General features: G+C 59.1%; 53 protein-coding genes (2 of these 53 only partly in view). 24 read left to right on the forward strand and 29 right to left on the reverse strand.

Going from position 1 to position 56,527, the window contains the following annotated elements; translation table 11 throughout:
* The 4 genes in view from K3758_RS03780 to K3758_RS03795 are tightly spaced (at most 55 nt apart) and all read right to left on the reverse strand, a layout consistent with a single transcriptional unit that may run on beyond the window.
* Positions 1–473, reverse strand: the 5' portion of a protein-coding gene (locus K3758_RS03780; RefSeq protein ID WP_259947768.1) for an ABC transporter ATP-binding protein. It extends 625 nt beyond the left edge of the window; only the first 473 of its 1,098 coding nucleotides appear in the window; it begins with the start codon at positions 471–473; its stop codon lies beyond the left edge, outside the window.
* 4 nt (positions 474–477) lie between these two features.
* The gene (locus K3758_RS03785; protein ID WP_259947770.1) at positions 478–1,377 is read right to left on the reverse strand and encodes a carbohydrate ABC transporter permease; all 900 of its coding nucleotides are present in this window, start codon (positions 1,375–1,377) and stop codon (positions 478–480) included.
* A complete protein-coding gene (locus K3758_RS03790) occupies positions 1,370–2,242 on the reverse strand; it encodes a carbohydrate ABC transporter permease (protein ID WP_120350315.1) in 873 nt (290 codons plus the stop codon). The genes K3758_RS03785 and K3758_RS03790 overlap by 8 nt, the downstream gene beginning before the upstream one ends.
* Positions 2,243–2,297: 55 nt before the next feature.
* Entirely contained in the window at positions 2,298–3,542 is a 1,245-nt protein-coding gene (locus K3758_RS03795) for an ABC transporter substrate-binding protein (protein ID WP_259947774.1), read from the reverse strand.
* Between the two features lie 225 nt (positions 3,543–3,767).
* On the opposite strand from K3758_RS03795, the gene K3758_RS03800 reads away from it, so the two are divergent.
* From K3758_RS03800 to K3758_RS03835, 8 genes are all read left to right on the forward strand, one after another.
* On the forward strand, positions 3,768–4,505 hold the full coding sequence (locus K3758_RS03800; RefSeq protein WP_259947775.1) for a response regulator transcription factor: 738 nt from the start codon (positions 3,768–3,770) through the stop codon (positions 4,503–4,505).
* Entirely contained in the window at positions 4,502–5,950 is a 1,449-nt protein-coding gene (locus tag K3758_RS03805; protein WP_259947777.1) for a HAMP domain-containing sensor histidine kinase, read from the forward strand. Before K3758_RS03800 ends, K3758_RS03805 begins: the two co-directional genes overlap by 4 nt.
* A gap of 616 nt (positions 5,951–6,566) precedes the next feature.
* Positions 6,567–7,556, forward strand: a complete 990-nt coding sequence (locus K3758_RS03810; RefSeq protein WP_259947779.1) for a DctP family TRAP transporter solute-binding subunit — start codon at positions 6,567–6,569, stop codon at positions 7,554–7,556.
* Positions 7,553–7,927 carry a cupin domain-containing protein gene (locus K3758_RS03815; RefSeq protein WP_259947781.1) on the forward strand — a complete coding sequence of 125 codons (375 nt, stop codon included), beginning with the start codon at positions 7,553–7,555 and terminating at the stop codon, positions 7,925–7,927. The genes K3758_RS03810 and K3758_RS03815 overlap by 4 nt, the downstream gene beginning before the upstream one ends.
* Positions 7,924–8,397, forward strand: a complete 474-nt coding sequence (locus K3758_RS03820; RefSeq protein WP_259947783.1) for a TRAP transporter small permease — start codon at positions 7,924–7,926, stop codon at positions 8,395–8,397. Before K3758_RS03815 ends, K3758_RS03820 begins: the two co-directional genes overlap by 4 nt.
* On the forward strand, positions 8,394–9,677 hold the full coding sequence (locus K3758_RS03825; protein WP_259947785.1) for a TRAP transporter large permease: 1,284 nt from the start codon (positions 8,394–8,396) through the stop codon (positions 9,675–9,677). Before K3758_RS03820 ends, K3758_RS03825 begins: the two co-directional genes overlap by 4 nt.
* Positions 9,678–9,705: 28 nt before the next feature.
* Positions 9,706–10,950: a Zn-dependent hydrolase gene (locus K3758_RS03830; protein ID WP_259947787.1), complete on the forward strand. Its 1,245-nt coding sequence runs from the start codon at positions 9,706–9,708 to the stop codon at positions 10,948–10,950.
* The gene (locus K3758_RS03835) at positions 10,947–11,894 is read left to right on the forward strand and encodes an ornithine cyclodeaminase family protein (RefSeq protein WP_259947789.1); all 948 of its coding nucleotides are present in this window, start codon (positions 10,947–10,949) and stop codon (positions 11,892–11,894) included. Before K3758_RS03830 ends, K3758_RS03835 begins: the two co-directional genes overlap by 4 nt.
* Here K3758_RS03835 and K3758_RS03840 read toward each other — a convergent pair.
* Positions 11,876–12,808 (reverse strand): LysR family transcriptional regulator, encoded by a 933-nt coding sequence (locus tag K3758_RS03840; RefSeq protein WP_259947791.1) that lies wholly within the window; start codon positions 12,806–12,808, stop codon positions 11,876–11,878. The genes K3758_RS03835 and K3758_RS03840 overlap by 19 nt on opposite strands.
* A gap of 166 nt (positions 12,809–12,974) precedes the next feature.
* On the opposite strand from K3758_RS03840, the gene K3758_RS03845 reads away from it, so the two are divergent.
* From K3758_RS03845 to K3758_RS03875, 7 genes are all read left to right on the forward strand, one after another.
* Positions 12,975–13,319: a RidA family protein gene (locus tag K3758_RS03845; RefSeq protein ID WP_259947793.1), complete on the forward strand. Its 345-nt coding sequence runs from the start codon at positions 12,975–12,977 to the stop codon at positions 13,317–13,319.
* A gap of 108 nt (positions 13,320–13,427) precedes the next feature.
* Positions 13,428–14,042, forward strand: coding sequence for an RraA family protein (locus K3758_RS03850; RefSeq protein WP_259947795.1), 615 nt, complete (start codon positions 13,428–13,430; stop codon positions 14,040–14,042).
* A 54-nt stretch (positions 14,043–14,096) separates the two neighbouring features.
* Positions 14,097–15,629, forward strand: coding sequence for an ABC transporter substrate-binding protein (locus K3758_RS03855; RefSeq protein WP_259947796.1), 1,533 nt, complete (start codon positions 14,097–14,099; stop codon positions 15,627–15,629).
* Positions 15,630–15,701: 72 nt separating this feature from the next.
* Positions 15,702–16,622: an ABC transporter permease gene (locus K3758_RS03860; protein WP_259947797.1), complete on the forward strand. Its 921-nt coding sequence runs from the start codon at positions 15,702–15,704 to the stop codon at positions 16,620–16,622.
* Positions 16,622–17,494 carry an ABC transporter permease gene (locus K3758_RS03865; RefSeq protein WP_259947799.1) on the forward strand — a complete coding sequence of 291 codons (873 nt, stop codon included), beginning with the start codon at positions 16,622–16,624 and terminating at the stop codon, positions 17,492–17,494. Before K3758_RS03860 ends, K3758_RS03865 begins: the two co-directional genes overlap by 1 nt.
* A gap of 5 nt (positions 17,495–17,499) precedes the next feature.
* The gene (locus tag K3758_RS03870) at positions 17,500–18,474 is read left to right on the forward strand and encodes an ABC transporter ATP-binding protein (protein ID WP_409202623.1); all 975 of its coding nucleotides are present in this window, start codon (positions 17,500–17,502) and stop codon (positions 18,472–18,474) included.
* The gene (locus K3758_RS03875) at positions 18,471–19,415 is read left to right on the forward strand and encodes an oligopeptide/dipeptide ABC transporter ATP-binding protein (RefSeq protein WP_259947803.1); all 945 of its coding nucleotides are present in this window, start codon (positions 18,471–18,473) and stop codon (positions 19,413–19,415) included. The genes K3758_RS03870 and K3758_RS03875 overlap by 4 nt, the downstream gene beginning before the upstream one ends.
* Positions 19,416–19,575: 160 nt before the next feature.
* Here K3758_RS03875 and guaD read toward each other — a convergent pair whose 3' ends face one another.
* From guaD to xdhA, 5 genes are read right to left on the reverse strand one after another with little or no spacing between them, the layout of a single operon-like run.
* Positions 19,576–20,919, reverse strand: coding sequence for a guanine deaminase (gene guaD / locus K3758_RS03880; RefSeq protein WP_259947805.1), 1,344 nt, complete (start codon positions 20,917–20,919; stop codon positions 19,576–19,578).
* 59 nt (positions 20,920–20,978) lie between these two features.
* Positions 20,979–22,580 (reverse strand): xanthine/uracil/vitamin C permease, encoded by a 1,602-nt coding sequence (locus K3758_RS03885; RefSeq protein WP_259947807.1) that lies wholly within the window; start codon positions 22,578–22,580, stop codon positions 20,979–20,981.
* Positions 22,581–22,621: 41 nt separating this feature from the next.
* Positions 22,622–23,503 (reverse strand): xanthine dehydrogenase accessory protein XdhC, encoded by an 882-nt coding sequence (xdhC, locus tag K3758_RS03890; protein ID WP_259947809.1) that lies wholly within the window; start codon positions 23,501–23,503, stop codon positions 22,622–22,624.
* Positions 23,504–23,506: 3 nt separating this feature from the next.
* Complete coding sequence (xdhB, locus tag K3758_RS03895; RefSeq protein ID WP_259947811.1) at positions 23,507–25,825, reverse strand: xanthine dehydrogenase molybdopterin binding subunit; 2,319 nt, start codon at positions 25,823–25,825, stop codon at positions 23,507–23,509.
* 17 nt (positions 25,826–25,842) lie between these two features.
* Positions 25,843–27,306: a xanthine dehydrogenase small subunit gene (xdhA, locus tag K3758_RS03900; protein ID WP_259947813.1), complete on the reverse strand. Its 1,464-nt coding sequence runs from the start codon at positions 27,304–27,306 to the stop codon at positions 25,843–25,845.
* Between the two features lie 158 nt (positions 27,307–27,464).
* Here xdhA and K3758_RS03905 point away from each other — a divergent pair, with 158 nt between their 5' ends.
* Positions 27,465–28,367 (forward strand): LysR family transcriptional regulator, encoded by a 903-nt coding sequence (locus K3758_RS03905; RefSeq protein ID WP_120350337.1) that lies wholly within the window; start codon positions 27,465–27,467, stop codon positions 28,365–28,367.
* 144 nt (positions 28,368–28,511) lie between these two features.
* Here K3758_RS03905 and K3758_RS03910 read toward each other — a convergent pair whose 3' ends face one another.
* Entirely contained in the window at positions 28,512–29,744 is a 1,233-nt protein-coding gene (locus K3758_RS03910; protein ID WP_259947816.1) for a urate hydroxylase PuuD, read from the reverse strand.
* 100 nt (positions 29,745–29,844) lie between these two features.
* On the opposite strand from K3758_RS03910, the gene K3758_RS03915 reads away from it, so the two are divergent.
* Entirely contained in the window at positions 29,845–30,744 is a 900-nt protein-coding gene (locus K3758_RS03915) for a LysR family transcriptional regulator (protein WP_067628533.1), read from the forward strand.
* 24 nt (positions 30,745–30,768) lie between these two features.
* On the opposite strand, the gene uraH is transcribed toward K3758_RS03915, so the two are convergent.
* Positions 30,769–31,122 carry a hydroxyisourate hydrolase gene (gene uraH, locus K3758_RS03920; RefSeq protein WP_067628535.1) on the reverse strand — a complete coding sequence of 118 codons (354 nt, stop codon included), beginning with the start codon at positions 31,120–31,122 and terminating at the stop codon, positions 30,769–30,771.
* A gap of 150 nt (positions 31,123–31,272) precedes the next feature.
* On the opposite strand from uraH, the gene puuE reads away from it, so the two are divergent.
* Genes puuE through K3758_RS03935 form a run of 3 tightly spaced genes read left to right on the forward strand, consistent with a single transcriptional unit; the run spans position 31,273 to position 34,646 of the window.
* Positions 31,273–32,685 (forward strand): allantoinase PuuE, encoded by a 1,413-nt coding sequence (gene puuE, locus K3758_RS03925; RefSeq protein ID WP_259947820.1) that lies wholly within the window; start codon positions 31,273–31,275, stop codon positions 32,683–32,685.
* Positions 32,682–33,164 (forward strand): ureidoglycolate lyase, encoded by a 483-nt coding sequence (locus tag K3758_RS03930; protein ID WP_259947822.1) that lies wholly within the window; start codon positions 32,682–32,684, stop codon positions 33,162–33,164. The genes puuE and K3758_RS03930 overlap by 4 nt, the downstream gene beginning before the upstream one ends.
* Positions 33,165–33,221: 57 nt before the next feature.
* A complete protein-coding gene (locus K3758_RS03935) occupies positions 33,222–34,646 on the forward strand; it encodes a uracil-xanthine permease family protein (RefSeq protein ID WP_120350342.1) in 1,425 nt (474 codons plus the stop codon).
* A 357-nt stretch (positions 34,647–35,003) separates the two neighbouring features.
* On the opposite strand, the gene K3758_RS03940 is transcribed toward K3758_RS03935, so the two are convergent.
* From K3758_RS03940 to bhcA, 6 genes are all read right to left on the reverse strand, one after another.
* Positions 35,004–36,005: a type I glyceraldehyde-3-phosphate dehydrogenase gene (locus K3758_RS03940; RefSeq protein WP_259947825.1), complete on the reverse strand. Its 1,002-nt coding sequence runs from the start codon at positions 36,003–36,005 to the stop codon at positions 35,004–35,006.
* A 2-nt stretch (positions 36,006–36,007) separates the two neighbouring features.
* Positions 36,008–36,514 (reverse strand): AmiS/UreI family transporter, encoded by a 507-nt coding sequence (locus K3758_RS03945; protein ID WP_259947827.1) that lies wholly within the window; start codon positions 36,512–36,514, stop codon positions 36,008–36,010.
* 68 nt (positions 36,515–36,582) lie between these two features.
* Positions 36,583–37,548, reverse strand: coding sequence for an iminosuccinate reductase BhcD (gene bhcD / locus K3758_RS03950; protein WP_259947829.1), 966 nt, complete (start codon positions 37,546–37,548; stop codon positions 36,583–36,585).
* A 174-nt stretch (positions 37,549–37,722) separates the two neighbouring features.
* Complete coding sequence (gene bhcC, locus K3758_RS03955) at positions 37,723–38,886, reverse strand: 3-hydroxy-D-aspartate aldolase BhcC (protein ID WP_259947831.1); 1,164 nt, start codon at positions 38,884–38,886, stop codon at positions 37,723–37,725.
* Between the two features lie 36 nt (positions 38,887–38,922).
* Positions 38,923–39,894: a beta-hydroxyaspartate dehydratase BhcB gene (gene bhcB, locus K3758_RS03960; RefSeq protein ID WP_259947834.1), complete on the reverse strand. Its 972-nt coding sequence runs from the start codon at positions 39,892–39,894 to the stop codon at positions 38,923–38,925.
* Positions 39,894–41,084: an L-aspartate--glyoxylate aminotransferase BhcA gene (gene bhcA / locus K3758_RS03965; protein WP_259947836.1), complete on the reverse strand. Its 1,191-nt coding sequence runs from the start codon at positions 41,082–41,084 to the stop codon at positions 39,894–39,896. Before bhcA ends, bhcB begins: the two co-directional genes overlap by 1 nt.
* A gap of 169 nt (positions 41,085–41,253) precedes the next feature.
* Between bhcA and bhcR the strand changes: the two genes are divergently transcribed.
* Entirely contained in the window at positions 41,254–42,102 is an 849-nt protein-coding gene (bhcR, locus tag K3758_RS03970) for an HTH-type transcriptional regulator BhcR (RefSeq protein ID WP_259947837.1), read from the forward strand.
* Here bhcR and K3758_RS03975 read toward each other — a convergent pair.
* The 4 genes from K3758_RS03975 to K3758_RS03990 all read right to left on the reverse strand — a co-directional run bounded on the left by K3758_RS03975 (position 42,083) and on the right by K3758_RS03990 (position 45,165).
* Positions 42,083–42,952: a bifunctional allantoicase/(S)-ureidoglycine aminohydrolase gene (locus tag K3758_RS03975; protein WP_259947839.1), complete on the reverse strand. Its 870-nt coding sequence runs from the start codon at positions 42,950–42,952 to the stop codon at positions 42,083–42,085. The two genes, bhcR and K3758_RS03975, sit on opposite strands and share 20 nt — an antisense overlap.
* Before the next feature lie 264 nt (positions 42,953–43,216).
* Entirely contained in the window at positions 43,217–43,852 is a 636-nt protein-coding gene (gene maiA, locus K3758_RS03980) for a maleylacetoacetate isomerase (protein ID WP_259947840.1), read from the reverse strand.
* A 4-nt stretch (positions 43,853–43,856) separates the two neighbouring features.
* Entirely contained in the window at positions 43,857–44,096 is a 240-nt protein-coding gene (locus K3758_RS03985) for a hypothetical protein (protein WP_259947842.1), read from the reverse strand.
* Between the two features lie 283 nt (positions 44,097–44,379).
* Positions 44,380–45,165 (reverse strand): IclR family transcriptional regulator, encoded by a 786-nt coding sequence (locus K3758_RS03990; RefSeq protein WP_259947844.1) that lies wholly within the window; start codon positions 45,163–45,165, stop codon positions 44,380–44,382.
* Positions 45,166–45,288: 123 nt separating this feature from the next.
* On the opposite strand from K3758_RS03990, the gene K3758_RS03995 reads away from it, so the two are divergent.
* The 3 genes from K3758_RS03995 (at position 45,289) to K3758_RS04005 (ending at position 49,902) form a co-directional block, all read left to right on the forward strand.
* Entirely contained in the window at positions 45,289–47,148 is a 1,860-nt protein-coding gene (locus K3758_RS03995; protein WP_259947846.1) for a TRAP transporter fused permease subunit, read from the forward strand.
* 18 nt (positions 47,149–47,166) lie between these two features.
* A complete protein-coding gene (locus tag K3758_RS04000) occupies positions 47,167–48,198 on the forward strand; it encodes a TAXI family TRAP transporter solute-binding subunit (RefSeq protein ID WP_259947848.1) in 1,032 nt (343 codons plus the stop codon).
* A gap of 75 nt (positions 48,199–48,273) precedes the next feature.
* Positions 48,274–49,902 carry an alkaline phosphatase family protein gene (locus tag K3758_RS04005; RefSeq protein WP_259947850.1) on the forward strand — a complete coding sequence of 543 codons (1,629 nt, stop codon included), beginning with the start codon at positions 48,274–48,276 and terminating at the stop codon, positions 49,900–49,902.
* 101 nt (positions 49,903–50,003) lie between these two features.
* On the opposite strand, the gene K3758_RS04010 is transcribed toward K3758_RS04005, so the two are convergent.
* The 7 genes from K3758_RS04010 to K3758_RS04040 form a co-directional block, all read right to left on the reverse strand.
* Positions 50,004–50,429, reverse strand: a complete 426-nt coding sequence (locus K3758_RS04010) for a cytochrome c (protein WP_259947851.1) — start codon at positions 50,427–50,429, stop codon at positions 50,004–50,006.
* Positions 50,426–51,724: a multicopper oxidase family protein gene (locus tag K3758_RS04015; RefSeq protein ID WP_259947853.1), complete on the reverse strand. Its 1,299-nt coding sequence runs from the start codon at positions 51,722–51,724 to the stop codon at positions 50,426–50,428. The genes K3758_RS04010 and K3758_RS04015 overlap by 4 nt, the downstream gene beginning before the upstream one ends.
* A 175-nt stretch (positions 51,725–51,899) precedes the next feature.
* Complete coding sequence (locus tag K3758_RS04020; RefSeq protein WP_259947856.1) at positions 51,900–52,349, reverse strand: potassium channel family protein; 450 nt, start codon at positions 52,347–52,349, stop codon at positions 51,900–51,902.
* Between the two features lie 41 nt (positions 52,350–52,390).
* Positions 52,391–52,963, reverse strand: a complete 573-nt coding sequence (locus K3758_RS04025; RefSeq protein WP_259947858.1) for a LuxR C-terminal-related transcriptional regulator — start codon at positions 52,961–52,963, stop codon at positions 52,391–52,393.
* A gap of 70 nt (positions 52,964–53,033) precedes the next feature.
* A complete protein-coding gene (locus K3758_RS04030) occupies positions 53,034–53,768 on the reverse strand; it encodes a copper-binding protein (protein ID WP_259947860.1) in 735 nt (244 codons plus the stop codon).
* A 45-nt stretch (positions 53,769–53,813) separates the two neighbouring features.
* On the reverse strand, positions 53,814–55,172 hold the full coding sequence (locus tag K3758_RS04035; protein ID WP_259947862.1) for a multicopper oxidase family protein: 1,359 nt from the start codon (positions 55,170–55,172) through the stop codon (positions 53,814–53,816).
* A gap of 17 nt (positions 55,173–55,189) precedes the next feature.
* Positions 55,190–56,527, reverse strand: the 3' portion of a protein-coding gene (locus K3758_RS04040; RefSeq protein WP_259947863.1) for a TolC family protein. 126 nt of this gene lie beyond the right edge of the window; the window shows 1,338 of its 1,464 coding nt (coding positions 127–1,464); its start codon lies off the right edge, out of view — the gene reads right to left on this strand; the stop codon is at positions 55,190–55,192.

Raw genomic sequence — 56,527 nt, forward strand, 5'->3', positions numbered from 1 at the left:
AAAAGGAACAGCTTCGGATCGCGCACCAAGGCGCGGCCCATGGCCACCCGCTGGCGCTGGCCGCCCGACAGATGGCCGGGTTTGCGGTTGAGCAATTGCTCGATCTGCAACTGTTGCGCTACATAGGCGAGCTTCTTCTCCTGCGTCGTCTGATCCACACCGCGGACCTTCATGCCGAAGGTGATGTTCTTGGCCACGGTCATCGTCGGGTAGAGGGCGTATGATTGGAACACCATGGCGATGTCCCGGTCCTTGGGGCTGACATTGGTCATGTCGCGCCCCCCGATCTGGACTTCGCCGCCGCTGATCGGCTCAAGCCCGGCGATACAGTTGAGCAAAGTCGATTTGCCGCAGCCGGATGGGCCGACCAGTACAAGGAAGTCACCCTGTTTGATCGACACGTTAATGTCTTTGAGGATCTCAATTGAGCCATAGCTCTTGTAGAGGTTGTTGATTTCGAGGATCGGAGCCATTGGTTTATCCTTTCACGGATCCAGCGGTCAGACCGCGGACAAAGTATTTCCCGGCAATCACATAGACCAAGAGGGTCGGCAGACCTGCGATGATCGCGGCGGCCATGTCCACGTTGTATGCCTTGATGCCAGTGGTCGAATTGACGATGTTGTTGAGCGCCACGGTGACGGGCTGGGTGCCTGCCTGACTGAACGAAACGCCGAAGAGGAAGTCATTCCAGATTTGGGTGAACTGCCAGATCACAGTCACCACGATGATCGGCAGCGACAGCGGCAGGAAGATCGACCAGAAGATGCGGAAGAACCCCGCGCCATCCACTTTGGCCGCCTTGGTCAGTTCGGACGGGATCGAGACATAGTAATTGCGGAAGAACAGCGTGGTGAAGCCGAGCCCATAGATCACATGAACGAAGATCAGCCCCGGAATGGTGCCCGCCATGCCCATCAGCCCCAGCACCCGCGCCATCGGCAAAAGCACCACCTGAAAGGGGATGAAGCAGCCGAACAACATCAGCGAAAAGAAAAGGTTCGCGCCACGAAAGCTCCATTGTGCCACGACATAGCCGTTCATCGCACCAAGCAGCGTCGAGATTGCCACCGCCGGAAGGGCGATCAGCACAGAGTTCCAGAAGAATGGCCGCACCCCTTCGCATTGGATGCCGGTGCAGGCTTCTGACCATGCCGTGCGCCATGCGGCGAAAGTCACCTCGCGGGGCAGGGCGATCAGATCACCGGTGCGGATCTCCTCAAGGCTTTTCAGCGAGGTCGTCAGCATCACGAAAAGCGGCAGCAGGTAGAACAGTGCGAAGAGCACCAGTACGATGTAAAGCACCCAGCGTAAGACGATCTTGCCTATCTGGCGATCCGCCGGGGCCTGCGCCTGAGACATTGAGAGTTCAACCATCTTTGGACCTCAATTCCGAATAAAGATAAGGGACCACAATCGAGAAGACGACGAGCATCATAATCATGGCGGAACTGGCCGCCTGACCGATATCGCCGCGCGAAAACGCCATGGCATACATGTAGGTGGCAGGCAGATCGGTCGCATAACCCGGGCCGCCGCCGGTAAGCGCGATGACCAGATCAAAGCTTTTGACGGCAAGGTGCGACAGCACGATGAAGGCCGACAAGAAGATCGGTGCCATCGCCGGAATGATAATCGCCGTATAGACCCGCCATGTCGGGATGCCGTCGACCTGAGCGGCCTTGATGATCTCGCCATCGACGGAGCGCAGACCGGCGAGAAACAGCGCCATCACGAAACCGGAACTTTGCCAAATTGCCGCGAGGACGATCGTGTAAATCGCCATGTCGGGGTCAACAAGCCAGTCGAAGGTGAAATCTTCAAACCCCCAGCCGCGCACCATGGCCTCAAGACCAAGCCCCGGATTAAGGATCCATTTCCACGCCGTGCCGGTGACGATCATCGACAGCGCCATGGGGTAGAGGTAAATCGTGCGTATTGCGCCTTCGGTGCGGATGTTCTGGTCGAGTAAGATGGCCAGCGCGAGGCCCAGCACCATAGCGATTACGATAAACAGAATACCGAAGACGAAAAGGTTGCCAAAGGCGGTCTCCCAGCGGGGCGACGCAAACAGCCGTTCGTATTGAATGAAGCCTTCGATTTCATATTTTGGCAGCAGGCGCGAGCGCGTCAGCGAGACCCATGCGGTCCAGGCGATGAAGCCGTAGACGAAGATCAGAACTGCGATGAACGAGGGCGCCAGAACCAATTTGGGCGTGTTTTCTTCAAGCCACTTGATCATTTGATTGTCCCGGATTTGGCCTGCCCCCACGAAAACGCGGGGGCAGGAGCAGGCGTTACATGCTGTTCGCGATACCGTCTGCGAGCATCTGGACCGCATCGGCAGAGGACATGTCCGAGTTGAAATGCGCCGTCACCACATCGGTGATCGCACCGGCCTGCGCGCCGCGCAGGGCCATGCCATGTGCATAGCTTGGCAGCAGCGCATCACCGTCGGAACTGGCTTGCATGTCATCGGCGGAAAGACGGGCGCAGTCGTCGAATTCATCCAGCGCTACATCGGTGCGTGCGGGGATCGACCCTTTGTTGAGGTTGAACACCTTTTGGAAGTTCTGACCGACGACCAGTTCAGCAAGCAGTTGCTGCCCGGCTTTCTTGTCTTCGCCATCGACGTCGAACATCGCGAAGCTGTCTACGTTGTAGAGGAAGCCTTCGCCCGGCGCAGAGGCACAGAGGAAGTCTTCGCCCGGCACTTTGCCTGCGGCCATAAACTCACCCTTGGCCCAGTCGCCCATGATCTGGAAGGCGGCTTCGCCGTTCATCACCATCGAGGTGGCGAGGTTCCAGTCACGGCCCGAGAAGTTGCTGTCGACAAAGCCACGCATGATGCGCATCTGGTCGAACACCGCAATCATAGCGTCAGAGGTAAGCGTCTCTTTGTCGAGCTCTACAAAGGCCTTGCGATAGCCTTCTGGCCCGAGGATGCCCAGAGCCACAGCCTCAAAAACCGTGGCGTCTTGCCAAGCCTGTCCACCATGCGCCAGCGGGATGATCCCGGCCTCTTGCAGTTTCTCGGCGGCGGCGTTGAACTCTTCCCACGTCGTCGGCATCTCAATGCCATTGGCACTTAGTACTTCCGCATTGGCCCAGATCCAATCGACCCGGTGCACGTTAACGGGGGCGGCACACCATGTGCCCTCACACTTCATATGGCCGGCGATGGAGGCGGGCAGCACCGCGTCCCAGTTGTTGGCTTCGGCAACATCAGAGATATCGGCCAGAACGCCTTCTTCGTACCATTCCTGAATTGCGGGGCCTTTGAGCTGCACCGCCGTCGGCGCATTGCCCGACAGCACGCGGGCGCGCAGTGCTGTCATCGCCGCGTCACCACCGCCACCGGCCACTGGCATATCGGTCCAACTGCCGCCCTTATCAGCGAACTCTTTCTGCAGAACGGCAACGGATTTGGCTTCGCCGCCAGATGTCCAATAGTGCAGCACTTCGGCGGTCGGTTCGGCAACAGCCGAAGTTGCTACAATCATCGACAGGGCAGAGACTGCCCCAGTTACATAGGCTTTCATTAGATGTCCTCCCGTGGAAACTACGGCCCTCCCAGACCGGATAACGGGAGACTGAGCCTGAAGGGCAAAGCATGCAATGCGGACATAGCGGGTATCTGCGCCCGACATGCATTTATTCCCATCGCCCGTTACAGCTTGTTACTTAGCCGTGGATTTTGTTGCATCATATTACATAAACGAGGGGCGAGGCAGCGGTATCCCGCGCCAGCCTAAGGAGGAGAGCGGTTGACGATTCCCCGAATTCTGGTGGTCGATGACGACCCCGAAATGCGTCAGATGATGACGCAATTCCTCCGTAAACACGGGACAATTGCGCTGCCCGCTGCCACGGAAGCCGAGGTTGCGGCTCATCTCGAAGGCGGGCGGGTCGATCTGATTTTGTTAGACGTCATGCTGGGGGACGAAAACGGGCTCGATATCTGTGGGCGGCTGCGACAGGAGCAGGATGTGCCGATCATCATGGTGTCGGCCCTTTCGGCAGATCACCAGCGTATGGAGGGCTACGCGGTGGGGGCCGATGATTACATCGCCAAGCCTTTTAACCCCGAACTCCTGCTCGCTCGCGTAAAGGCCGTGCTGCACCGAACGCGGCGGTCGTCTTCGCTGGTGCATCGCCGCAACACCAAGACGTTCACCTTTTCCGGCTGGACCTATGACGCAAAGCACAACGAGGCGCGCTCTCCTACCGGGGTTCAGGTGTCCCTTTCCCGGCGCGAGACTGCCCTGCTGCGGGTGCTTCTTGCAAATCCCCACATACCCCTGACCCGCGAGGAAATCGCCGTCGCGCTTGACGTCACCGGCGAGGCAGAACCGCAGGGCGAAGGACTTGGTCGCGCCATCGACGTGCTGGTCGGGCGGCTGCGCTCAAAGATTGAGGCAGATCCCAAGCACCCCAAATTTCTCAAAACCGAACGCGGGGTCGGCTACGTTTTTGCGGTCGACGTGATGGAACAGAATACGTGATCAAGCGCCGCAGCCTTCGGACGATCGGCAGCCTCCTCGTTATCGCGGCCTTCATAGCGGGCGGGCATGCCGTCTGGCTTTGGAGCAATTCAAATGCAAGCTGGCGGGCGCATCAGGAGCGGGCCTATGTCGCGGGCATCAACCTTTACTACGCCGTGCAAAACGGCACCGTTCCGGCCGAAGAGGTGCAAATTCGTGCCCTGTCACCGGAAGATCAGGTCCACGCCGCTAACGGGACCTTTCGCCAGATTTCGCATGCCCCGCTCGCCGCGCGGGTGACCATCGTCTTGATCTCTGCCGACAGCGCCAACAGTCAGACCGGTGCGCCCCTCACCATGGCGATCTTGTCGCCCGATCTTACCTACAAACTGGCCGAGATTCCTAACCGGGCCTATCAAACGGCAGCGGAAAAGGCGGGCGAGGTGTTTCGACTGGTAGCCTCCTATTGCACCGATCCGGTCGTGCTTGCCCAGATGGGCAGCGCCCCGTGGTTTGAGATTGACGGCGCTTCGGTGCTCAACTGCGACGCAGCGCCCGCCGACCATCGCATGTGGGCAGTTCTGCTGGCCGCACTCTCCATGGGGGCGATCCTCACGGTGATCCTGAACCTCTCGGCTGAGTTTTCTCAATTCGCCGAACAATTGCGCAGCCGCCGACGCATCGGTGGCCCGGCGAGCTATGAGTTGCCCGGACCACAAGAATTGCAGGAGATCGTCGCCGCCGTGAACAGTTTCCTCGAAGATGAGCGCCAGCAATTGTCCAGCCGCGCTGCCGTCCTTTCAGGGGTCAGTCACGACCTTGGAACACCCGCCACGCGGCTTCGGCTGCGGACTGCGCTGATCCCGGATTCCGAATTGCGCCAGAAGCTTGAGGCCGATATCGACAGCATGACAGGCATTATCGAAAGCGTGCTGACCTATACGCGGGCCGAGATGAATGTCGAAGCGCCCCGCAAGCTCTCGCTCGGCTCGCTGATCGATTCAATCGTCGCGGACTATCAGGATATGGGCAAGGATGTGACCTTCCGCGAAGGCTCTGACATTATTGTGCAAGGCGCGCGCTCGGTCTTCACGTCGCGGCAGGGCCAAAGCGTATTCGCACCTGACCGGGATGTTACCGTGATGGGGCGGCCGATCTCGCTTGAACGCGCGGTAACAAACCTTATCGAAAACGCCCTCAAATACGGTCGACGCGCCATCGTCGCGTTGGAAGCCGATGCCCAGACGGCAACGATCGTTATCGAAGACGAGGGCTCGGAAAGCTCTGCTGCCGATATGGAAGCTCTGATGGCGCCATTCCAGCGCGGTACCAACACAGCAACGATCGACGGTTATGGCCTTGGCCTTACAATCGTCGCAGCGATTGCGAAAATGCACGGTGGATCGCTGTCGTTCAAGGACACGCCCGTCGGCCTATCCGCCTGCCTTTTGATCGATAGAGGGTGATTAAAGAGGTTAATTGGTGCCGCGTTTGGAACATTCACAGTGACGAAATGCGCGCCGTTGCAATCGCTGCACTTTATCGCGATTGGCAGCATCGCCATAGGCGCAGGTATCTCAACGCCGTTCCGCATTTCATTGCGTTTTATGATGGCGTATTGGTCGATGTCACGAGAGTTCCCAGTACAAACATCAATCGCGTCCATTGGGGTGGACATCGCGAATTGACGTTTCGTCCGATCTGTCGACCTTCACTCTTCGAAAATGCTGCGCCATGCATGGCCGGTTTGGTGATGCTACACTGCAGCGCTCGGCCGTGAAGCGAACGGCAGGTAAGGGCCGGTATTACCTATCAAAGCGAGTAGTAATCGGCTTGCCAACGTGACACTCGGCAGTCGAATACCCCGCAAGGGACTTGCATCGGCGGTGTGCATGGCAAACTGGCCCTGAGGAAAATGGTTGCGACGATAGGCGGTGGGCCGATATTCTGGCTAACTTGCGTGGCCCCGAGCGTTGAGGAGCATTGGCAAAAGCTCTCCCAACCATAGGCTGGGCCTATTTGCGTGGAATCCGTGATCGGTATCTCTTCTGCGGCAATTAATGCTCAACAGGAGAGACCCAAATGAAAGCCCCCACCACCCTAATCAAAGGCGGCCTGCTGGCGGTTAGCCTTGCGGCCTTAGCACCGGTTGCCGCCTTGGCCGCCGATGTGTCCATCCGACTTGGCCACGTTCTGCCGGAAAGCCACAGCTGGCACACCGCTGCAAGCGGGTTCGCGGACGAAGTGAACAACCGCACCGAGGGCCGCGTCGCGATTGAGGTCTTCCCGTCAGGCCAGCTTGGCAGCGAAAAAGAAGTGATCGAGGGCCTGCAATTCGGCTCGGTTCAGGCCGGACTGATCGGCTCAGGCTCGTTCCAAGGGATCGAGCCACGCATGGGCATCATTGAGATGCCCTACGCATGGGGTGCCCGCGAACAGGCGTTTGCCGCGCTCGACGGCGATCTGGGCGGCGCGCTGGCCGATATGATGGACGACAAAGGCATCAAGGTTCTGGGTTGGTGGGAAAACGGCTTCCGCAACATCACCAATAATGTCCGCCCGGTTGAAAAGCCGGAAGACCTCGCCGGTCTAAAAATCCGCGTCACACCAGACAAGGTGCGGCTTGCGACGTTCGAAGGACTGGGCGCTGAGCCCGCACCGCTGTCCTTCGGTGAGCTATATTCAGCGCTGCAACAAGGCCTATTTGACGCGCAGGAAAACCCGCTTGCGATCATCTACTCGGCCTCTTTCTTTGAGGTGCAGAAGTACGTCTCGCTGTCTGAGCACATCTGGGGTGCCGCGACGCTGACCATGTCGAGCGCGACGTGGGATGAAATCTCGCCCGAGGACCAGACCATCGTGATGGAGGCCGCCACTACTTGGGGTCTGAAACAGCGTGATATGGTTGCCGCCGCGAATGACGAGTTGATTGCGCAGCTTGAAGCAAAGGGCATGGCGTTCAACGAGGTCGACAAGGCGGCATTTATCGAAGCGGTCGCGCCGATCTGGGAAAGCCAGAAGGACGTCTATGGCGAAGATCTTCTGGCCATCCTTGACCAGTACCGCAAATGACCCTGCGGCCGGAGATCACAGAAGTTGCATCGGTGGAGCCGGTGCAACTTTTCGACTTTACACAGAAAGTGCTGTTTTCACCGGCGGCGCGCGGCGAGGGCTTTATCAAGCTTTCCGTGACTACCGGCCTAAAGGGGGCGAAGTCCACCGCGCACAGCCATCCCCGTGACGAGGTTACGCTCACACTTAAAGGAGAAGCGATCCTACGGGCAGGGGGCGAGGAATTCCACATGACCGAAGGCACCGCCGTACGCTTGCCGCCGGGGCTCGATCACACGGTCGAGGTGATCTCAGACGAATGGGTCGTTGTCGCGGCCTATTGCGACGAATGCATGCTCTGTCGCGGACCGGAAGGATTTCTGAAACCATGACACTCGGGACCGGGTCGCTGCGCGCGGCCACTTTGATCGACCGTGCTGCGCGCTGGTTTGGCGCCGCACTGGTGGCGGGGTTTGCCGCGATGGTCGTCTACGTCGTCATCTCGCGCTACCTGTTTTCTTCCACGCCGCGTTGGGCCGAGGAACTGCCCCGGTTGGCGTTGGTCTGGCTCACCTTCGTGGGCGCGATCTCGGGCTTTGTGCGCGGCTCGCATTTTCGTGCCGGGCTGCTCGACCTGATCGCCATGCCGCCGATGCTGCGCCGTGGGCTGGCCGTTCTTGCTTGGCTGGCGAGCTTTGTTTTTCTGGCGGTGTTTATCTGGACGGGCTGGAAACTGACCGGGATCACATGGTCACACCAGACGACCGCGCTCTCGCTACCTGTAGGTCTGTTCTACCTCTCCCTGCCGGTCTGCTGCGGCCTCGCCCTTCTGGGCCTCATCTTGAAAGGGGGCCGGACATGAGCCTTGCGCTTGCTCTTCTTCTCGTGGTCTTCGTTGTATTGGTGCTGCTGGACGCGCCGATTGCCGTTGCCTTGGGCCTGTCGTCGATGTTTTACCTGCTGATTGCCGATGCTGCGCCAATGATCGTTGTGGCCCAGCGGGCCGTGGCAGGGATCAACAGCTTTACGTTGCTAGCAATCCCACTGTTCCTACTTGCCGGGCTGTTAATGGTCCATGGCGGGCTCGCACCCCGTATCATCGCACTGTGTTCGGCGCTCATCGGGCGGCGCACTGGCGGGCTGGCGATGGTTATGATCATTGCTTGCATGATGTTCGGCTCGCTTTCCGGGTCTGGCGTGGCCGATGTGGTGGCGATCGGGACGATGATGCTGCCTGCAATGCGCGACCAAGGCTATGCGCCGGGGTTCAGCGCGGCGGCTCTGGGCTGCGCGGGGTCTCTCGGCACCGTGATACCACCTTCAATCGTGCTGATCGTCTATGGCACCGCCACCAACAGCTCAATCGGCCAGCTTTTCGTGGCCGCGATCATACCCGGCATCCTTCTGGGCCTCGGGCTGATGCTGGTCGCCTGGTGCATTTCGCGCCGCAACGGATGGCAGGGCGGTGAACCGTTTTCTTGGGGTGAACTTGGCCAAGCTGCCAAGGGCTCGATCCTCGCCATGCTAGCGCCGATCATCATTGTCGGTGGGATCCGACTGGGGATATTTACCCCCACCGAAGCCGCGGGCATCGGCGTGGCCTATGCGCTTTTTATCGGCATTTTTGTCTATCGCGCGCTGAGCCTCAAGATGCTGGCCCAACTGTTGCGCGAGACCACGGAAATGACCGGTGTGATCTTGCTGGTGATTGCCGCGGCGTCGGTCTTTGGCTGGATCCTCGCTGCCGAACAGGTGCCGCAGATGGCCGTTGCAGGGATCACGCAGGCGACCGAAAGCGGCACTGTTGCCTTGCTGATGATGATGGCGGTCCTGTTGATCCTCGGCACGTTCATGGAAAGCATCGCGATCATCCTGATCCTCGCGCCGGTGTTCCTGCCGATCCTTGGCCACTACGGTATCGACCCCGTCTACTTTGGCATTTTGCTGACCATCAACCTTGCCATCGGCGCGAACACCCCACCGCTTGGCATCGACCTGATGGCCGCCTGCCGTGTGGGGCAAATTCCGCTTAGCGACTCGTTTAAATACCTCGTGCCGCTGCTTGGTGTGATGGTCGGCGTGTTGCTGCTGCTTGTCCTGTTTCCTGCTCTAATTACCGATCTTCCGGGCCTCTTGTTCTGATCCCGGCTCTCAAGAAAGAAAGTTTCTCATGTCAATAACTCCCGATACCCGCGTTGACCTCGATCGGTTCTGGTCGACCATTGAAGCCTCGGCAGAGATCGGCAAAGGCCGCCCGGGCGGGTTGTCGCGCCTAACGCTAAGCGATGACGACCAAGCCATGCGAGACCTGTTCCGAAAATGGTGCGCAGATGCAGGGCTGAGCGTTGAGGTGGACGCCGCCGGCAATATCTTTGGTCGCCGCGACGGCACCGATAACGACCTGCCGCCCATCCTGATCGGCAGCCATCTCGACACCCAGATCAACGGCGGACGCTTTGATGGCATCGCAGGCGTGCTGGCCGGGCTGGAAGTGATCCGCAGCCTCAACGATGCTGGCCATGTCACCAAACGCCCCATCGTTGTTGTCGATTGGACAAATGAGGAAGGCGCGCGGTTCTCGCCGCCGATGGTCGCGTCGGGCTGTTTCATCGGAAAATACGATATCGATTGGGTGCATGACCTAGTCGGCGACGATGGCGCGCGCTTTGGGGATGAGCTGGAGCGGATTGGCTACAAGGGCGACCGCGCCTGCAAGGCAGGCGAGATCGACGCCTATTTCGAGCTGCATATTGAGCAGGGACCGATCCTTGACGCGGAAAATCGACAGGTCGGCATCGTCACAGGTGGCTATCCGGTGCGCGGTATGCGGGCCTCGTTCAAGGGCCAAACCGCGCATACCGGACCGACACCGATGGACCTGCGCAAAAACGCCCTCGCTGCGGGCGCGCGCTGGCTGACGGCTGTAGATGACATTGGCTGGGATTTCGCGGTGCATGATGGCAAGGCCACCGCCGCACGGTTGACCGCCTGGCCCAATAAACCGGGCATCCTGTCGGACGAGGCCGAGGCGGTTTGCGATGTCCGGCATCCCGATCCGATCACGACCCGTGCGATGGCGGAAAAGATGCGCCGTGCGCTTTATGAATCCGCTGCGCGCTGTGGTTGCGAGGCGCAGATCGAAGATGAATGGGAATGGGGTGGCGACATCTTCGATCACGAGATGATCGACGGCATCCGCGATGAGGCGATCCGAATGGGTTTCAATTGGCGCGATATCCAGAGCCAAGCGGGCCATGACGCCTACTTCTTGGCCACCCACTGCCCGACGGCGATGATCTTCACGCCCTGCGAAAACGGCATCACCCACAATAACGAAGAAAATTGCACGCCCGAGAATTTCGTCGCCGGGCTGAATATCTTGCTGCATGCCGTCGTCAATCGGGCCGATCGATGAGCGCATTGATCGGGCATGAGGCGCTTGAAGCCTCGCTGGACTGGCCCGATCTGATCGGGCAATTGCGCGACTGGTACTGCGGCAACGCGGTGCAGGCCCCGGACCGGCAGGTGCTGAGCATCGCTCAGCCCGATGGCAGCGAAGCCTCGCTTCTGATCATGCCCGCATGGGTTCCGGGTGAAAGCATCGGCGTCAAGGTGGTGACCTTTTTTCCCGGTAACGCCGCCAAGGGGTGCCCGACGATCAATGCAGGGTATCTGTTGTTTAATGGCGAAACCGGACAGATGCAGGCGGCGCTGGATGGCGACGCATTGACCGCGCGGCGCACGGCGGCGGCCTCGGCACTGGCGGCGGATTTCCTCGCACGTAAGGACGCCCGTCATCTGCTGATCGTCGGCACCGGACAGCTTTCGCTCGCCGTGGCGGCGGCGCATTGTGCGGTGCGGTCTTACACAACGGTGTCGATATGGGGGCGCAGCCGCGAAAAGGCGGTGGCTGTCGCCGAAGCGCTCCGCGCACAGGGTCTGCCTGCGCAAGCCGCGCGTGACCTCGAAGTGGCGTGCCGAGCCGCGGATGTGATCAGCACAGTCACCGCCTCGACAGCGCCGATCATCCATGGCCACTGGCTCAAACCCGGCAGTCACCTTGACCTGATTGGTGCCTTTAAGGGTGATATGCGCGAAAGCGACGGTCAGGCGATCATGCAGGCGGAGCTCTTCGTTGATCTGCGCGCCGGGGCCTCGCTGGCGGGTGACCTTGCTCAGCCGCTGGACGCAGGGCAGATCACGCCGGGCCACATCCGTGCCGATCTGACCGAATTGTGCCAAAGGGCGCATCCGGGCCGGAGGGATGACATAGCACGCACTGTGTTCAAATCCGCAGGCATGGCGCTTCAGGACTTGGCTGCGGCCAACCTAGCGCGCGATCACGCCATATCGGGGTAAAGCGCCAGTAGTTCCTGCGCGATATCGACGAATTTCTGCTCCGAGGGCGACAGCTTCTCTCTCGGGGCATGCACGAGATAGACATCGGCGCCGATGGCCTCGTCGGTGATCTTGAGCGGCCAGAGATCGCCGCGCCGGATGTCGTCCTGCGCGGTCATCAGCGGCAGGATGCCAACGCCAAGTCCGGCCACGATCATCCTGCGAACCTCTTCGATGTTGGTGCTCAGCCCGTTGATGCGGCTGCCCAGCCGGGTGCCTTCGCGCAGAACCGACATCGGCTCGAGCCCCATGCCTTCGGTGGCGCAGGCGAAGCTGATGAAGGGCTCGTGCCTGAGATCGCGCAGTGCCACGGTCTCCTGCCCAAAGAGCGGATGCTCGGCACCGCAAAAGACGAGGAACTCTTCTCGAAATAGGCGTATCGACGGCAGATTGACCAACGGTTTGGCCAAGAGGCAAAATCCGATCGTGCCGCGCCCCTGTTGGATCGAGCGGACGATGGACTGGCTGTTCTGGACCTCGCTTTGAAAGGCCACAGAAGGGTAACGCTGATGGTAAAGCCGCAGCAACTCGTCCAACATCGGTGACACCAGATTGCTGATGATCTGATACCGGACCTGCCCCCGTTCCTCTTCTTCAGCATTGCGCACCAGAAGGTTGATCCGCTCGGCACTGTGAAAGATATCGCGGCATTCCTGAAAAATCTTGTCGCCGCGTGTCGTCAGTTCGAAATGGCGGCTGTCGCGGAAGACCAACTGGCAATCGAGTTGCGCTTCGAGCTTTTGCAGCGCATTGCTGACCGAAGGCTGGCTTAGGCCCAGTTGCCTGGCCGCCTTGGTGATGCTCCGCTCTTTCGCAATCATGTAGAACATGCGCAGCAAGTTCCAGTTCAGGTCGGATTGCGATTGGGTGATCATGGGGGCGACTCGATTTTGTTCGGGTTAGCTGAGAATGCCCTATTTTTGGTCACTGGCCACATAGTCAATGCGAATGCCTGTGATTGACAGCGCCTATGTGGCGCAGCTGTGCGCTTCGCCCGCCTTCGGATAGGCTTGCCGCTCATTTAATCGGAAAGCGAAAAGCATGAGCATCACACGACTGCACCCAGGCCCGCGGATGAGCCAGGCCGTCATTCACAACAACACCGTCTACCTCGCCGGCCAAGTCGGCACCGCCGGTGCGGATGTCGCCACCCAAACCCAGGACTGCCTGAACGCCATCGACCGCCTGCTGGATGAGGCAGGCAGCAGTAAATCCAAGCTGTTGCAGGTTATTATCTGGCTGGACGACATGGCAGATTTCCAAGAGATGAACGCGGTCTACGACGCATGGATTGATCCTGCCAATCCGGCCGCGCGTGCTTGTGGCGAGGCCAAGCTGGCCACGCCTGACTACAAGGTGGAATTCATCGTCACCGCGGCGGTCTGAGCACCGCATCCCGTCCCGGGAGTTATGCCTGTCATAACTCCCGGCTATTTGACCCATTAGCTCTCTCGCCGCCATCCTTTTCCTAGAAAACAGGCGACAGGACAGAGCATGACAGCCCAACTCGACCTCTCGGACATCGAAACGGCGACACTGGGCCATTTCCTTGAAACCGGCTTCATGGCGCCATCGCTGCAGGGGCTGTTGCCCGGCCGTCGGGTATTTGGCCCGGCGCTGACCGTGCGCATACAAGGCGACGATGGCGCGATGCTCACCGATGCACTCTCTGCCGCGAAACCCGGACAGGTCATCGTCATCGACCGTTGCGGCGATCTGCGCCATGCCTGCTGGGGCGCGGTTACCACCGCCGCCGCCAAGGCGCGCGGCGTGGTGGGCGCGGTGATTGACGGCTTTGTCACCGACCGGTCCGCGATAGAGCACGAAGACTTCCCCGTCTGGTGCCGCGGCCGCTCGCCAATCACCACCAAGCCGCGACGGCTTGGCGGCGACTTCAACGTGACTGTGGGCTGTGGCGGTGTCTCCGTTCGGCCTGGCGATATCATCCTCGCCGACGAAAACGGCGTTGTCGTGCTGGACAAGAAACAGGCCGCAAACCACGCGGCGCGCGCCCGCAAGATGCAGGAAGACGAGGTCGGGATTCTCAATCGCCTGCGCGCGGGCGAGACACTGGCCGACATCACGCGGGGCGCAAAGCAGCCTTCCTAGAACCGGAAAACCGGCACCACCCTTCTTCACTTCACTCAACCGACAGAGAGACCCATGACTCAAACTGTATCCAGAAAACGCTTAACCGGGATGGCGGCGCTTGCCGCCAGCACAGCGCTGATGCTGGGCACGCCCGCATTGGCCGACAAGGCATCCAATACGCTCAACGTGGCCTTCGCCGCCGAGCCCGAGCCGCTTGACACCTATAAGATCGCCGGTCGTCAGGGCCTGATCCTCGCGCGGCACATCTATGACGGGTTGCTTTACAAGAACCTCGACACGGGAGAGATCGTGCCCGCGCTGGCGGAATCTTGGGAATTCACCGGGCCGCTGACGATGGAGTTCACTCTGCGTCAGGGCGTGAAGTTCCATAACGGTGCCGATTTCACCGCCGTCGACGTGGTTGAAACGCTCAACACCGTGATCACCCCGGAATACGGCACCCGCTATTCGATTTCGGTCGACTGGATCGACAACGTCGAGATGCTGGGCGATTACAAGGTGCGCATCAATATGTCCAAGCCCTTTGCCGGCGCGGTCGAGATGCTGGCCGATGCGCTTCCGATCTATCCGCATGAGTTCTTTGCTGAAAAAGGGTCTGCCGGGATAGCCGCCACACCGATCGGCACCGGGCCCTACAAGCTGGTGAGCCAAGAGCCGGGCATTCGCTACGAAATGGAACGGTTCGAAGATCACTACGCCGGCAGCCCTAAAAGCGGCGCGAGCATTAACAAGATCACCGTCCGTACCATCCCCGAAATGAACACCCAGTATGCCGAGTTGATGTCGGGCTCGCTTGACTGGATCTGGCGCATACCCCCGGATCAGGCGTCGCGTCTGGAAGGCCGGGTACAGATCATCAGCGCGCCGATCATGCGCATCGGATATGTGGGTTTTGCTCCAGAAGCGATGGCAGGCGACACGCCGATTGCCGACAAGAAGGTACGTCAGGCGCTAATCCATGCCACCAACCGAGGCGCGATTGTCGAAGCTTTCGCGGGCGGCGCCTCCGAGGTGCTGAATACCCCCTGCAACCCGGCCCAATTCGGGTGCGCGCAGGACGTTGCGGCCTATGAATACGACCCGGAGAAAGCCAAGGCTCTGTTGGCCGAAGCAGGCTATGAAGACGGCTTCGAGATGGAAATGGTGTTTGCCGCCATGCCCCGCCCGACGGCCGAGGCGGTGGCCGCGGACCTCGCGAATGTCGGCGTGACGCTGGAGCTGAACGAACAGCAGTATTCCTCGGGTATCGGCAAGTGGCGCGCTAAGGAGCTTCCGGCGTTCTTTTCGAACTGGGGCAGCTACGGCATTGGCGACACGGCGTTTATCCTGTCGAACTTCTTTGGCGGCGGCGCGGACGATCTTGTGCAGGACGCCGAGTTGGCTGAATGGCTGACCGAGGCCGATACCGCATCCGACCGCGAGGTGCGCGCCGAGAACTACGCCAAGGCCGTCAAGAAGGTCGCGGACGAGGCCTATTGGATGCCGATGTACAACTTTAACGTCAACTACGGGCTGTCCAACGACCTGAACTTCACCCCGCACCCCGACGAGTTCGCCCGTTGGTGGGCGGCCAGCTGGAAATAGGCTGACCCCTCCAGCGGAACAGGGCCGGGCGGACCGCTCCCCACCGTCCGGCCCCTATTAATGGAAAGACCCATGCTCTCTTTCATCTCTAAACGCATGCTCGTGGCGTTGTTGGTCTGTGTGACCGTATCCGCGCTGAGTTTCGGGCTCATGTTCCTGTCGGGCGACCCCGCAATTGCCATCGCGGGCTCAGGTGGCCGGGCCGAAGATGCCGAGGCTATTCGTATTGCCTATGGCTTTGATCAGCCGCTGATCGTGCAATACCTTGACTGGATCGGCAGCGCGCTGACCGGGAATCTAGGCCAGAGCATCTATTTCAACGTGCCGGTGACCGAAATCATCGGCAACCGTGTCGGCGTCACGCTGACATTGGGGTTCGTCTCTTTCGTCGTCGCGCTGGTGATCGCGGTGCCGTTGGGGGTCGCGGCGGCGCTTAGGCCGAACGGCTGGATTGACCGCCTCGCGCTGGTGATCGCCGTGTCGGGGCAAGCGATCCCAAGCTTTTGGCTGGGACTCATGGCCATCGTTGTTTTTGGTGTCTGGTACGGCATGGTACCCATTTCGGGCGCAGACACATGGCAGGGCTACATCCTGCCGGTCATCGTACTCAGCTATTACGCTATCCCGGAACTCATGCGCATCACCCGCTCAGGGATGATCGACGTTTTAGCAACGGACTATGTGCGCGCCGCGCGGGCCAAGGGGTTGCCGATGCATCTGGTGATTTCACGCCACGCCCTGCGCAACGCGATTTTGCCTTTGGTATCACTTGCGGCGGTGCAACTGGGACAGCTTCTATCAGGGTCCATCGTAATCGAGAGCGTCTTTGCGCTGAACGGTCTGGGGCGGTTGGCATGGGAGTCACTCCTACGCAGTGACCTGCCGGTGGTGCAGGCCATCATCTTAATCCTATCGTTGCTCTACGTGGTGCTGACCACGCTAGCGGATATATTCAACGCGGTGCTTGACCCGCGCCTGCGGGGGGCCTCCTGATGTCCGAAGTCACCATGGAAACCGCACGGCCCAGCCTTTGGCGCAAGATGCGCGGCAATACCGGGGCGCTGATTGGCGGCACGCTGCTGGCGGGGATCATTCTGATTGCGCTGTTGGCGCCGTTGCTCGCCCCGCATGACCCGATCGCGCAGGACCTGACACGCCGCCTTCTGCCGCCGTTCTGGCATGACCGTTCCGTGCCCGAACACCTTCTGGGCACCGATCACCTTGGCCGCGACTACCTGTCGCGCCTGATCTATGGCGCGCGGGTGTCTCTGGGTGTGGGGCTGGGGGTTATCCTCGTCTCGGGTGCCATCGGCATCACGCTGGGCCTTTTTGCAGGTTATTTTGGCGGCTGGATCGACATGGTTATCAGCTTTGCCATCACAACCCGGCTGTCGCTGCCCATCGTGCTGGTCGCACTGGCGGCGGTGGCACTTGGCGGCGCGTCGCTGATCACGCTGATAACGGTTCTGGGCCTGCTGCTCTGGGATCGGTTCGCCGTCGTCACCCGCGCTGCCGCACAAAGCCTTCGGCATCAGGAATTCATCATGGGCCTGCGGGCCATCGGGGCGAGCCGAACCCGCATCCTATTCCTCGAGATTCTGCCCAATATGCGCGCCACGATCCTTGTCGTCGTCTCGCTGGAGGTCGCAAACGTGATCCTTCTGGAAGCCGCGCTCTCCTTCCTCGGGCTGGGGGTGCGCCCACCGACGCCAAGCTGGGGGCTGATGATTTCCGAGGGTCGCGACAATATTCTGTTTGATCCGTGGCTGATCGCCCTTCCCGGATCGGCGCTCTGTCTGCTGGTGCTCGCGGTGAACCTCTTTGGCGACGGACTGCGCGATATAACGGGACCTGCACGGAAATGACCGAGATGATGCTTGATATTCGCAACCTGCGCGTTTCGATCCCCACCGACCGGGGCATCTTGAACGCGGTTCGCGGGGTGGATCTGCAAATTGCCAAGGGCGAGACGCTCTGCCTTGTGGGCGAGTCGGGCTGCGGCAAATCGCTGACCGCGATCTCGATCATGGGACTGCTGCCGCGCTACGCCAAGGTCACATCCGATCGCTTTCAGATGGCGGGTCAGGACCTGACCACGAGGACCGATGGCAAGCTGGCAAAGCTGCGTGGCCGTGACGTTGCGATGATCTTTCAGGATCCGACCAGCGCGCTGAACCCGACGCTGACCATCGGGCGCCAGCTGACCGAAGGCGTCATGCGCCACGAAAAGCTAGGCCGTAAGGACGCTGACACCCGCGCCATCGAGATGCTTGACCGCGTGGGCATCGCCAATCCGGCGGCGCGGCTGACGCAATATCCGCACGGGTTCTCCGGCGGCCAACGCCAGCGCATCATGATCGCTTCGGCGCTCATGGGGCGCCCCGGACTGCTGATCGCGGACGAGCCGACGACCGCGCTGGATGTGACCATTCAAGCTCAGATCTTGGCGCTTCTGGGTGAGCTGCAGAGCGATCTTGGCCTGTCGCTTTTGCTAATCACGCATGATCTGGGCGTGGTCGCGGCCATCGCTAACGATGTCGCGGTGATGTACGCCGGACGCATCGCCGAACGCGCGCGCGCCGCTGACCTCTTTGCCGCGCCGCGCCATCCCTATACCCAAGGCCTACTTGCTGCGATCCCGGTGCCGGGCGTCACCCCGCGCGGGAGCGAATTGCCCGCCATTCCGGGCCGCGTGCCGGGGCTGATCGGCACAATGCATGGCTGCGCCTTTCGCGACCGCTGCGCCCTTGCGGGGCCGGGCTGCATCAATGACCCGGTGCCGCGCGTCGACACCGGTCCCGGTCATTTCGTTGAATGTGTCAGGGCAGCGGAGGTGGCAGCATGACGCCCCCCATGATCCGAATGACCAACATCCGCAAAGCCTACCGTCTGCGCCGCGGCATGTTTGCTCCGACCGAGGAGCTGGTGGCGGTCAACGACCTGTCGCTTGAGGTGTCCGAGGGCGAAACGCTTGGGCTCGTCGGCGAATCCGGTTGCGGCAAAAGCACGGCGGTCAGCATTATGCTGGGCCTGTTGCAGCCCGACCAAGGCGAGGTCGAGATCGCGGGCCAGAAGATCGGCGCCATGCCGGTGGCCGACCGCGTGCGGCTGATCCAACCGGTGTTTCAGAACCCCAATGCCTCGCTCAACCCGGTCAAGCGCATTCAGACCCTCGTCGGCCAGCCGCTGCGCCTGCACGGCGGCACAAATGTCGACGCCGAGGTCAAGCGAATGCTCAATCTGGTGGGGCTGCCCGCGCGATTGGCCGATGCCTATCCCGGCGAGCTTTCGGGCGGGCAAAGGCAGCGTGTCGCCATCGCCCGCGCGCTCATCCTCGGCCCGCGTGTGCTGATCTGTGACGAGCCGACCTCGGCACTCGATGTCTCGGTACAGGCGCAGATCATCAATCTGCTGCTTTCGCTCAAGAAAGAGCTTGGCCTCACGATGGTTTTCGTCAGCCACAATCTGGCCGTGGTCGAGCATTTGGCAGACCACGTGGCTGTTATGTACCTTGGGCAGAAGATTGAAGAAGCCGGAACCGATACACTTTTCGAAAATCCCTGCCATCCCTATACACGTGCCCTTCTTGCCGCGACCTTGTTGCCGGACCCACAGGTAGGGCTGCCGGAACAAAAGCTGGGCGCGGCGGCGGCGGACCCGTTTGCCGCACGCCGCGGGTGCCTTTTCGCGCCGCGCTGTCCGGATGTGCGGGAAAGCTGTGTCAAAGGCCCGCAAGAACTCCGGGAGTTGCGCGACACCCATGTCAGGTGCGAGCGGGCGGCATGACGTCGTGTTCGTTCTGTCGCTGAACCACGCCGGTGAGCATTTCGGCAACGCGCTGTTTTGCTTTGCGTGCAGGAACGAGACCCGCAGCCCCGAGCCCTTCGCCAAACATAAGGGCAGGCTGCGGTAAATCGCGATCAATCGGCAGAACCTGCGCGAGGCGCTAGGCGGTAATCCCCCCACTGAAGCGAACCACCCCTGCAGGCCGGTCTTGGCAAGCTTTTTGAGCAACGCCACTCACGTAGACTTCTTCGACAGCGCGGTCGTCCCCCATGATTTGCAGCACGAACAACTCCTCCGCGAGGCTCTCGGCGCGCTCCATGCGCAGGGCCATCGCGCTCGTGGCAGATGAATTCAAAATCACAACGTCTGCCTCTGTTCCCGATGCCAACGTACCGATTTTGTCCTCCAGACCCAGAACATTGGCGTTGCCTCGTGTCGCCCAATCGAAAGCTTGGAGCGGATGCATAGATTGCCCCTGTAGCTGCAGAACTTTATAGCCCTCCTTCAGAGTTTGGAGCATCGAATAACTTGTGCCTGCGCCTACATCTGTCGCAATCCCGCTTTGAACGCCATGCGCAGTTAGGTTGCGATGATCAAACAGACCGCTACCGAGAAAAAGGTTCGAGGTGGGGCAGAACACGGGATGCGCGCCGGTTTCCGCCAGCGCGTCAACCTCTCTAGGTTCGAGATGAATGGCGTGCCCTAACAATGTGTTGTCCCGCAACAGGCCGTAGGACTGGTACACATCCAAATAATCACGCGCCTGCGGATAAAGCTCTCTGGTAAAGGCGATTTCATCTTTGTTTTCGGACAAATGCGTCTGGATGTGGCAATCAGGATGCTCCGCACCGAGCGCCATCGCCGTTTCCATCTGCTCTGGCGATGACGTGATGCCGAACCGGGGCGTTATGACATAGCCGTTCCGGCCTTTGCCGTGCCATTCGGAGATCAACGCCTTTGTTTCATCATACCCTTTCTGCGGCGTGTCGAGAAGATCGGCTGGCGCATTGCGGTCCATCAAGACCTTACCGCCCAGCATCCGCATATTGCGCCGCGTCGCTTCTGAGAAAAAAGCATCCGCCGAGGTCTTGTGAACCGAACAATATGCGGCGGCGCTGGTCGTGCCATGCGCAACCAACTGGTCAAAGAACGCCTGTGCCATGCGGTGACTGTGGTCTTCGCAGGCAAAGCGCGTTTCTTCCGGGAAAGTGTAATTGTTGAGCCAGTCCAGCAGTTGCGAACCCCATGAGGCGATCACCTGCACCTGCGGAAAGTGAATATGGGTGTCGATGAAACCTGCCATCATCAAATGAGGGCGGTGATCCGTGATCGGCACATCGGGGGCTTTGGCCAATATACTGTCGAAGGGACCACCGTCTTGAATGATGCCATCGCTGATAAACAAACCGGCATCTTCAAGGTAGGTGTAGGCTTGGGTATCAGAGCCATCTTGCGGCGCGCGGTGAAAGGTCAACAGGCGACCGCGAAGCAGTTTTTGGGTCATAGGGTTCTCAAATCTAGGGAAGAGTTTAGAGGGGCGGCGACCAGCCGCCCATCGTTTGGTTACGCCTGATGGGCGGGCATATCTTCATCCATGAAGTCTGGCTCATCGGGCACAACAATGCGGTGCTCTAGGTCCTCTTTCGGTGCGACCAACGGATATAGGTACATGAAGGCGCCGACGATCAGGTAGCCTATGGTGATCGGGTCCAGCTGCGGCAGTTGCAGCTTGTAGGAATGAATGATCCCGACCGACGACATCAAAGACGCCGCGATTGCAAAACCGCCTGCCATTTTGAAGCGTCCGTCAATGATGTCAGCGACGATCGCACCCCAGATAAGTCCGGTGATAATCGCCCCCTGACTAAGCGCCAGATGGCCTTCGTAATGTGCGCCTTCCATCAAAAGCGCAGCGGTGAGCGCTTCGTCACCCAAAGATGGCAGACCCTCAACGCCGGAACTGCGCAGGGCATTCATCAACGAACCCCACTTGGTCACCAAGAAGGCCGAGATATGCGGCAGGATGGCGAAGGACACGGCGGCCATATGCATCGGCTTTACCGCCCATGCCGTATTGGTGATCAGGCTGACGGATACGAAGACCAAGACCGGTGCGGCCGCGGCAACCGGGATCAGACCTGCAAGGAACGACAAGAGCCCGACAAATGCGGCAGCGGCGATGACGACAGCAACACCAATGATATAGCCCGCATGTGCATCAAGCCGTTTGTAGGCGGGATGGCCGATGTAGACAGTCGTCGGAAAGGGCGATCCAAAGAGTGCGCCCAGCATCGTGCCCGCCCCATCAGTAACCTGACACAGACCGACCGGATAGTGGTCGCCTGCCGCTTCCGCAGATTCCACGTTGTTCATGGTTTCGATGAAGTTGTAGATCTGCACCGGGATCAGCACGAGGAACAGTTCAGGGTTCGCGAACAGGTACTGAATGCCGGCAAGTAGATCGCCGATGTAGGGAACCGGCGGGTAGAATCCGATTCCGCTCACGTCAACTTTGGACTCCCCCAAGACAATGGCGATCACTGTACCCGCAGCGATTGCCACCAGACCGGCAGGCAAGTTGCCCGGAAGGCGAAACCGTCCGATCAGCCCCCATAGGATGAACAACAACGAGGTGAAGGCGATAATCGGGCTTTCGAAAATCTGCGCCAAGGGCACAGAGCCGATAAACACAAGCGCGATGCCGCATAGGGTGCCGAGCATGCCCGCGCGCGGCGTGATCTCTTTCAACCACGGCCCGACGATAGCCCCGAGAGCGGCGACGACACCGCCCATGAAGCCCGCCCCGATGCCGACCTGCCATGCCAGCAACGGGTCGTTCGTGGCCCAGTAGATTGGCCCGATGACCCCGAACAGATAGACGAACATCACGGGTGTCGAGATGCCGTAGGGCAGGGCGGTCACGTCTTTGCCCTGTTTGTTGGCTGCCCATTTGGCCATATAGGTATAGACCGCAACACCGGCCAGAATGGCGATGGCCGCGCCGGGTACGATGCGGCCAAAAACGATCTCGGGTGGCATCTGAAACACGAACTGGCAAACGCCAGTCAGGATCAGCAAGTTGACAAGGTTGTCGGTAAATAACGCCCAAAAAGCGTTAAAATCGCTGCGTGCAAACAGCTTGTAGTTATAAGTCCTCCCGTCCATGACGGTCTCCTCCACTGATAGGGCGGAACGCCTCTGGCCAATCAGGCCAGTCTCCCCGTTCGGCCCAGATATGCGCGCCCTTGGGGCGCTTCTATTGCCCCGATCGGGGCGGTTGCGGCAGTTTCAGTGGTCAATTCAGCGATCACCTCGGCAACCACGAAGGCTGCAATGACGCTGGGCCGCTTGTCGCGGCTACCGCATGCCCCAATGGGGCAATTCAAATCTTCGATCGTTTGGCCGTCGCAGTGCATGCGCGCCCAGTTTTTAAATTTTGCGCGCTTGGTCGCCGAGCCGATCATACCGACGTACAAGGCATCACCCCGTTCCAACGCGGCGGAGGTCAGCAGAAAGTCTAACGCATGATCATGGGTCAGAACGATAAAGGCACTGCCTGCTGGCGCGCTCCAGATATCGGCCTCTGGCAGCACGCTGATACGGGTCTCTACCGCTGCCGTATTGAGAGCGATCTCCTCGGTTCGGGTGTCAATCAGGATGCATCTGACGGGCAAATGTTGAAACAGGTCGGCCAAGGCCCGCCCGACATGACCGGCCCCCATGACATAGGCATGAGGCAGGGCGGCTTTTGTCTCGCGAGCCCGGTCCGCTGCGGCGCGCTTGTCTGATGACCGCATCCGCGTCAGGCGGATTTCGACCCTTCCCCCGCAGCATTGGCCGATCTCAGGGCCAAGCGGCACGTCTAACTCTCGCACCAAATCTCCGCTCTGCAGCATGTCCCGCGCTGCTTGGATGGCCAGAAATTCCAGCTGGCCACCGCCTATCGTTCCCCAAAGCCCTTGGGCAGAGGCAAACATCTCAGTTCCCTCGTTCCGGGGGGAGGAACCACGCACGCGGGTCAGTGCGACGCGAATGACCGATGCATGTGCCGCAAGAAATTCATCCAATGAAACGGCGCTATTCGACATGGTTCACCCCTCGGCCTGCAACCGTGCCACAGCCAGCAACACCCGTTCCGGTGTGGCCGGCGCATCAAGACGCGGACACGCGCGGTAGTTGGCCACCGAAGCGACAGCCATCGACAGCGCTTCGAACACCGAAATGCCAAGCATGAAGGGCGGCTCTCCTACCGCCTTGGAGCGCTTCACGGTCAGTTCGCGGTTCTCCGACCAGTCGGCAAGGTTCACGTTGAATATGCGGGGGCGGTCGGAAGCGAGGGGAATTTTGTATGTAGAGGGCGCATGGGTCCGCAGTCGTCCGGCATCGTCCCACCATAACTCTTCGGTTGTGAGCCAGCCCATGCCTTGGATGAACGCGCCTTCGACCTGGCCTTTGTCGAGCGCCGGATTGAGGGAACGGCCCACATCATGCAGGATGTCGGTACGCTCGACACGGTATTCGCCCGTCAATGTGTCGATTGTCACTTCAGAGCATGCTGCCCCGTAAGCATAGTAATAGAACGGGCGCCCTTGGCCTTTGGCGCGGTCCCAGTGAATTTTCGGCGTCTTGTAGAAACCGGCCGCCGAAAGCTGCACGCGGGCAAGATAGGCCTGCTTGATGAAGGCCGCAAATGTCAGGATGTCTTTGCCAATAAAGACATGATTGGCGTGGAAACTTACCTCTTCTGCGGTAACACCCCAAGTTTTTGTCGCGAACTCGACCAACCGCGCTTTGATCTGTTCCACCGCGTTGAGCGCGGCCATGCCGTTCAGGTCGGTTCCGCTGGAAGCAGCGGTTGCTGACGTGTTCGGCACTTTCTCAGTGGTGGTTTTGGTAATCTTGATCCGCTCAAAATCGACCTGAAACGCCTCAGCGACAATCTGTGCCACCTTGGTGTTCAACCCCTGACCCATCTCTGTGCCGCCGTGGTTCAGGTGGATTGAGCCGTCGTTATAGACATGCACCAATGCGCCAGCCTGATTGTACCACGTCGCCGTGAACGAGATCCCGAACTTGACCGGGGTCAGGGCAATCCCCTTTTTGAGCACCGGCGAGGTCTCATTGAAGGCCATGATGTCTTTGCGGCGCTGGCGGTAGTCAGAGGTGGTTTCCAACTCCTCGACAAGCCGTTCGAGAATGCTGTCTTCGACTTTCTGATGATAGGGCGTGATGTCTCGCCCTTCGCCGCCGTAGAAGTTCGCCTTGCGCACGTCCAGTGGATCTTGGCCTGTGGCATAGGCGATCTCTTCGATGATGCGTTCAGCAGCCACCACCCCCTGCGGGCCGCCAAAGCCACGAAAAGCCGTGTTGGAGACTGTGTTGGTCTTCATCGGATGGCTTTCAAGCCGCACATTCGGGTAAAAATAAGCGTTATCGGCATGAAAGAGGGCTCGGTCGGTCACGGGGCCCGAGAGATCGGACGAAAAACCGCACCGTGCAGCAAAGCTGCCATTCACCGCTTCGATGCGTCCCGCTGCGTCGAAAGAGACATCATAGTCGATTACAAAATCGTGGCGTTTCCCCGTAGCCGTCATGTCTTGGTCCCGGTCGGGGCGGATCTTCACGGCGCGGTTCCACTTTTTCGCCGCCATTGCGGCAACAGCGCAGAACAGGTTCATCTGGCTTTCCTTGCCGCCAAACCCGCCGCCCATGCGGCGCACGTTCACCACAACCGCATTCGAGGGCACGCCGAGAACTTGAGCCACCATATGCTGCGCCTCGGAGGGGTGCTGCGTGGAGGAATGCACGACGATATCATCGTCTTCCCCGGGAATGGCCAAGGCGATATGCCCTTCAAGGTACATGTGGTCCTGTCCGCCCACAGCAATCCTACCCTTGATCCGATTGCTGGCGGTTTCCAACGCCCCATCGACATCGCCGCGTTCGAGTTTCAGCGGGGCGGTGACGTGTGGGTATCCCGCCTGTTGCGCCTGAATGGGATCAAGCGCATGGGGTAAAACATCGCAGTTGATCTTGGCTTTTTCTGCGGCGTGGCGCGCAATGTCCCGTGTCTCTGCGATCACCGCAAACAGGGGTTGGCCGTGAAATTGAATCACATCAGTGGGGAAAACCGGCTCATCATTCATTCCCGTGGGGCTTAGGTCGTTGACGCCTGGCACATCCTCGGCCGTTAGGATGCCGATCACGCCCGGAGTTGCCAGAACATCGGTATAGTCGATGTCCAAAAGCGTCGCATGGGCAACATCCGAGACACCTAGATAGGCATGCAACGTGCCTTCGGGCAGCGTAATGTCGTCGGTGTAATCTGCCGCGCCCGTGACGTGTTTTGACGCGCTGTCATGAATGCGGTCGCTGTGGGCGGTGCCGGTGATGGAAACGTTGTCTTTCATTTTTGCGCCTCCTTGCTTTAAGCGCTGATGAGTTGAACGGGTGCGGCGCTTTGCGCATCCTGTTCCAGATAAAAACGGCGCAGAAGATTCTGAGCAGAGAGCTTTCGATACGCCGCGGAGGCGCGCCAGTCCGTAAGCGGTTCGAAATCCTCGGCCAGCGCTGCTGCGGCGGCCTCGAAGTTCTCTCGCGTCCAGCGCTGACCATTCAGCGCAGCTTCTCCCGCCGTTGCACGTTTGGGTGTCGCGGCCATGCCGCCAAAGGCAATGCGGGCATTGCTGATGACGTTTCCGGTTACCGTCATATGGATGCCAACGGCCACCGACGAGATATCCTCGTCGCGCCGTTTGGAGATTTTATAGGCAGCGTTCAAATCATCGGGGCCGGGCAGGGGAACCTGAATGCTCTCGACAAATTCCGCCGGTGCGCGATCCTGCTTGCCATAGTCTATAAAGAACTTTTCAAGAGGCATGTTTCGGCGGGCAGCGCCGCGGCGGAGCGTGATCTCTGCGCCAAGCGCGATCAGGACGGGCGGGGTATCACCGATAGGAGAACCGTTGGCGATATTGCCCCCGACCGTGCCCATGTTTCGCACCTGCCATCCCGCGATACGGTTCCAGTAGGGGAGAAGATGAGGCAGGTGCTCTGACAGAATAGCCTGACAATCGGTGTAGCTGGCCCCAGCCCCGATTTTTAGCTGCCCTCCCTGACGCTCAACTGTTTTCAGCGCGTTAAGATGGCCGGTGAAAATCGCGGGTCCGATTTTACGCAGGAATTTTGTAACCCAAAGCCCGACGTCGGTGGACCCGGCCACGATGGTTGCGTTCGGGTAGCTCAAAAGGCAATCGGCCAGATCATCCACGTCAGCCGGGATGATGCTCAGGTTGTCTTTGGGTCCGGAGACGATGCGCTTGCCATGCTGAAGCGCTTGCAGTCGCGTCGTTATCTGAGCGCGTTCGGCATTCAGAAGATCCGACGATGGCGTGCCATAGCGCGACACGGCCACCGCTGCCTTGATGATGGGCTCATAGCCGGTGCAGCGGCACAGGTTCCCCTGTAGGGCCGTCTCAACCTCTTGCGATGTTGGTTCGGGCGTCTGCATCCAGAGCGCATAAAGCGACATGACAAATCCGGGCGTGCAGAAACCACATTGGCTCCCGTGATGTTCAATCATTGCTTCCTGAACAGGGTGCAGCCGACCTTTCGGACCAGAGAGATGCTCGACCGTGACCACATGACAACCGTTGATCGAGGCCAGAAACCGAATGCAGGCATTGATGGGCTCATAGACCAGCCCGGCATTGCCAAGCCGGCCCACCAGTACGGTACAGGCGCCGCAATCGCCTTCGGCGCAGCCTTCTTTTGACCCGGTCAGACGGCGTTCGAGCCGAAGAAAGTCCAAAAGCGTTTGGCTGGCTGAAACGTCGTCCAGCGCCACGTCTGTGCCGTTGAGAATGAAACGGATGTCGCGTTGATAGTCCAAGGGGTGCCTCCCAATCGCCAGTGTGGCTGTGATCGTCGCCGCTACGATAGACACAGTTGTTTGGGCGAAAAAATCACCGGAAACGCTAAATACTTTCAACAGAACGTTGAAAATTCGCCGGACTTTGGGCATGTTCATGCGGAAGGGGAGAGCGCCGTATGTCTTATATCGAAAGCTTGCGCGTCTTCGTTCGCGTGATGGACTTGGGAAGTATCACCGCGGGCGGGCGGGACCTGAGGCTGACGCCTGCAGTTGCCAGCAAGCGTTTGAAAGAGCTAGAGAAACATCTCGGCGTGCGCCTGTTTAACAGGACGACCCGCTCCATCACCCCGACAGAGGTCGGCACCGTTTTTTACGATGAGGCCCATGCTATTTTGCAGGCGCTGGATAACGCCGAGGCCCGGGTCGCCAGCTTTTCCGACGCCCCGCGAGGCGCCCTGCGGATCACGGCACCGCTTGGGGTCGGGCGTCGAATAGTTGCGCCATTGGTCCCGGAATTCTCTGAAACCTATCCTGACACAGAGATAAGGATGCGGCTGTCCGACCGACGGGTAGACATCATGGCAGACGGGCTCGATATCGCTTTCTTTATCGGGGAGCCGAGTGATTCCACGATGAAGCTGCGAAAGTTCGCGGATTGCGATCGGGTCTTATGTGCCTCTCCGGATTATCTTTCGCGTTGTGGAACGCCGATGACGCCTGACGATCTTCACGATCAGGCGCACAACTGCCTTTTGCTGCGGTATCCAAGATCGCCAGAGTATTATTGGACACTTCAGACCGATATGGGCCCCCGAAAGCTGGAGGTTCGCGGTCGGTTCGATGCCGATGACGGTGATGTACTGACCGATTGGGCGCTGGCCGGGCGTGGGATCATCAACAAGCCGCGCTTTGATGTGCGTGAACACCTCAAGTCGGGACGACTTGTCGAGGTATTACCGCACACTCCGCCAAAGCCGACCATTTTTGGCTGCCTGTATCCCCACAAAAAGCTTCAGGATCCAAAGGTTCGTCTGTTCGTTGATCACATCGCACGAAACAGCAAACGCTTTTTCGTCTGAGTTCGACGCCCGTTCAGCGTTGCACTCTGGTGTGACGGATGGTCAGGCGTCTGCCGCCGCGCCAAAGGTTTTTTGGCAATTGCAGTAGTGAACGCGCGCTGTCGATGCCGATAAATCTTTGAAATAAATGCGGAATGGGGAGCGTTACTGGCTACGCACTTCGCGCACCCAAGCGACAATATTGCGTCGCGCGTCCTCGTCCATTTGTACGGCATTCGGCGGGGGCATGGCGTGGCTCACGCCCGCTTGGAGATAGATCTGGTCCGCATGACGCGCAACGTCGCCGGGGGTCTCAAGGTAGACCCCCTTTGGCGCCCACTGCATATTGCCCCAGACCGGTTCTCGGGCATGGCACATTGAGCAATTGCCGATGACGGAGTCGTAAGCGCTCTCGAACCCCTCAGCAGAGGCATAGGCCTGCTCATATGCCGTCAGTTCTCGGGCTTCTGCGTCTTCCCATGTCTCCCCCGTTCTGATGGTGGAAAGCCACGCGATCAAAACCATAAGCAACACGGTCACCGCCCAAGTCCAATGCGGACCGGAACCGGTTTTGTGCATCGTGTTGAAGTAGTGGCGAATGGTGACACCGGTCAAAAAGATCAGGCTTGCGATGATCCAGCTGAACTCTGTTCCAAATGCCAGCGGGTAATGGTTCGACAGCATCAGGAACACCACCGGCAAGGTAAGGTAGTTGTTGTGGGTCGAGCGCACTTTGGCGATCTTGCCGTATTTCGCGTCAGGTGTGCGACCGGCCTTAAGGTCTTCGACGACAACCCGTTGGTTGGGCATGATCTGGAAAAACACATTGGCGGTCATGATCGTCGCCGTGAAAGCGCCGAGATGCAGCAACGCCGCCCTGCCAGTGAAAATTTGGTTGTATCCCCATGACATGATCACAAGGATTACGAACAAAAGCAGCATCAGAACTGTGGGGTGGTCGGCCAATTTGGATTTGCACATCGCATCATAGAGCAGCCAGCCAATCGTTAGGGAACCGCCGGAAATCAAGATGCCCTGAAACAGCGAAATATCGGCTTTGGTGGGGTCGAGCAGAAACAATTCACCGCCGACCCAGTAGATGATCATCAAAAGCGCCGCCCCTGACAACCAAGTGCTGTAGCTTTGCCATTTGTGCCATGTCAGATGCTCGGGCATCCGGGCGGGCGCGACCAGATATTTGACTGTGTGATAGAAACCCCCGCCATGTACTTCCCATTCTTCGCCGTAGGCGCCGTCGGGCAGGGCGTCGTTTGGTTTAAGCATTAGATCGAGCGCGATAAAATAGAACGATGCACCGATCCACGCCATTGCAGTGATCACATGTAGCCAGCGGACGCTGAACGCGATCCAGTCCCACAGAATTGCCAAATCGTACATGGCTGGTCTCCTTAGATTCGAATTTTCTAACACCCTAGGCGAGACAGATTTGTTCTGGTATCGCCGTAAAGGACCAAGCAGCATCAAAAAAGACAGAATAATGTCCTACTTCGATAACATCCGCACTTTTGTGCGCGTCTATGAACTGGGCAGCATGTCTGCCGCGGGGCGGGATTTGCGGATATCTCCAGCTGTTACGTCATCACGGATTTCACAATTAGAAGAACGGCTTGGCGTAAGGCTTTTTCAACGGACGACACGCAGTCTTTCCCCGACCGAGCAGGGCAAGTCGTTCTACCGCGGCGCGACCGAAATACTCGAAGCCGTCGAAAGCGCCGAGGCGCAGATCGTCAACATCACCGAGAACCTGAAAGGATCGCTCTATGTTGCGGCGCCTTTAGGTGTCGGTCGTAGGTTAATCGCCCCGCAAGTCCCCGGTTTCTTGAAGAACTATCCCGAAGTCAGCGTGAGGTTGCGTCTGTCCGACCGGAAAGTGGACTTGACCACAGAGGGTCTGGATTTGGCATTCTTTCTGGGGCAACCCGAGGATAGCAATCTGCGCATCCGAAAAATCGCAGACGTGGAGCGGGTGCTCTGCGCATCGCCGGACTATATTGCGCGCCGTGGCATGCCCGAGAGCGGAAGCGCGCTGGTGGCGGAGGGGCATGAATGCCTGAGCCTTCGCTTTCCGGGGGCAACCGAATTTCAATGGCGGTTAACGACACCGGATGGCCCCAAGCGATTTCGTGTCTCGGGGCGCTATGAGTCAGATGACGGGGACGTGCTCACCGATTGGGCACTTGCCGGTCATGGCGTCGCAATGAAGCCGGTTTTCGAAATTGCAGAACACTTGCGGACCGGCGCTTTGGTGCCTGTCGCTGAAAAGACGCCTCCCGAGCCGATTCAGATGGCGTGCCTATTTACGCATCGCCGTAGACAGGACCCGAAAACGCGCCTTTTCATGGAGTTCATGGTTGATCGCATCGCCGCGACAATCTAGCGAAGCAATCAGTGGGTCGAAGCCTCAGCTTCCGCGATATGTTGAGTATCCGAAAGGAGAAAGCAACAAGGGCACGTGGTAGTGCGATTGCTCGGACATCCCAAAGCGGATCGGTATGACGCCTAGAAACCGGGGGTCTTCAGGCGGCGTGCCGCTTGCATCCAGATAAGGGCCTGCGTGGAACACCAGTTCATATTCGCCCACTTCGAACTCTGCTTCAGGCAGGATTTGTTCGTCAGTGCGCCCGTCGTTGTTCGTCGTAAGCGTTTTCAACAGATGCCGTTCAACACCGCTGATGCGAAACAATTCAATTTTCAGCCCTTCGGCGGGGCACCCAAGGGCGGTGTCGAGGACATGGGTTGTAAGATAGCCGGCCATTTTTAACTTCTCCTGAAACGCTGTCTGTTTCTAGGCTGAATGCCTTTAAGTGACAAATCTCCACTAACAGAAGGCTCCTTTAAAATTTTTTTGAAAAACAGATCCATTTTTCCTGTTTAGGTTGGGTTTTAGAAGAAAAGGAATATTTGCGTGAAACGTTACCCAAGAGATATGACCGGCTATGGTGGCGCTGTACCAGCGGCGCAATGGCCGAATGGCGCAAAAATCGCCGTTCAGATCGTGCTGAACTATGAAGAAGGTGGGGAAAACAATATTCTCCACGGTGATGCTGCGTCTGAAGCGTTCCTATCGGAAATCACCGGGGCCGCTCCCTGGCAGGGTCAACGCCATTGGAACATGGAATCGATCTATGAATACGGCAGCCGCGCCGGGTTCTGGCGTGTTCACAAACTGCTCAAAGACACGCCAATTACTGTTTATGGTGTAGCAACCGCCCTTATGCGGGCGCCCCAGCAGCTCAAGGCGATGAAGGAGGCGGGCTGGGAGATTGCCAGCCATGGTCTGAAGTGGATAGAACACAAGGATATGGAGCCGCAGGAAGAGCGCGCCCAGATCCGCGAGGCAATCCGTCTTCATACCGAAGTGGTGGGGGAGGCCCCGCGCGGCTGGTACACCGGACGCTGCTCCATGAACACTGTGGACCTTGCCGCCGAGGAGGGCGATTTCGCCTATATCGCCGACAGCTATGCTGATGATTTGCCCTACTGGGTGCGGGCTGGTGGTAAGGACCAGTTGATCGTGCCTTACACGATGGACTGCAACGACATGCGCTTTGCGATTCAAGCGGGATACACGAACGGTGATCAGTTTGAGAGCTATCTCAAGGATAGCTTTGACATGCTCTATGCCGAGGGGGCCGAAGGCGCGCCCAAGATGCTTTCGATCGGTTTGCACTGTCGTCTTATCGGGCGTCCGGGGCGCGCAATGGCGTTGAAACGCGCCTTGGAGCATTTCGCGAAACACGACGGGGTCTGGTTCGCCACCCGGGAACAGATTGCCGATCACTGGGCAAGCCTGCACCCGCCTGCCGAGGGGACCGCGCCATCCGATATGGACAGGGAAACCTTTGTCGCGGAGTTTGGTGGCATGTTCGAACACAGCCCTTGGATTGCCGAGGGTGCCTTTGAACTTGAGCTTGGTGCGACCCATGACAATGCAGCAGGCATTCACAACGCACTGGCGCGTGTGTTCCGTAACGCATCCGAAGAACAGCGGCTGGGTGTGCTGACCGCCCACCCCGACTTGGCGGGTAAACTAGCGGCAGCGGGGCGCCTCACAAAGGAAAGCACTGCCGAACAGGCGGGTGCCGGACTGGATTTGCTGACCGACGAAGAACGGGAGACCTTTCAGAACCTCAACGCGGAATACGTTGAGCGGCACGGCTTTCCTTTCATCATCGCCGTGAAGGATAACACCAAATCGAGCATTCTCGAAGCATTTCACCGCCGTATCAAAAATGACCGCGATACCGAGTTCTCCGAAGCCTGCCGACAGGTTGAGCGAATTGCAGAACTGCGCCTGATTGAGAGGTTTGCATCATGAGCAACGTTTTGACGGCAACCACAATCAATTCCGATGCCATTGCGGGGCTCGCAGAATTGATCGATGCATCAGACACGCCCGACAAGCTCATAAACCAAGGGCGTTGCGGACGTTTCCATGATCGAGCGACCCTCGACGTTGATGGTCGCGTAGGGGTCAGCGTCTTTCAATCCACATCGTTCTCCATGCCTTTCAAAATGGAAATGATGGAGCGTCACCCTTTGGGCAGCCAAGCTTTTCTGCCGATGCAGGAAGGCGAATATCTGGTCGTGCTAGCCGAAGATAAAGACGGTGCTCCGGTTGCGCCACGGGCCTTTATTGCTGGGCCGGGGCAGGGCGTAAACATCGGGCGCAATGTCTGGCACGGGGTTTTGTGTCCGCTGTCCGATCCGGGGCTTTTCATGGTCGTCGACCGCGTCAGCGAGGGGCCAAATCTGGAGGAACATTGGTTCGATGAGCCATTCATCATCGAGCGATAATAGATAATTCGGCAAAAAAAGCGCCGGCTCACGCATCCATAGGGAGGGACAATTATAATGTCTGATGCATCCATCGGAACGCCGGACCAACTCCGCGATCCAAATTACACCCCGCCGCTCACAAAAGCGGTGCCGCTGGGGATTCAGCACGTGCTGGCGATGTTCGTATCGAACGTCACTCCGGCGATCATCGTGTGCGGCGCCGCAGGTTTCGGCTTTGGCTCGAACAGCCCTGACTTTCCGCAAATGATCTACATGATACAGATGTCCATGTTCTTTGCCGGGGTCGCGACGCTGTTTCAGTCGATCGGTGTAGGTCCGATTGGCGCGCGCTTGCCGATCGTGCAGGGGACATCGTTTGCCTTTATTCCAATTATGATCCCGCTCGTCGCCGGGAAGGGCGTGGACGCGATTGCGGTCCTGATGGGGGGTATCGTCGCCGGTGGCCTGTTCCACGCCTTTTTGGGGCTATTCATCGGGAGACTTCGTTTTGCACTGCCGCCGCTGGTCACTGGCTTGGTCGTGACCATGATTGGTCTGGCTCTGGTCAAGGTCGGTGTTCAATATGCGGCAGGGGGTGTGCCTGCAATCGGCACCGAAGAATATGGCTCCGGGCTCAACTGGTTCATGGCAGGTACCGTGATTTTGGTGACCCTTGGCCTGAAGTTCTTTACCCGCGGCATGCTTTCTGTGTCGGCCGTTCTGATCGGCCTTTTGGTTGGCTATGTCGTCGCCTTTGCGCTTGGTCAGGTCAATCTTGGCAATGTAGGTCAAGCGGCAAGCTTTGCGCTGCCGAACCCGCTACACTTTGGCATCGAATTCTCGGCCGCCGCGGTCATCGGCTTTTGTGCCATGTCCTTCGTCTCGGCCATCGAGACTGTTGGCGATGTTTCCGGGATCACCAAAGGGGGCGCAGGCCGCGAGGCGAGCGACCGCGAAATCCAAGGGGCGACCTATGCAGATGGGATCGGCACGGCCATCTCGGGCATGTTCGGCGCGCTGCCCAATACGTCGTTCAGTCAGAACGTAGGTCTCATCGCCATGACGGGTGTGATGAGCCGGATGGTCGTTACAATCGGGGCGATTTTTCTGATCATATGTGGTCTTGTTCCCAAAATCGGTGCGGTGATCTCTTCGATCCCGATCGAAGTGCTGGGCGGTGGTGTCATCGTGATGTTCGGCATGGTGGTCGCGGCTGGTATCTCGATGCTGTCCGATGTGAACTGGAACCGTCGCAACATGGTCATTTTTGCCATCGCGCTGTCACTTGGTCTGGGCCTGCAGCTTGAGCCGGATGCGCTTCAGTATCTGCCGGGCACGCTGAAAGTCCTAGGGACTTCGGGCATTCTGCCCGCGGCCCTCATCGCCATCGTTCTTAATCTGGTGCTGCCCGAGGAGCTTTCGGGTGAAGCCACCGAGGAAGTCTCTGGCGGTATGGCAGGACAGGGGAGCGGATCACTCGCGCAGAGTGACCGCGTCTGATGTCGCCTTCGCGGTGAGATAGGAAAAGCAAATGCGGCGCAGGTCTCTGCGCCGCATTTTTTCGCGGGTAAGCGCTAGGGTTGAAAGAAATACGTGCCGGGATCGCCGGGTTCATCTCGGGACTTGGCCAGCCCAACGGGAAGCAGCGTCAAAGGGGATGGCTCAAACTGATAAAGGATACATGGGGGTTTCAAAACCTTAGGCGATGCCACGTCCAAAGGCCGCTGGCGAGCTGCACCTGTGCCAACGTGCAGCTCGCCAGCGCTGGTTTACCCAAGGTTCAGACATCGCTCACAGAGCGCGGCCCTCATCTGGAATATATCTTCAACCTTTCAGAGGTGCGTCATTCTCGGCAGATCACCGGCTTCTCGCCGCGAGGCGTTCCGCCATTTCAAGCATGCGTGCAGAGAAGCCCCATTCGTTGTCGTACCACCCAAAGACGCGCAGCTGGCGCTGTTCGATTGATTGCGTTTCGGGAAGAGCGATTACCAGAGATTCAGGGCGGCTCCGAAAATCGGTCGAAACACAGGGGTCTTCTGTCAGACCAATGAGGGTCGAGTCTGCAAAGGCTTCGCGCAAGAACTCGATAAACGAACCTTCGGGCTTTTCCAAGATTTGCAGCGTCGCATCGATTGCCGATACTGAGATGCAGGGAACCCGGACGGCGCTGACACTGAGCCGGCCTTGTAATTCTGGCAATACGTTAAAGATTTGATTAAGCGCGCTGGTTGTTGTCGGAACCATTGAGACAGCAGCAGCACGGCTTCTTTCAAGACTGGCACCGGGCTGGTCAACAGTCGGTTGGCTCCCGGTGTAGCAATGAATGGTGGTGACATGTGCTCTAGAAATTCCAAGACCTAGATCAATCGTGCGGAGGAGGGGGGCGATCGCATTGGTCGTACAAGACGCATTGGACACGATCCGCGCATCGCCAAGTTTTTGTTCATTGGCGCCCAAGACAACCGTCTGGTCGGCGACCTCGGACGGGCCGGAAATCAGAATATTCGACGCCCCAGCGTCGATGCCTGCTTCTGCGAAGTCTCTATCCTTGACCCTTCCGGTGCATTCCAAAACAACATCCACACCGCGTAAATCCAAGGCCCGCAGGTCCGGTTCGCAGGTAAATGGGATGGGGCGACCGCCAATTGTTATCTGGCGATCTCCCGTTTCCACTGGGAGAGGCAAAGGGCCGAAAACACTGTCGTAGCGCAGCAGGTACGCGCAAGTTTCGAGGGACGCAATATCGTTGATGCCAACGACTTTGACGGCGGACTGGCTCTCATTTTGTAAAATCTGGCGCAGCAAAGTCCTGCCGATGCGACCAAAACCGTTGATAAAGACACTTAGCTGGCGGGTCACGTTCAAGCTCCGTACATCAGGAAAAGGGCGGGCAGCCAGGCAGTCAGCACGCCGCTTAGGAGTGTGGCAACTGCTGTTTGGTCTTGAACCGGTTTCTTCAACGTCAAAGTGGCGAAATACATGAACCAAAGACCCGACCAAGTAAGCCAGCAAATACCCAGCCAGATATCAATGAATTTCGCTGCAGAGGCGAGGGCTAAAAAGGCCTGAGGCAACACGGAAAGAGAGACAAACAGGCTGAACCATCCCAGACCGCGGCCATCGGCGCCATTCAACCGGTTAACCGCCACCCAAAAGTAGGTCGCGCTGAACAGCAGCGTCAGGGCGACAGAACGGACTTCATCCCCGGTCGTGGCGCGCACGAGTGACACAACGGCGACTGTGGCGGTAATTGCCGCTGTGGCAAAGTTGATGACAACAATCTCTCGATCCGAGATGCGCCCAGACATCCAAAGACCATTCAACACAAGAACCGCCCCCACAAACAGCAGGGATATTGGCAAAAACATGAAACCTACCGTTTGTCCGCGTTGTTGAAACGCCTTGCAAAACTTGGGCCAACTCGGCTCGTCGTTACTCAGAATTCTACTTCGACTGCGATGCCCTTCTCAATGGCCAAATCAACAACTTTGGCCGCCACTGCAAGATCTTGAAGGCCGACACCGGTGCCGTCAAACAGTGTGATCTGATGATCCGACGTACGACCCGGATTGGTCCCATTGATGACCGCGCCGAGCTGGGCAACATCTGTTTCCATGATGATCCCTTCGGCAATGGCGTGTTGCGCCTCGCCGATGCTTACGGACTGGGCAACCTCATCGGTGAACACGGACGCGCGTGTCAGCAAGGCCGCTTCGACCTCCTGTTTGCCCTTAGTGTCCGTGCCCATACATGCGACATGGGTTCCGGGGCTGACGTGATCGGCCATCAAAGACGGTGAAAAGGCAGAGGTGATCGAGATGATGACGTCGGCTTCAGTCATGCCGGGCAGATCGACGGCTTCAAAGGGAACCCCTGCCTCATGCGCGACTTTCTCGATATTGGGTAGCATCTCTGGGTGGTAGTTCCAGCCGATCACCTTCTCGAACTTTCGCTGCTCCAATGCGGCACGTAGCTGGAAGGTGGCTTGGTGGCCTGCGCCTACCATGCCGATGACGGTCGCGTTTTCACGGGCCAAGTGTTTGATTGAAACCGACGAAGCCGCCGCCGTACGCAACGCTGTCAGCAAATTGCCACCGACCATCGCTTTGACCTTGCCGGTGTCAGGATCGAACAGGAACACGGTGGACTGGTGGTTGATCAGGTTGCGTTTTTCAAGGTTGTTCGGCCAGTATCCACCGGCCTTTAACCCCAAGCTCAACCCGGCGCGATCAAATCCGCCTTTGAACCCGTATAGCGCATCTTCGTGCCCAATCGCTTCGCGTACGACAGGGAAGTTGTAGGCGTCGCCGGATGCCATTGCGGCAAAGACTTTCTCGATAGCATCAAAAGCTGCCTCGCGGGTCATTAGGTTGGCGATCTCACGTTCAGGTACGATCAGCATGTGTCTCTCCAAATATTTCGTTTCAGAAGACTCCGAGAGGTTCGCCAGTGGCTTGAGAACGTCGCGCCGCAGGTTGGGGCGGAAAAGAGTATTCTGACACGCTTCAAATCAGTTCGCCCCTGTGCCCGCGGGGAAGAAAGCAGACACATGGGGCCGTTGTCTTACATCGCTAGATCAGTAGGCGTGACCGCGTGCCGAAACTGGCCAGAGGCATTCAACCTTGCCGTTCCGAACACCAACATACCAATCATGGACGTTGGCGGTCGGATCGCAGTGACCCGGAACCAGCTTCAGCTTGTCGTTGACCTTCAGCGCGCCGTTTGGGTCCATCACCACCCCATGTTCGTCCGAACACTTGATATATTCGACATCATCGCGCCCGTAGATCACTGGCAATCCGCTATCGACAGATTGAGCCTTGAGGCCAGCGTCGACGATCGCCTTGTCCGCCTTTGCATGGCTCATCACGCTTGTGAGGATGAAAAAGGCATTCTCCCATTCCCCTTGGTCGATGCGTTTGCCGTCTTTGTCGAGGATGCGCCCATAGTCCGCGTCCATGAAGGCATAGGAGCCGCACTGCAGTTCGTTATACACACCCGAGTTGGACTCGAAATAGTAGGAGCCAGTGCCGCCACCGCCAACGATGTCACAGTCCAAACCTTCGGCCTTCAACGTATCGACCGCGTCTTTGACCATCGCCACGGCGATATCGATCTTCTCCTTGCGTTCGTCATAGCTGTCGAGGTGCTGCATTGCGCCTTGATAGGCTTGCAGGCCTGAAAACTTAAGCCCCTCGGCACCGTCGATGGCCTTGGCAATCGCCACCACGTCAGACGTGGTGGTCACACCGCAGCGCCCCGCGCCACAATCGATTTCGACAAGACATTCGATCTCGGTGCCATGTTTTTGCGCCGCCGATGACAGATCAGCCACATTGGCAAGGTCGTCAACGCAACAGATCGTGCGGGCGCCCAGCTTGGGCAGACGGGCGAGGCGGTCGATTTTGGCGGGATCGCGTACTTGGTTTGAGACGAGGATATCTTTGATGCCACCCCGCGCAAAAACCTCGGCCTCTGAGACTTTCTGGCAGCAGACACCGCATGCACCGCCGAGCTTTTCTTGAAGCCTTTGGACATCGACCGACTTGTGCATCTTGCCGTGGGTACGGTGGCGCATGCCGTGCGCCTTGGCGTAGTCTCCCATTTTTTTGATGTTGCGCTCCAGCGCGTCAAGATCAAGCACAAGGCTCGGGGTTTGGATGTCGGCCTCGTCCATGCCCGGTTTTGCCGGGATATCGTAGCCCACTTCGAATTCGTCGAGATTGGTCATATCTTTCATGTCCGTGCTCCTTCGTTTTTCAGTCGATATTTGAGATCAGGCGGCGTTCAGCCACGGCAGCTTGTCGAGATCGACATTGCCGCCCGTGATGATCAGGCCGACGCGCTTGCCCCTAAAGGCTTCGGGGTTCTTGAGAACTATCGCGAGCGGCACAGCAGAGGATGGCTCCATGACCACGCGCAGATGCTTCCAGGTCAGCTTCATCGCCTCAATGATCTCTTGCTCGGAGGCCGTGTAGATTTCGGACACGTGGTTTGAGACAAAATGCCAAGTCAGGTCCTTGAGCGGGACCAGAAGGCCGTCGGCAATGGTCTTGGGGGCATCGTCCGCGATGATATGGCCCGCCTTGAAGCTGCGGTAAGCGTCGTCTGCCTGTTCAGGCTCGGCCGCAATGATCTGAGTTTCGGGCGCGAGGGTCGCGAGGGCGAGGCAGGTGCCCGATATCATGCCGCCACCACCGATTGGCGCCACCACAGCATCAAGACCATCCGTCTGCTCAATGAATTCTTTCGAACATGTGCCCTGTCCGGCGATCACTCGGGGATCGTTGTAGGGGTGTACGAAATCGCCCCCTGTCGCAGTTTGCACCTCGGCAAAGGTCGCCTCACGGGAACTGGTCGACGGCTCGCACTCGGTAATGACACCGCCAAAACGGCGCACCGTATCCTTCTTTGCCTGAGGTGCTGTGCGGGGCATCACCACGTTGCATGGAATGCCACGCTTCATAGCGGCATAAGACAGGCAGGATGCATGGTTGCCTGAGGAATGTGTTGCGACGCCTTTGGCCGCCTGCTCCTCGCTGAGCCCGAACACCGCGTTCGAGGCGCCCCTCACCTTAAAGGCACCCGGCTCTTGAAAGTTCTCGCATTTGAAGAACAGCTCGCAACCGGCAAGTTCGTTGAGGTAGTCCGAGGTGCGGACCGGCGTGCGGCGAATATAGGGGCCGATCCGCGCGTGGGCGTCCAACATGTCCTCGTAAGTCGGGATGTACATCTGGTAATCCTTCATCACGCCGCGTCCTTTTGCGCTGCCGCGGTATGGCCGCGATAGTATTCTTGGGCCGCCGCGACCCCGGAGCCGAGTTTGATGTCCAATCCAAGATCGACCATGCACATTTCTGCGGTTGCGATGCCGGAGAGGGCCATGACATCCGTCAGGCTGCCGAGGTGGCCAATCCGGAAGACCTTGCCCGCGACCTCACCGAGCCCCACGCCAAAGGCCACGCCATACTTGTTGGCGGCATGTGCCACGATATCGGTGGCGTTGAAGTCTTCGGGCGTCCGAATGGCACTGACAGTGTCGGAGTAAACCGAAGGGTCCGTGGCGCAAAGATCAAGGCCCCAAGCGCCCACCGCCGCACGCACACCCTCTGCAATCCGGTAATGCCGGGCAAACACGTTCTCCAGACCTTCGGTCAGCAGCATGTTGCAGGCTTGATTCAGACCGTTCAGCAGCCCCACGGCAGGCGTATAGGGGTAGGCGTTGTTTGCGTAGCCTTTGGCCATGTCGTGTACGTCGAAAAACGTGCGAGGCAGAGAGGCGGTTTTGGTGGCCTCCATCGCCTTGGGTGAGAAGCCAACAATGGCGAGGCCAGCGGGCAGCATGAAGCCTTTTTGTGACCCGGTCACGGCAACATCCACGCCCCATTCGTCGAAACGGAAATCCATTGAGGCAATCGATGAAACACCATCCACCAACAGCATCGCTGGATGGCCCGATGCGTCCAGCGCACGGCGCACGGCCGCAATGTCTGATTTCACGCCGGTGGCCGTTTCATTATGCGTGGCAAGAACGGCCTTGATCTCGTGGCTTTTGTCAGCGGTCAGGATCTCTTCGTAGCGATCCGCCGGGATCCCTGCGCCCCATGCGGTTTCGACCGTCTGCACAGCAAGACCATGACGCTGGCACATGTCGATCCAACGATGGCTGAACATACCGTTGCGTGCCGCAAGCACTTTGTCACCCGATGACAGCGTGTTGGTCAGCGCAGTTTCCCACCCCCCCGTGCCGGTGGACGGAAAAATGAAGATTTCTGCGTTGTCGCTTTTGAGGATCTTACGAACACTTGCGCGAGCGGGATGTAGAATTTGCCCAAACAGCGGTGACCGGTGGTCGATCGTAGGCATGTCGCAAGCCTTGCGCAGGCTCTCGGGAATGTTGGTCGGGCCCGGGATGAAAACGGGATTTTGAAAGCTCATGGACGGTCTCCTTCCGTTGTTGGCTTCACAATAGACCGGACCAGGGCGAACCGATATTTTTTTGAAATAGGGTTTCAGTTTTTGGGTTCATGCTTAAAGGTGAGTGTTGTCAGTGCGTTATATTTTTCATATGGTGATTTCGTCTTTCACATAGAAACGAAGGGTTCTTATGGAATCTCAAGACAATGGTTCAGGAACTGGTCGGAAAGCACGCGGAAGGCCCCGTGGCTGGACGGACAAGACCGCGCAGAACACGATCAAATCGCTCGACCGGGCCATGGAGGTGTTCGAGTATCTCAGCGAAGCGCAGGGCAAGCCGCTCTCTAAGCTGGCAGATGAGATGCGCCAATCGCCAGCGACCGTCTACCGTATCCTTGTAACCCTTGAGGGCAGGGGGCTGGTCGAATTCGATCACGAAGAGCAGGTTTGGTACATTGGTCCGCGCGCGTTTGTGATCGGCGCGCGTTTCCTTCGGCGCACAAGTCTTGTCGATCGTGCGCGACCCATCATGCGAAAGCTGATGGAAACGACCGGTGAAACAGCCAATATCGGCGTCGGAAAAGAAGAGGCGGTCCTGTTCCTGAGCCAAGTGGAGACACATGCGAACATCCGCGCATTTTTCCCGCCCGGCAGCCTTTCTCCGATGCATGCATCCGGCATTGGCAAGGCGTTGCTCGCATATATGGAACCAGAGCGTTTGGACAAACTACTCTCGAAAGGGCAGATGACGCGGTTTACCGCGCATACGATCATCGATCCGAAGGCCCTGCGCCAGAATCTCGAAGCCATTCGGGAAAGCGGCTTTTCAGTTGATAATGAAGAGAGGAACGAAGGCATGCGCTGTATCGCGGCGCCGGTATTCGACATGAATGGCGAAGCTGTCGCGGGAATCTCGATATCCGGGCCAACAAGCAGGGTCGGCGCGTCCGAGATCGAAGAATTGAGCCGCCCCGTCATCAAGGCGGCTCACCAATTGAGCCTCGCGATCGGGGGCAGCGTTACTGGGCCGCAGCCTTGAGGCGCTGATGTTGAGGGTATGACGCGGCGCCGGGACGGAGCGCCATATGGCGATTTACGTCCTTGTAAAGCAGGTACCGGAACCGCCCCGGGCCACCCGCATAGCATGCCTGGGGGCAAAAAGCGCGGAGCCACATGTAATCGCCAGCCTCGACCTCGACCCAATCATTGTTCAGATTGTAGACGGCTTTGCCCTCCAACACATAGAGCCCGTGCTCCATCACATGTGTCTCAAGAAAGGGAATAACGCCGCCCGGTTCGAATGTCACAATCGTGACATGCATGTCGTGGCGCAGGTCGGATGGGTCGACAAAGCGGGTCGTCGACCATTTGCCATCTGTGCCCGGCATGGGCGTCGGTTCGATGTCGTTTTCGTTCAGGACCAGCACATCGGGCATATCCAACCCTTCGACGGCCTCATATGCCTTGCGCACCCAGTGGAAGCGCAAGACTTCATCGCCTTCGTTTCGCAGGGTCCAGGCGCTCGACGGGGGCAGGTATGCGTAACCGCCCGGGCTCAGCTCGTAAGTCTCGCCCGCGACACGCAAAGTGGCTGCGCCTTCCACAACGAATAATACGCCCTCGGCTTCCGGATCCAATTCAGCCTTTTCAGAACCGCCTCCGGGCTGTACCTCCATGATGTATTGCGAAAATGTCTCGGCGAAGCCGCTCATCGGGCGCGCGATGACCCACAGGCGCGTATCCTCCCAAAAGGGCAAAAAGCTGGTGACGATATCCCGCATCGTACCTTTTGGGATGACCGCATAGGCATCCTTGAAAACTGCGCGATCGGTAAGAAGCTGCTCTTGCCCGGGATGTCCCCCGTGTGGCGCGAAATATTTGGTGCTCATGGATGCTCCGGAAGAAAAAGACTGTTTATGCGAGGGTATTCGATGCGGCTAGGGGGCGACCACCAGCAAAGTTACGACAGCTCTATTCGGTGAGATTTGAAAATAGGCGGGATAGGGCCATTGTCGATTGCTTCAGGTTAGATGCCCGCCTGTTTTCAAGATCGCCAGAGGCGTTCGAGGTGTCGCCCCGGTCGTCCCTCGACACACGCAACGTCAGTCCCGGTGGTTTTGCCGCTTTCAGCCCATGAACGCATGAGCTGCCCTTCAATTGGCGTCCGGCTGATTTTCGGGGCGTGCGGCGTCAAAGGCCGGGAGGCGCAGGGCCTCCTGTTCGATCTCAAGCAGCCGCGCGAAGGGTGTCATCTCGACGCCCCACCGGTGGGCGTTGTAAAGCTGCGGGATAAGGCAAAGGTCGCAAAGCAGCGGGTGATCGGCAAAGCTGAATTTCGGGCCGTGCGGCAGCAGCGCTTGATAGGCGTGCAGCCCTTCGGTCATCCAATGGCGCATCCATGCCGTTCCCTCATCCGCGGTCAGCCCATGATGGGCTTTCAGGTGGCTGACCACCTTGAGGTTGTTGATCGGATGAATGTCCGTCGCGATCACTTGTGCGGCGGCCAGTACCTGAGCCCGCTCAAACGCGGGCGCGGGCAAAAGGGCAGGGTCTGGCGCGATCTCGTCCAGATAGGCCATGATTGCCAGCGATTGGGTCAACGCCCGCCCGTCTTCAAGAAGCAATGTTGGTACCCCTTTGATGGGGTTCTTGGCCACATAGTCTGGGTTGTGTTGGTCCCCGGCCACGAGGTCCACCGGGACCATCCGATAGGGGAGGCCCTTAAGGTTCAGCGCTATCCGCACGCGGTAAGATGTGGTCGAGCGCCAGTAGGAATATAGCGTAAGCATCGGGCTATTTGTTACCCGGCGTGCTGTCGCACTTCATTTCCATATCCGCCCAGCAGTCGATGTAATCATCCTGAGGCTGAGCCTCTCTTTTGGAAAGCTGGGTTTGCACATCTGTGAGCACCGTGTTCCTGCCTTGGGGCAGGGCACCGGGGAGCGGTTTGGTTTCGAAATAGTCGCCGCCGGACATACAGCCGAGCCTGTCCCCGCCGCCCGGATTAAACGCGCTTTTGCCACTGCCAGTCATCAATTTTCCCCTCCCCTTGATCCTTCATGCGTTGGCCATAAACCATGCCAGAACCGCCGTTTCAGAATCGTTACAATTGCAACGAATAGGAGGCCATGGGACAATCCGTCAAGAAAATTTCAGGTGCAACGATCACGGGGGGGAGCCGTTCCGGATGGCATCAGATGACTTCAACCTGTCGGATTTGCTCCCCTACAGACTGTCCGTATTGGCCGCGCACAGCCCGGTTGCAGGGCGCTTTAGATGAACAAACGGACGAGCTCTGAACGACGGGTCAACGAAATTAACCGACGTTGGCCGCGTAGAGCTTGCCGATCTCCTCTGCCGTCTCGGTCAGTTTTTTCAAATGCGCTTTGGCGATGGCGGCGACGCTATGCTGTTCGGCCAGCCAAATCAGGCTAACCGCGCCGACAGCATGACCCTGTGACCCTATGGCGACCGCAATCGCGCTTGGAATGCCGCCGTAATCCACCGCACGCCCCCAATAGCCGTCCTCTCTGATGGCGAAACCCTGCGCGCGAACCTCGCGCAATTTAGCTGGCAGCGCCAAGGCAGCGCTGCGGTCTTTGCCGGTGGTGTGGACGGCCAAACGGGCGGAATACTCTGCCTCCTGCTCAGGCTCCAGTGCCGCCAGAAAAGCGCAGCCCAGTGCAGAGCGGAAAGGCGAGGGCCTGTAGCCGATGCAATCGGGAAAGATACCGTGGCTGGAAAAGTTCCGCGTCGTATCCACAATCTCGACCCGGCCATTGCCGATGGGCGCGGCAAGGTCCACGCCAAGTCCCGTGGCATCAGAAAGGGAAAGGATCGCAGAGGCACCGGCTTCGACCAGCGTGTCTATCGACGTAGGGCGGGAATTCACCCGCGGGAAACGGGATCCGACCCTGTAGCGGCTGTCACTTCTGCTTTGGGTCAGCCAGCGCTGTTGGACCAATGTAGCGCAGATGCGCAGGATTGTCGGCTTGGGCAAGCCGGTGCGCTCGGCCAGAAAGGCCAAGGAACACACGCCATTGCTGGAGATAACTTCGAGGATGTTGAGCCCGCGTTCAACGGAGCGGTTTAATTTCGTCATAGCGTTCCACCTGGTGAAATCCATGTTGGACCGTTAATCCATCGCTGTCTAGTTTTTGCGCAATCGCGGCAGGGGCGGAGGAGGTCTTTGCCGGGGTGTCGCATTTAGGGGGGATGAGGACCGATGCAAAACCTGCTTTCAAAATCCGTGACCGGATTGAACCTTGCGCTATCGGGACTGATCATCGCCGTCGTTTTCTACGTTTCCGTCTTTGGCGTGTTCAGCGAGTCCTATCTGCGCGTCGGGATGCTGCTGGTCGGAGGGTTGTTGATTCTGTTGACCCAGATGGAACGTGGCCAGACTGTCGCTGAAAAACCTTTGGCGCTGCTTACGGCAGCCCTACTGGGGGTCGCGGTCTTTCAGTACTTTCGCGCAGCGGCAGAGATCGAAACCGGGCTGTATTTTCTGACCTCCGCCGACATTTGGTTGGGCACTTTGGGGCTGATCGCCGTGATCGAACTCACGCGTCGGTCTGTTGGCATGGTCATGGCAAGCGTGGCGGCCCTTGTGCTGCTTTACGGGGCCTTTGGCCAATATGCGCCGGGGTTCATGCGCCATGCGGGCATGACCTCAGAAGAGTTGATCCAAGTTCTATGGTATTCCTTTGACGGTGTGTTTGGCCGTCCCATGGCGACGGTCGTTTCGACCATCCTGATCTTTATTATTTTCGGCGCTTTCCTTGAGTTTCTCACGATCGACCGGGTGCTTGTAAAGCTGGCGCTTGCGGCGACCGGGCGCGTTCGCTCGGGGCCAGCGGCGGCGGCGACAATTGCCAGCGGGTTGTTCGGCACGATTTCCGGCAGCGCGGTGGCCAATGTCGTCGGCACCGGCGTCATTACGATACCGCTGATCAAGAAACGCGGGTTCAAAGCGCATTTTGCCGGAGCGGTCGAAGCGGCGGCCTCAAGCGGGGGGCAGATCACGCCGCCCATCATGGGGGCCGTGGCCTTTATCATGGCCGATGTCACCGGTGAGCCCTATCTGACCATTTGCGCGGCCGCCGCCGTTCCGGCGATCCTTTATTATGTCGGGTTGTTCATGGCGACCTCAAGTGCGGCGCGGAGCATGGATCTGGACGTTTCCGAACAGCCAAAGCTCAGCTTCGTTTGGCGCGAGCTTGCGCAGATCATTGTCTTTATGTTGTCGCTGACGGCCATCGTCGTTGCCATGGTCGGCGGCTCTTCTCCGGCCTATGCAGGCTTTATCGGCGTGGCCTTTGCCGTCGTGCTTGGTTTCGCGATCAAGCCGGGCCTTTTGACCGATCTATCCTCTTGGGTCAGGTTCATTCGCTCGGCGGGCCTGATCTCGGCCCAGCTTGTGGTGATAGTGGGCGCGGTTGGTATCATTATCGGTATTTTGAACCTGACCGGCGTCGGCCTGCGGTTCGCGTCGCTGGTGGCGAGCTATGCGGATGGGCAGTTGGCGATTTCGCTGTTGCTGATGGCCGTGGCCTGTCTGCTTTTGGGCATGGGGATGCCCACCGTGCCTGCCTATCTGATCATCGTGCTGGTTATGGGGCCCGCGCTGCAACGGCTCGGCGTGCCGATCATCCACACGCATATGTTCGTGCTCTATTTCGGCGTGCTTTCTGCAGTGACGCCGCCTGTGGCCCTTGCGGCCTTTGCCGCGGCCCCCATCGCGAAGGCAGGGGCCATGCGCACGGCGATCGAAGCGTCACGACTGGCAATGCCCGGTTTCGTGATCCCTTTCGCCTTTATCTACAAACCGGCCATGCTGCTGGGGACGGGCTACCCGCTGGCGCAGTCCGCGCAGTCGATCCTGTTCGTCACCTTGGCGGTGCTGCATATCTCGCGCGCATGCTACCCGGCGAAAGGCAAGGCGGGCTATGCGCCCTTGGGCCTTGGGATTGCCTTTGCGCTTTTGTTTTTCGGACCGCTGGTGTCGTGGATTGCCGTGGCAGCCACCGTGGCGCTGTGGTCCGCCGTTCGGTTCGGGGCGTTCATGACGCCCGAAGTTTCATAATCCAGAGGAGGACAACCCATGACCAACCCAACATTCACACGCCGTGGTTTTCTAGGCACCGCCACAGGTGCCGCCGCGCTTGCCGCTTTGCCGGGCGGGGCCTTTGCGAAAGATATTCTGCGCATGTCGACGCTGGGGCCGGGCACCAGCCCGAACCTCGTGATGACCACCTTCGCGAGCATCGTGAACGGCGCGCTGCCGGATTTTGAAATTCAGTTGAACGCGACCGGCGCGGCCACGCGCCATGTGCTGGAAGTGGCGATGGGACGCAGCGATTTTTGCATGTCTTCGCCCGTCATTCACGCGCTGATGCGCCGTCAGGCGGCCATGTATGAAAAGATCGAACAGGCGCCTGAACTGGTCAACAACCTGCGCACCGTGCTGAACTTCCCGATGGGTGTCTATCACATCGCGGTTTACGACTCCTCCGGCATCACGTCGATGGATCAGATCGCTGGCAAACGTGTGTTCCTCGGCCCCCCCGGAGGGGCGGCCTACACCACCATGGCGCGCTTGTTCAAAGCGGTGGCCGGGCTGGAGGAAGGCACCGACTACGAAGCCGTCAAGCTCGGCTGGGACGCGGCGGCGGCGGCTTTCCAAGACGGCAACCTCGACGTGTACTGCAACCCGACCAACGCGCCCAGCCCTGCGCTGACCCAAATCGCGGTGACCAACGAGATCCGCTTCCTTGGTATTCCTGCCGATACGCTTGAAACCGAAGGCGTTCAGGCGCTCGTTGGCCGCCCGGGCTTCAGCGCGGCCACGCTGCCTGCGGGCATCTATGGCGACAATCAGGCCAATGAGGGGGATGTCACGACACTGGGCGTAATCGTTGGGATCGTAACCAACAAGGACGCGGACGAAGAGATGATCTATCAGATGACCAAAGCCTTCTACGACGGTGTCAAAGAGGCGGGCGAAAGTGCACCTTGGCTGCGGGCAATCACGCCAGAGGGCGCTGTGCAAGACATCAACCTGCCGCTGCACCCCGGCGCTTTGCGTGCCTTGACCGAACTGGGGGTCGAAATCCCTGACGCGGCGAAAGCCTAACCTCAAGGACCGGGGTGCGCCCAGCCCCGGTCCTCTCTGCTACAACTTAAATGCCACTCGGACCCGGACGCCATCATGACAAAAAACGTACTCTTCATCATGTGTGATCAACTGCGATGGGATTACCTGTCCTGCGCAGGGCATCCGGGGCTTGATACACCGCATATTGACGCTTTGGCCAAACGCGGCGTGCGGTTTGATCGCGCCTATGTGCAGTCGACGATCTGCGGCCCATCGCGCATGTCCTTCTACACGGGCCGCTACGTCAGTTCGCATGGATCGACGTGGAACAACGTGCCGCTGAAAGTAGGCGAGATGACCCTGGGCGACCATTTGCGCCCGCTGGGCGTGCGCACGGCACTCTGCGGCAAGACCCATATGAGCGCCGATGCCGAAGGGATGAAACGCCTCGGTTTGGCCCCCGACAGCACGATTGGGGCTTTGGTGTCCGAATGTGGTTTCGAGCCTTATGAGCGCGACGACGGGCTGCACCCAAGCACCAGTTACGGCAAGCGCAACAAAGCCTATGATGAGTACATGAAGGACCGCGGCTGGGAGGATGAAAACCCTTGGGACAGCGTCGCCAACAGTGGCGAGGATGCAGACGGCAACATCCTGAGCGGCTGGTTTCTCGACAATTCAGACGCCAAGGCCCGCGCCTCGGATGAAGAGAGTGAGACCCCCTATATCACCCGCCGTGCGATGGACTTCATTCAAGAGGCGGGCGACACGCCATGGTGCCTGCATCTTAGCTACATCAAACCGCACTGGCCCTATATCGTGCCCGAACCCTACCACGATATGTACCCGCCAGAGACCCATCAGCCGGTGCTGCGCAGCGACGCGGAACAGACGGACCCGCATCCGGTGTTTGGTGCCTTCATGGAAGAGCGGGTGTCCAAAGCCTTTACCAATGACATCACCCGGACGAAAGTGATCGGCGCCTATATGGGGTTGATCAAACAGATCGACGATCAGATGGGCGAACTCATGGCGTTTCTGGACGCCAAGGGTTTGACCGATGAGACGATGATCGTCTTCACCTCGGATCATGGCGACTATCTGGGCGATCACTGGCTTGGCGAGAAGGAGTTGTTTCACGACCCTTCGGCACGCATTCCCCTGATCGTTGTCGACCCCAGTAAAGAGGCGGATGCCACACGCGGCACGGTGTCAGACACGCTGGTCGAAGCGATTGATGTGGTGCCGACCATCCTCGACTATTTCGATGGCGCCGCCGTTCCGCATATCATTGAGGGCAAGTCCCTGCGTCCGCTCATGCAGGGCAAGGCGGACTCCTTGCGCGATTTTGTCATCTCCGAATACGATTACTCCTTCCGCCAAGCCCGCCGTCGTTTGGGCGTCAGCGTTGCCGAGGCCAAACTGACGATGCTTTTTGATGGACGTTGGAAATACGTCTTTGCCGAAGGCTTCCGCCCGATGCTGTTCGATTTGCAGGCCGATCCGGATGAGTTCAACGATCTGGGCGATGATCCGCATTCCGCGCAAGAATGCGAACGGCTGCAAAACCTGTTCTTTCAATGGACCCGCCGCATCAGCCAGCGCACCACGATGTCCGACGCTCAAATTGAACGGCGCGGGGCCGACCTCAACGAAGCGCGGGCGGGTGTGTTGATTGGCTTCCCGACGGAGGCCGACCTTGAAGCTGCCTTTGCAGCGGCGGGCGAGAAGCCCAAGGGGTAGGGGCGGCTGCGCATGCCATAGCACCGCAAAGGTCTGTGGCATGCGCACTTGGTCTGGGTCATCAACGCCACCGCTGGAGCTGGCGTTCTGAGGCTGCGGCCTCAATGTGGCCGGTTGCGACCTGCCTGAGCGGCCTGTTCGCGGGGCGGCCAAGTTGATTGGATGTAGGCGAGAATGTCCCAGATGTCCGCGTCCGACAGTACCCCTTCGAAGGCGGGCATTCCGCTGGCGAAATCATCAATCCCGCGCGCGGCCAATGCGGCGCTGCCGCCGCGCTTGGTATATTCAAAGAGCAGGGCATTGTCGTGGTGCCAGGTATGGCCGGTGGCATCATGGGGGGGCGCTGGCAGAATGCCGTCCTCATCCGGTGTCCGCCAGTCAGGCTGGCCTTCGAGATTGGCGCCATGACAGGCCGCGCAGGTCTCGGCATAGAGCGTGCGACCCGCATCGATATCGCGGCCCTCAAGCTCGTGGCCCGCCTGCGCCGTGGTTGCCCAGACAAGGGCAAGAAGTGAATATCGGATCATGTGACCTCTACCCATGTTCGCATCCCTCCGATGGCATGGCTTAGCATATGGCAGTGGATTAGCCAGCGGCCCGGATTGTCAAAAACGCAAAGCACATCCCGGCTTTCACCGGCCGCCACCAAAGTTGTGTCGCGCAGATCACCAAGGCTGTCATCGGCGGCAAGTTCATAGAAATGATGGCCATGTAAATGGATGCCATGCGGAAAGGCGGTATCATTCACGAATGTGATCCGTACCGTTTCGCCACGTTCGATGGCGGCAAAGGGGTCCTGTGGCAGGTCCGAGACATCGTTGAAGGACCAGATGTTGGCACCGCCGTGCCGACCGCCCATGGCACCGCCCATCATGGTCAGCGTCAGGTGCTGGGAGGGGGCACCCGGTGCCGGGAGGTCCGGTGCCGCCAAGGTCGGCAGAGGCCCCGATTGCCGATCCGTATTCTCGCCAGAGATGGACAATTCGGCCAGACGGTAAGGCTCCTGCCGCGTGGGCATGTCAAAGCCGACCGGGCCGGTGACATCGACGATCAGGTCGGCCCGCTGGGCCGGCGCCAGAACGAGGTCAGAGGCCGCGCGGGGTTGGCGCAGTGCCATGCCGTCCAGGGCGACAACCGAACCAGAAACGCCAGAGATGCTTAGGGGGAAAATACGATTGGTCGCCGCATTGATCAGCCGCAGGCGGATGCGATCACCTTGCCGCACCTCGCTTCGCGATAGGAAGCCGCGGGCGAAATTGCCCATATAGCCCGCATGGGCGACGCTGTGCATGTCGGTGAATTCATCAACAAGGCTGCCATCTTCGTCGATGATCCAATCGGACAGGATCACGGTGATGTCATGATCCAGATCGAGGGGGGCGTCGTCTTCGACGATCAGCGGCCCCATCAAGCCGCGCGCCACCTGCTCTTGCGAGATATAGTGCGAATGATACCAATAGGTCCCCGCATCGGGCGGCACGAAGCTGTAGGTCTTGCTGTCACCGGGGTTGATCAGGTCTTGCGTCAGCACCGGGACGCCGTCCATCCGGTTTTCCAGCCGGATGCCGTGCCAGTGAACGGCAGTGCCCTCTTCAAGCCCGTTCTCGACCTCAATCGATGCCCGCGCACCCCGTTTAAGCCTGATCTCAGGTCCCGGCATCGAGCCGTTGAACCCCAGCATTGCGGTGGTGCCTTCGCCTTCGGGAAGGATTTGCTGGCTTACCGTTTCGGCCTTTAACTTCAGTGGCGTCTGGCCAGCAAAGCCCGGAAGGGGCAGAACCGCGGCGGCGGAAACGCTGGCGAGGAATTGTCTTCTGTTCATGTCATGCCTTATCGGAATGAATTGCGGTTGATGCTGCCAGGGGGGACGGGGCGCGCTGATGTCCGGGGCATGTAGGTATGTCCTGCCGGGGCCAATTCCAACTGTCGATGACGGGCTGGAGGTGGACCGCCTATGCGCTCTCTATCGGGAAAGAGAATGGGCCGAACCATTTGGGTCACCCCTTGTCCGACAGGGGGGCGCGTCCCGCCATGACCTGCAGCACGAAGCTTCCTGATGCTGTAATCATGAGAAAGCCGTGAAATGCCTCTATCCCGGTGATGAAGCGCAGGTGCCCCACGGGGGTCAAGTCGCCGCGCCCCAAGGTGGTGAAGTTGACCAGCGAGAAATAGAAAAAATCCATCATCGTGGGAGGCTTGCCCGCCGGACCGGCTCCGTTCAGCGCGCCGATTTGCAAACCCTGCACGGCCCAAAGGAAGAACAGCGTATAGATGAAAGCCTCGATGACATGCGCGATTGTGATTGCGCCGACGGCCAAGCCAAGGTTCTGGCCATGCGCAGCACTTTTGCGCTGCTCGATGGTATCGGAAACCCGTTTGAGCACGAGATAGTGGATCGCCGTGCAGATGCTGACGACCAGAACGGATAGAAGCATTGCTTGGATCATGAAGGGGCAACCTGTCTTGCGGGGGGCGTTTCCTCAAGCGATTACGCCGGGGCGGCGTTTGATCTGGTTGCAGGGCCTATCGCTGAGCCCTTCACGGCCGCAGTTTGCAGGGCCTCCGCAGGCATCAATGCGTCATCCATCAAATCCTCAATGAAGGTGCTCAGCAACTGGGTGCGCCCGGTAACGGCCGCCTTGCGATAAATCGCGTTTGTCTGCGCTTTGATCGTGCCTTCGGAGGTGCCGCGCAGGTCCGCAATGTCGCGGGTGCTCAGGCCCTTGACCAAAAACACCGCGACATCCCGCTCGGCGGGGGTCAGACGCCAATCGGTGAAATGCCGCGACATCACCATTGAGAACTCCGAGGTGCAACGGCGCATCTTTTCTTCGGCGAGCCGGGCGCGTTGCAGGCTTGTTCTAAGGGCGATCCAGCCAAGTGCCACGCCGAGGTTCAACCCGATGGCCAACACGGTCTGTTGATACTCATGGCTTTGCCAGATCAGAAATTCAGGTTCCAGTCCGACAGCGTCCAGCAAGAAGCAGACGGAAAAGAAGATTGCCACAATTGCCTGTAGTGCAGCGATGGCCCAAAGGGCGATGGTTCCACGCGTTCTCATTGCTCGAACTGCCTTATTTTTTTTGTGGAAAGAGCAGGGCCAGCCCGTTCGCCGGCCCTGCTGTCGGTGCTTACTTCATCGCTGTGACGGTCAGCTTGCCTTTCACACGGTCGGCCACGAATTCGATGTTCTGGCCTTCCTTCATATTGGCGATCAGCGCTTCATCGGCTTTGAACACCATGGTCATCGACGGCATGTCGAGGTTTTCCAACGGGCCGTGGATGATGGTGACCTTCTTGCCTTTGGCGTCGACCTTTTTGATCTTGCCGGTGGAGTAGACCGCGGGCGCTTCGGGCGCCTCATCAGACTGCGCCACGGTGATCGGGCCATGCATGCCGGATTCGTAGTGGCCGGGGATCAGGCAGGCGAATTCAAAGCTGCCTTCGTTGGCGAATTTCCAGATCACCTCGCCCTCCATGCCGGAGTCGAGACGGACCGAGTTCGGGTCGTCATGCTCCATGTCCATCTTGGCCATGGCTTCCTTGTGCTCGGCATTGCCCTCCATCGTGTCGATTACGAACTCATGCTCGATCTCGCCTTTGTTGGTGACGGCAAAGCGGATGGTCTCGCCCTTCTTGATGTCGAACTCGGCGGGCTCAAAGATCATCTCGCCGTCGTCGGTTTCGCGCATGGTCACGTCGATGGTGCGGTCGACGGCCTCGGCCTTGCCGGGCATGCCCACGGCCATTTCTTTGTGCATGTCGCCGTGGCCGTCATCGCCGTGGCCGCCGCCATGGGTGCCAGCGGCAAAAGCCGGGGCGGTGATGAGAAGGCTGAGGGCGGTCGAGAGAAGAAGTTTGTTCATGTTGTTTCCTGTATGGGTTGGTTGTCATTGTGGTCCGAGGGCCGCTTAGCCCTCGGAGATTGGTTTCGGCGTGATTTGGGTTTTCGGGCTGTGGTTCTGCGCGAATTCTGGCAGCTCGCCCGTCCATTCATACGCCTCGGTGCCCGGCGGGTTTTCGTACCAGCCGGGATCTTCGTAGTCGTCCGCGTCGATGCCTTGACGCACCTTCACGACCGAAAACATGCCGCCCATTTCCAGTGGGCCATGTGGCCCCCAACCGGCCATCATCGACACGGTGTTGTCGGGCAGGGGCATCGACATTTCGCCCATATCCGCCATGCCCGCCGTGCCCATGGGCATGAACTCGGGCTGCACGCGGCGGACCTGACGTGTCATGTTGGAACTGTTGGTGCCGATCAGCGTCGGCACGTCGTGGCCCATGGCGTTCATCGTGTGGTGCGACTTGTGGCAATGGATCGCCCAGTCGCCCAGATGGTCGGCCACGAACTCATAGGCGCGCATGGCACCCACGGGGATGTCGATGGAGACCTCGGGCCACTGCGCTGATTCCGGCACCCAGCCGCCATCGGTGCAGGTGACCTTGAAGTCATAGCCGTGCATGTGGATCGGGTGGTTGGTCATGGTGAGGTTGCCCACGCGCACGCGCACCTTGTCCCCCTGATTGACGACCAGCGGGTCGATGTCGGGGAAGATGCGGCTGTTCCAAGTCCACAGATTGAAATCCGTCATCGTCATGATGCGCGGGATGTAGGTGCCCGGATCGATGTCAAAGGCGTTGAGCATGATCAGGAAGTCCCGATCGACGCGCATGAAGTCGGGATCCTTGGGGTGGACCACGAACATGCCCATCATGCCCATCGCCATCTGCACCATCTCATCGCCGTGAGGGTGGTACATGAAGGTGCCGGATTTGGTCAGATCGAACTCATAGACAAAGGTCTTGCCGGGCGGGATGCCGGGATGGCTCAGCCCGCCGACACCGTCCATGCCCGAGGGCAGGATCAGACCGTGCCAATGGATCGTCGTATGCTCGGGCAGGCGGTTGGTGACGTAGATGCGCACCCGGTCGCCCTCGACGGCTTCGATGGTCGGGCCGGTGGATTGGCCGTTGTAGCCCCAAAGCCGCGCGACCATTCCATCGGCCAGTTCACGTTCCACCGGTTCGGCAACAAGGTGGAATTCCTTGACGCCGTTGTTCATCCGGTGGGGCAGGGTCCAGCCGTTAAGCGTGACCACGGGGTTATAATCCGGCCCGCTGGTGGGACGGGTCGGGGCTTGGGTCAGCGCGCTGTCCATCACCGCGGCTTCGGGCAGGCCCATGTTCATGGTCTGGCCCCATGCTTTGGAGGACACGAGCGTTGCACCCGCAGCACCGGCCCCCAGAAGTTGACGTCTGTTGATCATGTGGTTGCTTCCTTGTCTCAATGTCCTGCGCCGCCACCGGCGGCGATTTGGGTTTCTCCACCGCCGCCACCGCCGCCGCTGCCACCGCCGTAGATCGCGGCAGTCAGACCAGCCGAGGCCAGCCAGAATTCACGCTTGGCGCTGGCTGCTTCGAGCTGGCTCGCGATCTTTTCGCGGGCGTCGTTCAGCAGGTCGAAAGTACTGGTGATCATGCCGTTGTTGCTGAGCAGTGCTTCCTCGTCGATTGTGCGGCGCAGGGGCAGCACGACATCTGAGTAGTGCCGCGCGATCTGGTGGCTTGAGCGGTAGGCCGTGGCAGCCGCCCGCGCTTCGGAGCGGACGTTCACAGCCTGCTCGGCCAACACATTGGCCGCCTGAAGATAGCTCAACTCGGCCTTGCGCAGCCGCGCCTTGCCGCTGTCGAAGATCGGGATCACGAATTCAAACTCGACCTGCGGTGACACGCTGGTCTCAATCTCTCCGTTCTCTTCTTCACGCTCGATTTCGGCCCCGGCGATGACTTCCAAATCGGTCAGGGTCCGGGTGGCATCGGTCAGGCCATAGGCTTTGGCCGTGGCGGCAAGGCCCAACCGCGCGACTTCCAGATCAACCCGATTGGCCAGTGCCAGCCGTTCGATGCCCCGGTGGCTGCTGACCGTATTCGGCACGCGCGGCAGGGCATCAGGCACGTAATAGGCCACGTCCTGCCCCCAAAGGCCCATAAGCCGGGTCAGTTGCTCCTTGGCCAATTGCGCGTCCAGCCGCGCCTGTGCCAATTGGCCCGCCATTTCGGCGTTGAACGCCTGTTCTCGCGCCTGCGCAGCCTTGTTAAGCGCGCCGGTCTTGCCCAGCTGCTGCGCCAGTTCCGCCGCCGCATCGGTGGTGACGGCCGCGCGTTTCAGATAGCTGACCGTTTCAAAGGCCGCGACAGCATTGACCCAAGCCTCGCGCGTTTCATTGGCCAGCGCCAACGTCTCGCTGACGGCTTGCATCTGCGCGTGCTGGAACTCGGCCTCGGCAGCGGCGATGCGCTGTTTGCGGGTGCGGGCGTCCAGAAGGTTAACGGCGATCATGCTTTCCAAGGCGCGGTACAGCCCGACCTCGGGCGCACCGATGCCCAAAAGACCGATGGAAACGACAGGGTTTTCTGGCGTGGACTGTTGCCATGCTTCGGCCGCCGAAAGGCCGATCTGCGCATAGGATGCCTGAAGCCCTTTGTTGTTCAAAAGCGCGACCTGCACCGCGGTTTCGGCACTGATCGTCTTGCCCTGCACCATAGAGCGGACCTGTTTGGAGGCCGCGACGGTCTCGGCCTGCGACTGCGCCCAGACGGTGCGCTTGCCGATGGCCTTGGA

Source organism: Sulfitobacter sp. W002, from assembly GCF_025142135.1.
Lineage (GTDB): Bacteria > Pseudomonadota > Alphaproteobacteria > Rhodobacterales > Rhodobacteraceae > Sulfitobacter > Sulfitobacter profundi.

What these genes read in the sequence shown, in the direction of transcription:
- K3758_RS03785 (WP_259947770.1), bottom strand. Translation starts at nt 1,377, where the DNA reads ATGGTTGAACTCTCAATGTCTCAGGCGCAGGCCCCGGCGGATCGCCAG.
- K3758_RS03790 (WP_120350315.1), bottom strand. Translation starts at nt 2,242, where the DNA reads ATGATCAAGTGGCTTGAAGAAAACACGCCCAAATTGGTTCTGGCGCCC.
- K3758_RS03795 (WP_259947774.1), bottom strand. Translation starts at nt 3,542, where the DNA reads ATGAAAGCCTATGTAACTGGGGCAGTCTCTGCCCTGTCGATGATTGTA.
- K3758_RS03810 (WP_259947779.1), top strand. Translation starts at nt 6,567, where the DNA reads ATGAAAGCCCCCACCACCCTAATCAAAGGCGGCCTGCTGGCGGTTAGC.
- K3758_RS03815 (WP_259947781.1), top strand. Translation starts at nt 7,553, where the DNA reads ATGACCCTGCGGCCGGAGATCACAGAAGTTGCATCGGTGGAGCCGGTG.
- K3758_RS03820 (WP_259947783.1), top strand. Translation starts at nt 7,924, where the DNA reads ATGACACTCGGGACCGGGTCGCTGCGCGCGGCCACTTTGATCGACCGT.
- K3758_RS03825 (WP_259947785.1), top strand. Translation starts at nt 8,394, where the DNA reads ATGAGCCTTGCGCTTGCTCTTCTTCTCGTGGTCTTCGTTGTATTGGTG.
- K3758_RS03830 (WP_259947787.1), top strand. Translation starts at nt 9,706, where the DNA reads ATGTCAATAACTCCCGATACCCGCGTTGACCTCGATCGGTTCTGGTCG.
- K3758_RS03835 (WP_259947789.1), top strand. Translation starts at nt 10,947, where the DNA reads ATGAGCGCATTGATCGGGCATGAGGCGCTTGAAGCCTCGCTGGACTGG.
- K3758_RS03840 (WP_259947791.1), bottom strand. Translation starts at nt 12,808, where the DNA reads ATGATCACCCAATCGCAATCCGACCTGAACTGGAACTTGCTGCGCATG.
- K3758_RS03845 (WP_259947793.1), top strand. Translation starts at nt 12,975, where the DNA reads ATGAGCATCACACGACTGCACCCAGGCCCGCGGATGAGCCAGGCCGTC.
- K3758_RS03850 (WP_259947795.1), top strand. Translation starts at nt 13,428, where the DNA reads ATGACAGCCCAACTCGACCTCTCGGACATCGAAACGGCGACACTGGGC.
- K3758_RS03855 (WP_259947796.1), top strand. Translation starts at nt 14,097, where the DNA reads ATGACTCAAACTGTATCCAGAAAACGCTTAACCGGGATGGCGGCGCTT.
- K3758_RS03860 (WP_259947797.1), top strand. Translation starts at nt 15,702, where the DNA reads ATGCTCTCTTTCATCTCTAAACGCATGCTCGTGGCGTTGTTGGTCTGT.
- K3758_RS03865 (WP_259947799.1), top strand. Translation starts at nt 16,622, where the DNA reads ATGTCCGAAGTCACCATGGAAACCGCACGGCCCAGCCTTTGGCGCAAG.
- K3758_RS03870 (WP_409202623.1), top strand. Translation starts at nt 17,500, where the DNA reads ATGATGCTTGATATTCGCAACCTGCGCGTTTCGATCCCCACCGACCGG.
- K3758_RS03875 (WP_259947803.1), top strand. Translation starts at nt 18,471, where the DNA reads ATGACGCCCCCCATGATCCGAATGACCAACATCCGCAAAGCCTACCGT.
- guaD (WP_259947805.1), bottom strand. Translation starts at nt 20,919, where the DNA reads ATGACCCAAAAACTGCTTCGCGGTCGCCTGTTGACCTTTCACCGCGCG.
- K3758_RS03885 (WP_259947807.1), bottom strand. Translation starts at nt 22,580, where the DNA reads ATGGACGGGAGGACTTATAACTACAAGCTGTTTGCACGCAGCGATTTT.
- xdhC (WP_259947809.1), bottom strand. Translation starts at nt 23,503, where the DNA reads ATGTCGAATAGCGCCGTTTCATTGGATGAATTTCTTGCGGCACATGCA.
- xdhB (WP_259947811.1), bottom strand. Translation starts at nt 25,825, where the DNA reads ATGAAAGACAACGTTTCCATCACCGGCACCGCCCACAGCGACCGCATT.
- K3758_RS03905 (WP_120350337.1), top strand. Translation starts at nt 27,465, where the DNA reads ATGTCTTATATCGAAAGCTTGCGCGTCTTCGTTCGCGTGATGGACTTG.
- K3758_RS03910 (WP_259947816.1), bottom strand. Translation starts at nt 29,744, where the DNA reads ATGTACGATTTGGCAATTCTGTGGGACTGGATCGCGTTCAGCGTCCGC.
- K3758_RS03915 (WP_067628533.1), top strand. Translation starts at nt 29,845, where the DNA reads ATGTCCTACTTCGATAACATCCGCACTTTTGTGCGCGTCTATGAACTG.
- uraH (WP_067628535.1), bottom strand. Translation starts at nt 31,122, where the DNA reads ATGGCCGGCTATCTTACAACCCATGTCCTCGACACCGCCCTTGGGTGC.
- K3758_RS03930 (WP_259947822.1), top strand. Translation starts at nt 32,682, where the DNA reads ATGAGCAACGTTTTGACGGCAACCACAATCAATTCCGATGCCATTGCG.
- K3758_RS03935 (WP_120350342.1), top strand. Translation starts at nt 33,222, where the DNA reads ATGTCTGATGCATCCATCGGAACGCCGGACCAACTCCGCGATCCAAAT.
- K3758_RS03945 (WP_259947827.1), bottom strand. Translation starts at nt 36,514, where the DNA reads ATGTTTTTGCCAATATCCCTGCTGTTTGTGGGGGCGGTTCTTGTGTTG.
- bhcD (WP_259947829.1), bottom strand. Translation starts at nt 37,548, where the DNA reads ATGCTGATCGTACCTGAACGTGAGATCGCCAACCTAATGACCCGCGAG.
- bhcC (WP_259947831.1), bottom strand. Translation starts at nt 38,886, where the DNA reads ATGAAAGATATGACCAATCTCGACGAATTCGAAGTGGGCTACGATATC.
- bhcB (WP_259947834.1), bottom strand. Translation starts at nt 39,894, where the DNA reads ATGAAGGATTACCAGATGTACATCCCGACTTACGAGGACATGTTGGAC.
- bhcA (WP_259947836.1), bottom strand. Translation starts at nt 41,084, where the DNA reads ATGAGCTTTCAAAATCCCGTTTTCATCCCGGGCCCGACCAACATTCCC.
- bhcR (WP_259947837.1), top strand. Translation starts at nt 41,254, where the DNA reads ATGGAATCTCAAGACAATGGTTCAGGAACTGGTCGGAAAGCACGCGGA.
- K3758_RS03975 (WP_259947839.1), bottom strand. Translation starts at nt 42,952, where the DNA reads ATGAGCACCAAATATTTCGCGCCACACGGGGGACATCCCGGGCAAGAG.
- maiA (WP_259947840.1), bottom strand. Translation starts at nt 43,852, where the DNA reads ATGCTTACGCTATATTCCTACTGGCGCTCGACCACATCTTACCGCGTG.
- K3758_RS03985 (WP_259947842.1), bottom strand. Translation starts at nt 44,096, where the DNA reads ATGACTGGCAGTGGCAAAAGCGCGTTTAATCCGGGCGGCGGGGACAGG.
- K3758_RS03990 (WP_259947844.1), bottom strand. Translation starts at nt 45,165, where the DNA reads ATGACGAAATTAAACCGCTCCGTTGAACGCGGGCTCAACATCCTCGAA.
- K3758_RS03995 (WP_259947846.1), top strand. Translation starts at nt 45,289, where the DNA reads ATGCAAAACCTGCTTTCAAAATCCGTGACCGGATTGAACCTTGCGCTA.
- K3758_RS04000 (WP_259947848.1), top strand. Translation starts at nt 47,167, where the DNA reads ATGACCAACCCAACATTCACACGCCGTGGTTTTCTAGGCACCGCCACA.
- K3758_RS04005 (WP_259947850.1), top strand. Translation starts at nt 48,274, where the DNA reads ATGACAAAAAACGTACTCTTCATCATGTGTGATCAACTGCGATGGGAT.
- K3758_RS04010 (WP_259947851.1), bottom strand. Translation starts at nt 50,429, where the DNA reads ATGATCCGATATTCACTTCTTGCCCTTGTCTGGGCAACCACGGCGCAG.
- K3758_RS04015 (WP_259947853.1), bottom strand. Translation starts at nt 51,724, where the DNA reads ATGAACAGAAGACAATTCCTCGCCAGCGTTTCCGCCGCCGCGGTTCTG.
- K3758_RS04020 (WP_259947856.1), bottom strand. Translation starts at nt 52,349, where the DNA reads ATGATCCAAGCAATGCTTCTATCCGTTCTGGTCGTCAGCATCTGCACG.
- K3758_RS04025 (WP_259947858.1), bottom strand. Translation starts at nt 52,963, where the DNA reads ATGAGAACGCGTGGAACCATCGCCCTTTGGGCCATCGCTGCACTACAG.
- K3758_RS04030 (WP_259947860.1), bottom strand. Translation starts at nt 53,768, where the DNA reads ATGAACAAACTTCTTCTCTCGACCGCCCTCAGCCTTCTCATCACCGCC.
- K3758_RS04035 (WP_259947862.1), bottom strand. Translation starts at nt 55,172, where the DNA reads ATGATCAACAGACGTCAACTTCTGGGGGCCGGTGCTGCGGGTGCAACG.